The organism is Vibrio zhanjiangensis, assembly GCF_030161235.1.
GTDB lineage: Bacteria > Pseudomonadota > Gammaproteobacteria > Enterobacterales > Vibrionaceae > Vibrio > Vibrio zhanjiangensis.
In genome coordinates, this window is record NZ_BSPW01000108.1 from 1 (window position 1) to 57,671 (window position 57,671).

Sequence of the window (57,671 nt, forward strand, 5' to 3'; positions counted from 1 at the left end):
ACGCAATAGCGCCGATGGTAGTGTGGGGTTTCCCCATGTGAGAGTAGGACATCGCCAGGCTTTGAACAACATTGAACTAAAGCAAATCAAAGTAAGACTTTAGAACAATTATATATTATGGAGAGATGGCTGAGTGGTTGAAAGCACCGGTCTTGAAAACCGGCATACGTTAATAGCGTATCTAGGGTTCAAATCCCTATCTCTCCGCCACATATTAAGACCCCTGTTTATACAGGGGTCTTTTTGTTTCATTTTTACATAAGTTGCTAATAGTATTCCCTTTTCTCTACAAGAGTTATTAGTCTTAATTTCAAATCACCTTTACTTAACTCTCTCTGTTGTTAATTTTTTGAAAAAATTAATAATTTATTAGGAAAGGCTTTCTATTCTTAATTTCATATGAAACAATAATTAGCATGCGAATAATGGGCTATTGTTTGGTTTAATTTTTCAGGAATTGAACCTGATATTTTTCCTTATTTTAATTGGATGAAATATGTATCACAGAGATCCCAAGACTAAGCTAGCACGAAGTTTCATGTCACATGTATGGCAAGAACGTGAGCATCAAGATTTGGATGATTTTCTCATCCCTCAAGTATTAGTTAAATCGCCGGTTAAGCAAAGTGTTGGTGGTCAGCACCTGTCTGATGCTTTTTCAATGTGGTTTAGAGGTTTCCCTAATCTGGACTACAAAGAGACAGCATTAAAAGTATTGAAAGATAGGGTCAGCATTGAGTGGCAAGTTAAAGGCGATCATCTGGGAAGGTTTTTGGGTGTTGCTGCAACAGGTAAGCCTGTTCTTTATTGCGGGACAACCACTCTTGTAATGTTTGATCAACGAATCCATGCATATTGTGCTGATGTACAAGTATCATCTGTAATGGAACAAATATCACCCGATCCATATGTAGCGAAAAAAACAGTCGGGGACGATATGTACTTGACTGTGAATAAGTTACTTCATCTGAATCTTACTCAGAGACAGATTGACTGTTTAGCCTTACTGTGTTTAAGGTGCGATAGCAGGGTGATATCATCAAAATTAAACATAAAATATAACACCTTCAGAACCCATGTGGAGAGAACGCTGCCTTTGATCGGCCTGAGTTCGAGTAGAGATGTTTTTGATTGGGCTCTTTCTTCAAATACTTTAGAAATTCTGATAAACATCGCTTTAGAAAAAATATGCACAAAATGTGACTAGTTTTTGGGTAACTTGCCGAATTATGAGGTGATAAAAAAGATAGTTTTATATGCCATGATTATTTCTGTTTGGGTTATTTGATTTGTTAATTCAATATATTTATTAAACCAATGCTTAATAAAGTTCTGTCCGTAATGATGGTAGTGAGGCAACCAACCCATCACGTATTCTTTGAAGTCTTCCTTAGTCTGAAATACAGCTTGTCTTTCTTCTTCCCATATTTTTATATTTGTGAACCCAACGCGAGTAAGCATCATTTCGATATCTAATTTAGTGTGGAAACAATAAGGATTAACAAAAGACTTTGAGGATACTCTGTACTCTGGTAGAGCTTCACACCAATCGGCGGCATCCCATAGACCAACACTCCTTGGGTATATAAGACCGAGAAATATTCCGTCCTTTTCAAGTATTGCTTTAATGCCGTACAGCGCTTTTTCTATCTCAGAAACCCAGTGTAAGCAATTAAAGCTAGTGACGATGTGATAGCTGTTTTGGTGCTTACTCAAATCTTGGGCATCACCTTGAACAAAGTGACAACTCGGATATTTTTTTGTCGAAAAATTAATCATACTCTCGGATATATCAATTCCCGTGACTTCTGCGCCCATATTGCTCATTAGATCAGAGACTTTTCCATCTCCACTTCCTACGTCGAGAAGCCTTTTACTTGCGAAGTCGATACCTGATTTGTCGATGAGGTAGTTCGCCTCACTTTTCTGTACAATTGAATTTTCACTATAGTGCGCTGGGTCACGAAATAATGTCATTTATGAACTCCTAGTGGTCATTTTTGCCGACACGATTCTGAATAATGGATGGTAACATACTGAAGAATAATGTTTATCTCTTCTTCGGTTCGATTAGTAAGCTAGAGTTCATTTTCATTTTGATACAATTTATCCAACAGATACCTTGTTAATTCACAAAGTAGAAAACACAAGGTACTTGTATTTATTACCTATGCCAATTGGTTTGCCTCATGGAATCATTCATGGGGCTTTTTTGGTTAGTAAAGTTCTTTAAGTTTTCTCGTTAGGGTATTTCGACCCCAGCCTAGAACCTTGGCAGCGTCTTGTTTATGGCCTTTGGTATGTTCCAATGCTGCTTCTAAGAGGATGCGTTCAAATTCAGGTTGAGCGTTGCTGAGTATTTCAGTTGCCCCTTCTATTAGCGATTGTTTTGCCCAAAGAGCAAGTGGGTTTTGCCAGTTTACATTGCTTTGTTCACCATAGTGGTTGCCGTTTGTAACGAGCTCAGGTGGAAGGTCTGATGGTAAGATTTCCCCCCCACTTGCCATAACGGTTAACCAACGGCATGTATTTTCCAATTGTCTGACATTACCAGGCCAGTTGAGCTCAGTTAGGGTTTGACCCGTAGATGCATGAAGGGTTTTGGCATCAACACCTAGTTCCTTGGCTGCTAGGGATAAAAAGTGTGCGGCGAGTTTTTCGATATCTTGTTTTCGTTCGCGCAGTGCTGGAATGTGCACGCGTATCACGTTCAGTCGATGAAATAAGTCTTCACGAAACTCACCATTTTGGACCAAATTTTCTAAATTTTGATGTGTCGCTGCGATAATACGGACGTCAACTTTGATTGGAGAGTGCCCACCGACACGGTAAAATTGGCCATCAGCAAGCACTCGTAGCAAGCGAGTTTGAATATCGAGCGGCATGTCTCCTATTTCGTCAAGAAATAATGTTCCTCCATTTGCTTGTTCAAAACGACCTTGACGTACGGTATTGGCGCCTGTAAATGCCCCTTTTTCATGGCCAAACAGTTCAGACTCAATAAGATCTTTGGGGATGGCCGCCATATTCAGAGCAATGAAGGCTTGGGAAGATCTTGGGCTGTGTTTGTGGAGAGCTTTTGCAACCAGCTCCTTACCCGTGCCTGATTCTCCGTTGATGAGCACAGAAATGGATGAACGCGAAAGCTTGCCAATAGCACGAAAGACTTCTTGCATTGCAGGTGCTTCACCAATGATCTCTGGAGTATTAGTCAGGTTTCGCTCGCTGAGATTTTGCTCTCGCTTTTGCTCTTGATAGTGAGCGATTGCTCTTTCTACCAAGTTGAGGGTTTCGTCGACATCAAATGGTTTGGGTAAATAGTCAAACGCTCCCTGTTGATACGCGTTGACAGCAGAATCAAGGTCAGAATGTGCCGTCATAATGATGACGGGCAGGTTGGGATAACTTTGGTGCACACGCTGTAGGAGTTCCATCCCATTAAGGCCGGGCATTCGAATATCAGAGATTAAAGCGTCAGGAGTGTCGTGTTGTAGCGCAACTAAGACACTCTCTGGTTCAGAAAAGGTTTCACAGTTGATATTGGCAGAGGCGAGGGTTTTTTCTAATACCCAGCGAATCGAACTGTCATCATCGACGACCCACACGTTTCCTTTACTCATAAAATGTTTATCCTTTCAGTTGTGCCATTCATGTCATCGAAATAGGTAGGTAGATAGTAAATGTTGTGCGGCCAGGCCAACTTTCTAGTTCAATTTTTCCTTGGTGCTGGTCAATTAGGTTTTGAGCGATAGACAGCCCAAGTCCGGTGCCGCCTTCTCTACCGCTAACCATGGGGTAGAATAGAGTATCTTGCAGCTCCACTGGTACGCCTGGTCCGTTGTCGATAATCTCGATTTTTGCGACTAATTTGTAGTTTTGGCCATGGATATTAACTTGGTGCACTGTTCTGGTGCGTATAATAAGGTGGCCATCCGATTGGGGCTTTAAAATCTGACCCGCGTTAATGACGATATTTAACAAGGCTTGTTCTATTTGGTCTGCATCAAGCAAAAACTCTGGTAGGCTGGGGTCATAATCTCGCTCAATATTGACCCAAGATCCAACCTCAAGGTCGACTAACTGACGCACTTTTTCGAGGATAAGGTGTAAGTTTTGATTTTGTTTTTGACCGGGTTTTTGTGGACCCAGAAGTCTATCAACCAATAATCGTAGTCTGTCTGCTTGTTCAATAATGATTTGAGTGTATTCGACCATAGATTGGTCGGGTAGCATACGTTCTAACAGCTGAGCCGCTCCACGCAGACCTCCAAGCGGGTTTTTTATCTCATGGGCCAGGCCTCTAACCAGTAATTTTGCAGCTTGTTGCTGAGAGTGCTGATTAAGTTCTTGTGATAAACGACGCTGCTGTTCAACCTCTCGTAATTCAATCAATAACATTATTTGCTTTTGCCAAGATATCGGGCTGGCTGTCACCTCTAGGATGAGAGGCTTGCCTTCAATAATGAGAGTAACATTGCTGTCTGTAATGCTTTGACCGGTTTGAAATGGACGTGCAAGCCAGTTTATATCCGTGGATGGATTTTGAATTAGACAAGTCAGGCTCTGCTCTGCAATGCGCTTGGCATTTTGAGCAAAGAGCTGTTCAGCGGCGCAGTTTGCATAGTGGATTTGCAATGATTCATTAACCACCACCACTGCGGTTGTTTGATGACTCAGTATGATGCTATTGAGTTCGCTATTCACACTCTTTCCTCATCCATGATAGTAATACGGTATTTTGCACCACTTTGGTGCGCAATGTTAGTATGACCCAATTACTCTGGCTGGCGAAGTGAAAATTCCATTAATTGGTTTGCTAAAGAGTAACAGACCTCTCTTGATAGAAAAAAGGCTCACAGATACGTGAGCCTTTTTGATGCTGTAACCAGCCTTACCTTACACTGAGTAGTAAAGTTCAAACTCAAGTGGGTGCGTGGTCATGTTTACTTGGGCAACGTCTTGAGACTTAAGCGAGATGTACGAGTCAATAAAGTCATCAGAGAATACACCGCCAGTGGTTAAGAATTCACGATCTTGGTCAAGTGAATCTAGCGCATCCTTAAGAGAGTATGCGACAGTTGGGATTTCTGCGGCTTCCTCAGCAGGTAGGTCGTACAGGTCTTTGTCCATGGCTTCGCCAGGGTGGATCTTGTTCTTAATCCCATCAAGACCGGCCATAAGCATTGCAGCAAAACATAGGTAAGGGTTTGCTGAAGGATCGCCAAAACGTACTTCAATACGTCGAGCTTTAGGGCTAGGGACCACAGGAATACGGATTGAAGCGCTTCGGTTTCGAGCGGAATAAGCCAACATAACTGGCGCTTCAAAGCCAGGTACAAGGCGTTTGTATGAGTTTGTTGATGCGTTAGCAAACGCGTTAATCGCGCGAGCGTGTTTGATGATACCACCAATATAGTAGAGTGCAGTTTCAGAAAGGCCGCCATACTTATCGCCAGCAAACAAGTTTACACCATCTTTTGCCAGAGACTGGTGAACATGCATACCACTACCGTTGTCGCCAACCAGAGGTTTAGGCATAAATGTCGCTGTTTTGCCAAAGGCATGAGCAACATTATGTACCACGTATTTATAGATTTGGATTTCGTCTGCTTTAGAAGTTAGGGTGTTAAAGCGAGTGGCAATTTCATTTTGCCCTGCCGTTGCGACTTCATGGTGATGAGCCTCGACCACAAGCCCCATTTCTTCCATGATTAGACACATCGCAGAGCGGATGTCTTGTGATGAGTCGACAGGAGCCACTGGGAAATAACCACCTTTTACGCCTGGACGATGGCCCTTGTTGCCTTCTTCGTAATCAGAACCTGTGTTCCATGCTGCTTCTACATCATCAATCTTAAAGAACGAACCAGACATATCAGTGGCGAACTTTACGTCATCAAACAGGAAGAACTCAGGCTCAGGACCGACGAGTACTGTGTCTGCGATACCAGTTGAGCGCATGAAGTCTTCTGCTCTCTTAGCAATTGAACGAGGGTCTCTGTCGTAGCCTTGCATAGTTGCAGGCTCAAGAATGTCACAGCGAATGTTGAGAGTGGCATCTTCAGTAAACGGGTCAAGTACCGCTGTTGAAGCGTCAGGCATCATCACCATGTCTGATTCGTTAATTCCTTTCCAACCAGCTACCGAAGAGCCATCGAACATTTTGCCTTCTTCGAAGAAGTCTGCATCGATTTGGTGAGATGGGATAGAGATGTGCTGCTCCTTACCTTTGGTATCGGTAAAGCGTAGATCTACAAACTTAACTTCGTTTTCTTGGATAAGAGACAGAACGTTTTCAACTGACATCTTGGATAACCTCCAGTGTTATTAAAGCGGTGTTAGCTTGATTAATTGAACAAATCCAGCATTGATTAATTTCATTTCAACGGTATTAATCGATGCAGACTCTAATATAAGCTAATTTCATGCCAAAAAAATAATGCTTAAAATTCATGTATTTAGTTGTTTTTGTCCAATAATGGTACGAACATTTGCACCAACTTGGACATTGTTTGCACATCTTTGGTGCGTGATGCTGGCCTATAATAGCTAGAAATCAAAGCCTATTTCATTTCAGTGATAATTACTACAGATGTCATTGAGGAATGGTGCATTGGTAGAGGGATGGGTATTTTTTTAGCATTGGTTGCGAAGAAAACTAATGTATCAGATCACATATTTCTGGGTTTTTCGCTAGAATCTGGTACATTACGGTCGTTTTTTTAATCAAATAAGTAATGCTCGCTAAATGTACGATTTAGGAGGGTTGCTTCTTTTATAAGTGAATCAAAGTCCATGGCTACTCCACAGATTGATAATTTAAGAAATATCGCGATTATCGCGCACGTTGACCACGGTAAAACCACACTGGTTGACAAACTACTGCAACAATCGGGGACATTAGAGTCTCGCGGTGAGGCTGAAGAGCGAGTCATGGACTCGAACGATATCGAGAAAGAGCGTGGTATTACTATTCTTGCGAAAAATACTGCGATTAACTGGAATGAGTACCGTATTAATATCGTTGATACTCCAGGACACGCAGATTTTGGTGGTGAAGTAGAACGCATCATGTCGATGGTAGATTCAGTTCTACTGATCGTTGATGCTGTAGATGGTCCTATGCCACAAACCCGTTTTGTTACCCAAAAAGCATTCGCGCATGGCTTAAAGCCGATTGTCGTTATCAACAAGATTGACCGTCCAGGGGCTCGACCTGATTGGGTAATGGACCAAGTGTTTGATCTATTCGATAACTTAGGTGCAACTGATGAGCAGCTCGATTTTAAAGTGGTTTATGCCTCGGCATTAAACGGTTGGGCATCTCTGGAAGAGGGCGAAACTGGCGAAGACATGCAGCCTTTATTTGAAACTATCGTCAAAGAAGTCGCAGCACCTCAGGTAGACTTAGAGGGGCCGCTTCAGATGCAAGTTTCCCAGCTAGACTACAGCTCTTATGTCGGTGTTATTGGTGTGGCACGTGTTACTAGGGGTAGTGTGAAGCCAAACCAACAAGTGACAGTTGTCAGTGCTGATGGTAAGACTCGTAACGGTAAAGTGGGCACTGTGATGGGCTATCTCGGTCTCGATCGTCATGAAGTCGATCAAGCAAATGCTGGTGATATCATTGCAATTACTGGTCTGGGTGAGCTTAAGATTTCTGATACTATTTGCGCACAAAATGCAGTCGAAGCCCTGCCTGCGTTGTCTGTCGATGAGCCGACTGTGACAATGACCTTCCAAGTAAACACTTCCCCGTTTGCTGGTAAAGAAGGTAAATTTGTTACCTCACGTAATATCCTTGAGCGTCTTGAAAAAGAGCTAGTACACAATGTGGCCCTGCGTGTTGAGCCTACAGATGATCCAGATAAATTCCGCGTATCTGGACGTGGCGAACTTCATCTGTCTATCTTGATCGAAAACATGCGCCGCGAAGGTTTTGAACTTGCCGTCTCTCGCCCTGAAGTTATTATCAAGGAAGAAAACGGTCAGCTAATGGAACCGTTTGAAACTGTGACCATTGATGTGATGGAAGAGCATCAAGGCGGTATCATGGAAAATATCGGCATGCGTAAAGGTGAGCTAAAAGACATGTCTCCAGATGGCAAAGGCCGTGTGCGTATGGACTTTGTTATGCCATCGCGTGGCTTGATTGGCTTCCAAACTGAATTTATGACCTTAACGTCTGGCTCTGGTCTTCTTTATCATACTTTTGATCACTATGGTCCGCACAAAGGCGGTAATATTGGTCAACGTATCAATGGTGTATTGATTGCTAATGCTGCGGGTAAAGCATTAACGAACGCACTGTTTAATCTACAAGATCGTGGACGTATGTTTATCGGTCATGGTGTAGAAGTTTATGAAGGTATGGTGATTGGTATTCACAGTCGTGATAACGATTTGACGGTCAATGCACTGAAAGGCAAGCAGCTAACCAACGTGCGTGCTTCTGGTACTGACGATGCTCAGGTTCTTACGCCACCCATTATCATGACGCTAGAGCAAGCACTTGAGTTTATTGATGATGATGAGCTAGTCGAAGTAACACCAGAAAGCATTCGTATTCGTAAGAAGTTTTTGACAGAAAGCGAACGTAAGCGTGAAGCTCGCAGCGCCAAATAGTTAAAACTCAGTTACAAGTATTGAGCCCTGTGGACATCGTCCATGGGGCTTTTTTGTATCCATATTCCATAAGTGACATTCACTCAAATATTTTTGCAATAAATATCATATGCTTGAGTTGTTCAAGCAATTAATGCATATTGTTTGTTCGTATACATGGATCGTATCGTACTCAGAACAAGCAAATACTGGTTTATTGGCAAAGTTCCACCTTCAAATAATGTTTATCCAACTTGCTTGCTCTGGCGCTGCGTACCGCAAATTTATTAGCTGCATCTCAGGACATTAACTCTCCGATAACTAAGGCTCTGAGATGCGACTTGTCGATATGGAGATCGTATGAAACTCAATAAAACCCTGCTAGCGACATTCTGCAGCGCAGCACTATTTAGCACCTCCGTTATTTCAGCTGAAGATTCGTTAACCATAGGTGTCTCTCAATATCCAGCAACCCTTCACCCAGCCATAGATAGTGCCGTAGCTAAAACTTATATCCGTGGCTTTACTCAGCGCGACTCCATTGGTTTTGACCAAAACTGGCAATTAACCTGCTATTTGTGTGAGCAGGTTCCTACCTTTGAAAATGGCTTGGCAACGATTATTGATCGCCCCAATGCCAAGCAAGGAGAAAGCCTGAAAGGGATAAAAATGACCATTCGGCTGAAAAAAGATTTGTTCTGGGGGGACGGTACACCCGTTACCAGTCAAGATCTTGCTTTTTGGCATCAAGTGGCCACATCGTCAGAGGTTCAAGGCAACCCTGAGTTGTCACTGGTGCGGCAAATTGAAAAGGTGGAGGTGATTGATGACTACACGGTTGATATGTACATCGATAGAATCACGTACGAATACAATTCTAGCCTAAGGCCTAAGGTTCTTCCCCGTCATCTTGAAGAGCCTATTTTTAAAGCGAATCCTAAAGAGTATCACCTTAAAACCAAATACGTGACTGAGCAAACTCATCCTGGTTTGTACAATGGACCTTATATTATTGAGCAAGCCAAGCAAGGTCAGTTTATAAAGCTTGCCATTAACCCTTATTGGAAAGGCAAAGCTCCCCATTTTGATCAAATTACGGTAAAGACAATTACAGACACGCAGGCCCTGCAGGCCAATCTGCTCTCTGGTGATATTGACTATATTCCGGGTGAGCTAGGTTTGACGTTAGATCAGGCACTACAGTTTGATAAACGCTATGGCAGTAAATTTAATGTAGATATTCGACCAGCCGCTTTATATGAGCATTTGGATATCCAACTAGATAACCCGCATTTAAGCGATGTTAGGGTGCGTCAGGCACTACTTTACGGCCTTGACCGCGAACTGCTGACGCAAAAGCTATTTCAGGGCAAGCAACCTGTAGCAACGACAAGCGTCAACCCTCTCGATTCTGCATATGAACCTAATACGCCTTTCTATAACTATGATCCAGAAAAGGCTAAGCAGCTGCTCAAAGAAGCCGGATACAAACTCGTCAATGGCGTACAGACGAAAGATGGTCAGCCACTTGAGCTGGAATTTATGACCACCGCAGGCAATAAAACTCGTGAGTTAGTCCAGCAATTTGCTCAAGGCCAATGGAAGAAAGTTGGCATCAAGGTGGTGATTAATAACCAACCTGCACGGGTTTACTTTGGCACGACTCTTAATGAGCGCAAACATAAGGGCTTGGCTATGTTTGCTTGGTCAAGTTCACCAGAAGGCTTACCCAATACAGTACTGCACTCTGAACATATCCCTAGCAAAGAGAATGGTTGGTCAGGGCAAAATTATGCGGGCTACTCAAGTGCGAAAATGGACGGTTTGATTGACCAAATTGAAGCTGAAGTCAATGCAGAAAAGCGTAAGGCGTTGTGGAAGAGCTTGCAGAATCTTTATGCGACGGATTTACCAGCCTTACCTCTTTTCTATCGCTCTGAGAGCTATATCTATCCCAAGTGGCTTGTTGGCGTTGAACCGACAGGGCATCAATATTATTCGAGCTTCTGGGCTGAGAACTGGGCTCGAGCCAATTAAGCGGTTGGTATGTCTATGAGTGAAGTAGTATTAGACGTTCGTAATATGAGTGTGGCTTTGGGGCCACACCTTGCGGTGAAAGAGATCAGTTATCAAATTCATGCTGGTGAGATTTTAGGCGTAGTGGGTGAGTCAGGTTGTGGAAAATCACTGACTTCACTTGCAGTAATGGGGCTTTTAGATAAAAAGCTGGCACTGTCGGGTGAGATTCTATTTGCGGGTGAAAACCTAGTTGGTATGACTGAGAAACGCTATCAGCGTATCCGTGGTGAAGGTATAGGTATGATTTTCCAAGAGCCGATGACAGCACTCAACCCCGTGGTTACGGTGGGTGAACAAGTCGCTGAAATGTTTTTGGTCCACGAAAATACCTCTAAAGCCGAAGCCATGAACTGCGCGATAGAAATGCTAAGGCAAGTACATATTCCCTACCCCGAAAGGAGAGCCAAAGCATTTCCTCATGAGTTATCTGGTGGTATGCGTCAACGGGTAATGATTGCCATGGCGCTTGCCTGCAAACCTAAAGTATTGATTGCTGATGAGCCAACCACAGCACTGGATGTGACAGTCCAGGCTCAAGTTCTTGATTTGCTGGAAGAGTTAAGAGAGACCACAGGTACCGCGATTCAGTTTATCAGTCATTCATTAGGTGTCGTATCACAAATTTCTGACCGTGTCATGGTGATGTACGCTGGACAAGTGGTGGAGATAGCCGATGTGAACGATATTTTTGATAATCCTCAACACCCATACACACAGGCGCTGCTTGATACCATTCCTCGTGTTGGTGTGGATATTAAGCGTTTACCCGCCATTCCTGGCAGTGTTCCGCCTCTTGAACAGCGTGGTGAGAATTATACATTTCGCGATCGATGCCCTGAACTTTTCGATCATTACGTCCAACGTGCGAAGCAGCGCAATGGTCAAATTGTTGGAGGGTACTCATGACGCTACTAAAAGTGACTAACTTAAATAAATACTACCGGCTTGAGGCTGGCTCTTTGCTGGGGCGCAAGCCTAAATATCTGCATGTGACAAAAAACGTGTCTCTTAGTTTAGAAGCGGGTAAAACCTTGGCTGTGGTGGGTGAGTCTGGATCGGGCAAGTCTACTCTGGGGCGCATGATTAGCATGTTGGATACACCGGCCTCTGGTGAAATATACATTGCTGGTCGTGAGGTATCACGCCTTAGTTCAAAGCAGCAAAGACCGATACGCCAGAGTATGGGGTTGGTTTTCCAAGACCCATATTCTGCGCTTAACCCAAGAATGCCCATTTTGGACTCTTTGATTGAGCCCATGAAAGTTAACAGTATCGGCAATCGTGAGTCTCAACGAAAACGTGCTTTGGAAGTGCTGGAATGGGTTGGGATGCATGAGGATGTTCTAACCCGTTATCCTCATGAATTTTCAGGTGGACAAAGGCAACGTATCGCGATTGCTCGAGCCTTGATGTTAAAGCCTCAGCTAATTATTGCTGATGAGCCCCTTTCTGCGCTTGATGTGTCCGTTCAGTCACAAATTTTGAACCTATTTAAAGACTTACAAGAAGAGCATGGCATAGCTTTTTTCTTCATTAGTCACGATATGGCGGTGGTATACCACTTAGCGGATGAAGTGATAGTGATGAAAAATGGTGAGATTGTTGAACAGGCGGACAAAGCGAGCTTTTTTGCTTGTCCTAAACATCCATACAGCCAAGAGTTACTCAACGCTGTGCCTGATATCGGTAAAGTCAGGCGTCGTAATCAGTTAGAGAGAAAATCAGCATGAAAGTAACAAACAATTCGCAATTAGGGGGACGCTGATGAAACGCTTTCTTATCTCTCGTTTCCTTCAAATGGTATTGGTACTCTTTTTAGCGTCATTTGCTGCATATAACTTAATGGGACTTATGCCCGGTGATCCAATTGATTTGTTGGTGCAAAGTAATCCGAGTATGACGTCAGAGGACGTTGCTCGGCTTAAAGCAGAGCTAGGACTCGATAAGCCCGTTTATGTGAGATACTTTGTTTGGTTAACAGATGCTGTGCATGGCGATCTTGGTTACTCGCGCATGTTTGCTCAGCCTGCCCTTGATGTGCTTTGGGATGCGATGAAAAATACGCTGATCTTGGTGGGTAGTGGCACCTTGCTGTCAATTTCAATCGCTTTGCCGGTTGGCGTACTGTGCGCGGTTCGGCAAAACAAAGCGACAGATTACATAATCAGTGGCCTAACTTATCTATTTCTTTCAACTCCAGCAGCTTGGCTTGCGCTGATGCTTATTATGATTTTTGCTGTGGTGCTGCCGATTTTTCCCGCAGGAGGCACTGGGGAGGCGGAAGGTGCGCAAGGGTTGGCAAAGCTTGAGTATATGATTTTGCCAATACTGAGCTTAACTTTGCTGAGTATCGCATCGATTTCACGTTTTATGCGCTCAAGTATGCTCGAGGTATTTAGGCAAGACTTTGTGCGTACGGCAAAGGCTAAGGGGCTATCATCCAAACGAGTATTGCTCAAGCATTGTATAAAAAATGGCATGCTTCCTATGATCACCGTGCTGGCGATGGATGTTGCTGGACTAATGAGTGGCGCTGTATTAACGGAAACAATTTTTAGCTGGCCAGGTATTGGCAAGCTAACAGTAGATTCTATTAATGGTAATGATTACAACGTGGCCATGCTTTGCTTTATGGTCGCGACGACAGCGATACTTGTGATGAATTTTATTGCTGACATTCTTTACTCAAAAGTCGATCCAAGAATTGATTTAACAAGGGGAGGCATTCAATGAGCTATTTGGTAAAACGTAGCCAAAACCCTTGGGTTCAAGTCGCACAGCGTTTATCTCGGCATAAGCTGGCCATGCTATCACTGGTGTTTTTATGTTTGCTGGCGTTAGTCTGCTTTGGTGCTAATCCTATTGCATACTGGCTTGGGGTGGACCCTTATGCTGATGACTTATTCTCTCGCTTCTCACCTCCAAACGAACTTAATGTGCTTGGAACCGATGAACTTGGACGTGATATTTTTACTCGCTTACTGCTTGGTGGCCAAGTGTCACTTACATTTGCTTTTATGGCTGCGTTAACCACATCGATTATAGGCACTGTACTTGGGGTGATAGCGGGTTATTATGGTGGTAGAGTGGATGCTTTCATTATGCGCAGCGCTGACTTCATTATTAGCTTACCAAGCATCATGTTGCTTATACTGATTCAAAGCGTCGATATGACCAAACTTGGGTTATCTGAAGATTTGGTTCGTAGTGATAGTTTTAGTATCTATCGATTGGTATTGGTACTTTCTATTTTAGGCTGGCCTTTTGCGGCTCGGTTGGTGCGTTCGAATACTCTGTCAGTTAAACACAGGGAATATGTCCAAGCCGCGATTGGTTATGGCGCTGGACATTGGTTTGTAATGTTAAGGCATATCATTCCCAATGTGATTGCACCCGTCATTACAGCAACGACGCTTGGAGTGGGCGGTGCTATTTTAACTGAAAGTGCGTTGAGCTTTTTAGGATTTGGCATTAATCCGCCGACCCCATCTTGGGGTAATATGCTGCAAAATGCTCGTGAAGCTATGTGGTTGTACCCTATGGCTGCGGTCTATCCCGGCATTATGGTGTTAATGACAGTGATCACAATTAACTTTCTGGGTGATGGATTACAAGAAGCTATCGATCCCAAATCATAGGTAAACACTTTGGCCTGTTACCTAGCAAGCGGGTTGATATGAGGTAGGCGGGCCTTGGTTTTTATTTTGATTGGGAGAGCCCATGTTGAATGTTGAGCAACTTACTAAGCATGGCCTGAGATTCGGGCGATATCTGATCGTCAGAATGGGTCATGATAGAGTCAATGTGAATGCGGGTTATCTCGCTTATATCACTTTGCTCTCTATTGTTCCTATGCTGACGGTGCTTTTGTCGGTGTTATCTTCGTTTGCCATTTTTGCCAATGCCGGTGATGTAATCCAAGACTTTGTGATTACTCACTTCGTTCCTGCGGCAGGAGATGCAGTAAAAGAGGCATTACTCGAATTTGTTGCCAATACAGGCAAGATGACGGCAGTCGGCGGTTTGTTTTTGTTTGTTGCGGCTCTGATGTTGATTTCTAACATTGATAAAAACTTGAACTATATCTGGCGAGTTGAGCATAAGCGTCGCAAGGTCTTTTCCTTTTCCATGTATTGGATGGTGCTCACGCTTGGTCCTATCCTCGTCGGTGCGAGTATCGCTGCGACTTCTTATGTTACCTCGCTAAAAATACTCGATAGTGAGGCTATCTCTGGAATCTATGAACTGGTTCTGCGCTGGCTACCTTTCATATTGTCTTTTTTTGCCTTTATGGGGCTCTATATTTTAGTGCCGAACAAAAAGGTCTATATTTCTCATGCCTTTATTGGCGCTATCGTTGCTGCTATGTTGTTTGAGGCAAGTAAAAAGGGTTTTGCAGCCTACATCACTCAATTTCCATCGTATCAGCTGATATATGGTGCCTTAGCTGCAATCCCGATTTTGTTTGTTTGGGTCTATTTGTGTTGGTTAATTGTCTTGATTGGCGCAGAGGTGACGGCGGCTTTGGGTGAACGTGAGCAGTGGAGTGAGCCTCAAGAAGTGGTACACTTAGCGGCGGACAAGCCACAACAAAAAGAAGGACAACATAGTGATAGCACTGATCCAAAGAGTGAGTGAGGCAGCGGTACGCGTCGATGGTGAAGTGGTTGGTGAGATAAACCATGGATTACTGGTGCTATTAGGCGTTGAGAAAGGCGATGATGAAGCCAAAGCCAAGCGCTTAGCTGAACGAGTAACCTCTTATCGCGTGTTTGGCGATGATGAAGGTAAAATGAATCTCAATGTTAAACAAGTGGATGGTCAAGTATTGGTGGTGTCTCAATTCACCTTGCCAGCGGATACCAATAAAGGGACACGAGCGGGTTTTTCTCGCGGCGCACATCCCACGGATGCTGAGCGTCTTTATGATTACTTTGCTAACCAGTGTAGCGAACTTATACCAACAGAGCGTGGCTGGTTTGCTGCAGATATGAAAGTGTCATTGATCAATGATGGCCCCGTGACCTTTTGGCTGCAGGTATAATAATGAGACGAAAAGGTTCGCGCTTTCGCGTAGCCAATAATAGGGATTTTTATGTTTAAGCTGATCACGCCTCAAACGGATAATCAACTCAACAAGTACTATCACTTTCGTTGGCAAATGCTACGTGAACCTTGGCGCATGCCTATTGGTTCTGAGCGAGATGAATATGATGCCATGAGTCATCATCGCATGATTGTGGATGGAAGAGGAAGGCCAATGGCTGTTGGGCGCCTTTATATCACTCCTGATAGTGAAGGGCAGATTCGCTATATGGCGGTAAAAAATACGCGTCGCAGTAAAGGCATGGGGTCGTTAGTATTAGTCGCTTTGGAATCGTTAGCTCGCCAAGAGGGGGCAAAACGACTCGTTTGTAATGCTCGTGAGGATGCCATTTCGTTTTATGAAAAGAATGGTTTTGAGCGCCGTGGAGAGCTCACCGATGAACGTGGCCCAATTCGTCATCAGCAAATGGTCAAGCAATTAGATCCTATGGCAAATGTTTTGCGCCGGCCAGATTGGTGTACCGAGCTGCAAGAGCGTTGGGAGCATCAAATCCCTATCAGTGACAAAATGGGCATCAAGATTAATCAATATACAGGTTATCAGTTTGAATGTGGCTCCCAACTCAACCCAAATCTAAATCCACATAATACGATGTTTGCTGGTTCTGCGTTTACTCTTGCCACGCTCACTGGTTGGGGTATGACTTGGCTACTGATGAAAGAGCGTGGCTTATGTGGCGATATTGTTTTAGCGGACAGCCAGATACGTTATCGACATCCAGTGACTCAGAATCCGGTTGCGTCGACATCTCTTGATGGGATAAGTGGTGATTTAGATCGTCTCGCCTCTGGCCGTAAAGCGCGGATTATTATCTATGTAACCATTTACAGCGGTGATGTACCAGCTGTTGAGTTTGTAGGTACTTACATGCTGTTGCCAGATTACAAATCAATACTTGGTGTGACCCCGGCCACTGAAGGCGATTAATTTTCAGCTTTTGATGAACATATTTCCTGAACAAGATTGGTTTGACTTAAAATATCGGACCACAGTCTTTTGCAGTTACTTTCACTAGTGAAGATTAAGGTGCCGAATGGGTACTTAGCGAGGTCAATATTGCCGGCCAGTTCGGCGTTACTGCCTTTAGCCAACATTGCTATTCGACCCCTATCTATACTCACTTTTATTGTGTCTAATGGCCATTGTTGCTGGTAACTTATGGTGTCATCAGGGTCTTTTACTTGAAGCGCCGCTTGATGCAGCTGTAAGTCAATGGAACCACTGAGGCTATGGGCTAATATGGGATAGTCTCCTGATAGCCCTTCAAGACTGGCATCGGCTTCGGCCATTCCTATGATTTGAAATGGTAATTGGGCCTGAACTAAGGGTAAGTCGACGGGCAGCCCATCGAGATGCAATGTGAGTTGCCAAGGTGCGCTAATGGCTTGTTTCTGCCACCGTCCGCTCGCTTCTATATACCCTCTCGCCAAGGGTAGGAAAGCTCGCTCTAGGTCAATATTCCCTTCTTTGGCGGCAACATTGACAATTGCTTGAGTGGTTAATAGATTGTCTAGACTCGCATTGTTGGCGCTTATCTCAACACTGCCTTGATATAAACTGGATTGCCCTGCGCGAATTAAGCTGAGATTTTTTCCTTCTACATTCAAACCTGAAAGCTGCCAGTAGGGCCGCTGTTCGACTTGGATTAACTGAGTATTCTTGATCTCTAACTCGTTAATATCCAAAGACTCTAGTGAGCCGAATACCTCAGTTAGGGAAGCAAGTAATTGATTGGAATCCTCTAACCACTTGACGCCAGAGATTTTCAGCCAGTTGAGTTGCAGTTGCTTTTGCTTTAGAGAGCCGCTCATTTGAATGCGACCTTGTTTAAAGTCAGCGTCGAACTCATCCAAGTAAACACCTAAATCGGATATATTCAATCTCGCTGTTGGGCTGATGAGACGTAGCTGCGCATAATCGATGCTTTCAGCACTCAATGACAAACTTGCTTGTTTTTGTTGCTCTAACGGGCGGTTGATAAAGTAGTCTTCTAATGAGGCATCCATTTGATTAAATTGCCATCCAGCATAATGCAGATCGCTATTTAGAATATCTAAGCTATTGATGTGATAAACAGGCAACATTAAGTCGTTAAGGCCTGATAGGAGTTTTTTTATCGAGGATGTTTGCGAGAGTCTGAGTTGATTGACGGTGACATTGATCAGTGACCAGCCTTGTTCAAATTGCTCGGCTTGGCCAGATATATTCGCCCCTTGCCATTTGAAAGAAACGCCATAAATCGTGCTGTCTTGAGCCTTGTATTGACCGTCAATCAGTAATTGGTCTAAGGCTTCTCCATCTACATACAGTTGTTGTGCCGATGCCTGAATTTCTCCAAAGGGTATAGTTTGTCTTGGTGAACGCCATTCTGGTTGCTGTATTTGAATATTCACATCTCTTGCCGACCAGTTGGCAGCATGAATATCCACATTCTGAAGAGCCAACTGCTTTGTATTTACAGATTTTAGCAGTGGTGAATTGAGCGCTTCAAAGTTCAAGTTTGCTTCTTCAATGAGAATGGAATCTAAAGACAATTTTTGGTTGGTCCACAATGTGGGAGAAATCCATAGTGAAAGCTTGGGAATCTGGATCGGCTGAGAGTCACCGTTAATCTCAACATCCTCAAAAGTGAATTGGTATGGAGGTAAATAGGATGCTTGTTGAGTGGTTATTGTGTATGGAGTAAGTCTTTCAAACACTATATTGATGATGCTTGCCGAGTAACGAGACTGAAGTAGGAAAAATAATGAGACGATTAATAAGCTGCTGACACCTATGATGGTCACGGTGGCAACCACAAGCATTTTTTTTAACATTCCAGCTATCCCTTTGAAGCAGATGTAAACTAGCTTGGAGTATTTTTCTTCTTCAGGCAACAAAAAGCCCCTTTTTATAGAGGCTTAGAATATAAATTTACCTGTTTGAAAGCGTGGCTTACCAGACCTATCAGGCAGGTAAGTCACGTCCTCGACAAAAGTCTTGCTTAGTCTAGCTGTGGTCCAGCAGCAACCAATGATTTACCTTCGTCATTGTCGGTATACTTAGCGAAGTTATCGATGAAGCGCTTAGCAAGATCTTTAGCTTTGCTTTCCCATTCTTGTGCCTCGCTGTATGTGTCGCGTGGGTCTAATATGCTTGGGTCAACATCGTGCAGCGCTGTTGGTACTTCGAGATTAAAAATAGGGATATGCTTCGTCTCTGCTTGCTCAATTGAGCCATCTAAGATAGCGTCAATAATACCGCGAGTGTCTTGAATCGAGATTCGTTTACCGCTGCCGTTCCAACCCGTGTTGACAAGATAAGCTTCTGCACCAGCTGCTTCCATGCGTTTCACTAGCACTTCGGCATACTTGGTTGGGTGCAAGGTTAAGAACGCTGCGCCAAAACATGCTGAGAAGGTTGGTGTTGGTTCAGTAATGCCACGCTCGGTTCCTGCTAATTTTGCCGTAAAGCCTGAGAGGAAGTGGTATTTGGTCTGCTCTGGTGTGAGTTTAGACACTGGAGGAAGTACACCAAATGCATCTGCAGAAAGGAATATAACCTTATTGGCGTGACCGCCTTTAGAAATGGGTTTAACGATATTCTCAATATGCTCAATCGGGTAAGAGACTCGAGTATTTTCCGTTTTTGAGCCATCGTCAAAGTCGATAGAGCCATCGCTCAGTACGGTGACATTTTCTAGTAAAGCATCACGACGAATGGCATTGTAAATATCGGGTTCTGCTTGTTTTGACAATTTGATGGTTTTTGCATAGCAGCCACCTTCAAAGTTGAAGACACCATCGTCATCCCAGCCATGCTCATCGTCACCGATAAGTGCGCGTTTAGGATCGGTGGATAAGGTTGTTTTGCCTGTACCTGATAAACCGAAGAAAATGGCGACATCTCCCTCTTTACCCATATTGGCAGAGCAATGCATTGAAGCAATATCTTGCAAAGGTAAGAAATAGTTCATCATGGCGAACATGCCTTTCTTCATTTCGCCGCCGTACCATGTGCCGCCGATAAGTTGCATGCGTTCAGTTAGGTTAAATACAGTAAAGTTTTCTGAATTTAGACCATGTTCTTGCCATTTTTCATTGGTGCATTTAGCACCGTTCATGACAACGAAATCGGGTTCAAATGTTTTCAACTCTTCTTCGCTAGGGCGAATAAACATATTTTTTACAAAATGAGCTTGCCATGCCACTTCCGTGATCACTCGAATGCAAAGACGAGAATTCGGGTTTGCGCCACAATAACCGTCTATAACGAAGACACGCTTACCAGAGAGTTGATTGGTGACCTGCTCTTTGAGATCATTCCAGACTTGCTGCGTAATTGGCTTGTTGTCATTTTTAACTGAATCAGAAGTCCACCACATGTGTTCTTCTGTTGTTGCGTCTTTGACGATGTATTTATCTTTAGGTGAGCGCCCAGTAAAAATACCAGTGTCTACGGCCACGGCGCCGAGCTCTGTTACTATACCCTTTTCATAGCCTTCTAGGTCTGCGCGGGTTTCTTCTTCGAACAGCATTTCGTAACTTGGGTTGCGAACAACTTCTTTTACGTTGTGAAGCCCGTGTTTGGTAAGATCAATTGTTGCAGCCTGTGCATGCTCCATAACGGTCATAGGTGCTCCTTGTAGGAATATATCGTAGGGATGTTCTAATAATGTTTTAGTGGTTATCTGCTCACCATGCTAACAACGGGTGCTGGGCAAAACAGGGATGTAGTTCAAAAAGAATCCATGTTAGCCATTTGGTTTTCAGCGACTCATCACACAATAGCAGCGACAGTGTATCGTGCACGCAAAGGATTGCGCTAGAGATAAATTAATTATTAATTTGCAAAAATTAAGTTGTTACTTTGTTACGTTTTGTGTTGTTTTATTGTGACGTGAATTACAAAAAGCCAGCTAGTGACTGGCTTTTTGATAGGTTAGTTACAGGCTTTTTATTTTTGGTGAATTAATGCAGCGTATTACCATCAGAACTTGCTTGGTCAAATAGAACTGCCACTTGAGCTTGGTCGAACGAATAGTCAGTACCACAATAATCACAGTGTAAAGAAATTGAACCCACCTCGGCTAGAATGTCGTTTACTTCTTCTCGCTCTAGGGTGACTATTGCAGCGCCGCTTTTTTCTCTTGAGCAGCCACAGTGAAAGACAACGGATTGAGGTTCAAACAGGCGTACTTTTTCTTGGTTGTATAGGCGATATAAAAGCTCGTTGGCTTCAAGTGCGAACAATTCATCATTTTTGATGGTGTCTGTTAGCTTCTCTAGATGTTCAAAGTCATCAGGGCTTCCTGTTCCATCTGGCATGACTTGAATCAGCATCCCAGCAGCCTGTGGTTTGCCTTGGTATTCTCCAGTTCGTATCCACAGACGAGTTTTGAGTTGTTCTGAATTAGCGAAGTATCCTTCTAGAATCTCTGCTAGGCTGTCACCTTCAAGAGCGACAATGCCTTGATATCGTTCACCTTTCTTGGGTTCAATAGTAATAACTAGATAGCCTTTACCCATCATGTCGTGAATCGTTGCATCGTCTTCGAGTTCGCCTTCCCAACGGGCCACTCCACGTATTTTTTGGTCATTGTCGCCATTTATTACGGCTAGAGATACGGGACCATCGCCTTGCAATTGCATGGTGATTGACCCTTCAAACTTTAACGTTGCTGTTAAAAGCGTGGTTGAGACCAAGAGTTCACCCAACAGGGTTTTAAGAGGTGCCGGATAGTCTTTGCTGGAAATAATCCGTTGATATGCATCACTCAATTGTACCAACTCGCCACGTACAGACAGGTCTTCAAAAAGATAGCGATTTAAAACATTGTGTGCCATTAAGTATTTCCTCGTACGTATGGTACTGATACCAGCCGTTTGGTGTACTGATATTTATTGGTGTTTAAATTTAATTATGTCGCGCCGCTGTTTTTTGTCGGGGCGGCGATCTGGACTGGGATTGTGCGCATTCAGCTTACGTTGAATTGCGTTATCTTCTCGTTTAGCAATGCTGCTCTCAGTTTCTTTATAGAGAGTTTGTGCTTCTGGAGCCCCACGCCTTTGGTCAGAAATTTTTTCTATCACCACGGTTTTTTCTTCTTGCCCTTGCCTAAGGGTAATGATAGCGCCTAATTCTACTGCTTTACTTGGCTTGCTGCGTTGTCCATTATAATGAACTTTACCGCCATCGACCATATTACGAGCAATAGAGCGTGTTTTGTAAAAACGAGCAGCCCAGAGCCATTTGTCGAGTCTGACTGCTTCCATTTCGGTGGCCATAGTAGATACTAACCTCTGAATTATGATCAATCTTGTGCTCAATTAATGGAGTAACAATGGTGATACAGCGCTCATTTTTCAAGGTAGGTAGCAAAAATCAACAGCTTTGTACGTTAATCAGTCTGATTAGTATGTTGACTGTTGAATATTTTGGTAGAATGCTCAGTTCAAAGACAAATGTTATTGAAAGAATTCTCTGGTTGGTAAATCATACCTAGTATGATGGCTTCGTCAGCTGGTTATCAAAAGGATTGTGAGTGAATATTCGTGGTGTAATTCAACTGGACAGTTTTCTGAAAAATCAGGATCGCTTAAGTGCAGTGACAACCGTCATTTTATTATCTATCACTGCATGGGTCGCTGGTAGTCTAATATGGCAACCTCTTCAATCTGAATCCGTCATTCCTTGGAAACCTGCGTCTCTATCCAGCAATGTTGAGAAAAATACAGGTCTCAATACTGCCGATCTACAAAATAGCCACTTATTTGGGCGCTATCAGGCACAAGCGCCTGTCGCAAAGAAAAAGGTGGTTACTGAAGCACCTAAGAGTCGTTTGAGCGTTGTTTTGGTGGGTGTGGTGACCAGCAGCGAAGAAGGAAAAAATTTAGCCGTTGTGGCTAATCGTGGTCAACAAGCCACTTATGGTATTGGTGAAATGCTTGAAGGTACTCGGGCCAAAGTGGTTGAGGTACTTTACGATCGCATTATCGTTGACAATTCGGGTCGCAACGAGACCGTGATGTTAGAAGGCCTTAAATATACTAAGGATCCTCAGCCCCAGCCTCAATCTCATTCAGACTCTCCGTCTCAATCGGTAAAAGCAGAAGTTTCTGCGGATAAACTTGAGGAAATTCGTTCAGCTATCCGCCAAGACCCAAAGCAAATTTTCCAGTATGTTCGCATGTCTCAAATGAAAGAAGACGGGGAAGTGACTGGCTATCGTCTATCTCCGGGTGCGGATAAAGAATTGTTTGAATCTGTGGGCTTAAAGCCCGGAGATGTCGCGACACAAATTAATGGCCAGAGTCTGAGTGATCCAGCTGTAATGGGTGAGATTTTTAAAAACATGTCTTCACTGACAGAGCTCAATTTGACGGTAGAAAGAGATGGCCAGTCTTTTGAAATTTATATTGAATTATAATAATGATGCAAACGCGTACATTATCCCGAGGAGTAGAAGGTGAACCATTGGCTTAATAAAAGCACTTGGCTTTTGGCAGGAAGCTTATTGACGTCTCCAGCGATGGTAATGGCGAATGAATACAGTGCGAGTTTTAAAGGCACTGATATTCAGGAGTTCATTAATATCGTTGGTCGAAATTTAGAGAAAACCATCATTGTTGAACCTTCGGTGCGAGGCAAAATTGACGTCCGTAGCTATGATATGTTGACCGAAGAACAATACTACAGCTTCTTCCTCAATGTTCTAGAAGTTTATGGATACGCGGTTGTTGAAATGGACAATGGCGTGATGAAGGTTATCAAGTCGAAAGATGCTAAGACCTCTGCGATTCCTGTGGTTGGTGATGGCTCTATTGGCGGTGATGCGGTAGTCACTCGGGTTGTGGCGGTGCGCAATGTATCGGTTCGAGAGCTCTCTCCCTTGTTGCGTCAACTCAATGATAACGCAGGCGCTGGTAACGTCGTTCACTATGACCCAGCCAATATTATTCTGATTACAGGTCGTGCCGCTGTGGTTAATCGCTTAGCTGATATTATCAAGCGCGTTGACCAAGCGGGTGATAAAGAAATTGAAGTGGTTGAGCTGGACAACGCATCAGCCGCTGAAATGGTGCGCATCGTTGATGCTCTAAACAAAACAACAGATAAAAGTACGCCTGCCTTTCTTGAACCTAAATTGGTTGCCGATGACAGAACCAACTCCATTCTTATCTCTGGCGATCCACAAGTTCGTCAACGATTACGTAAGCTTATCAAACAGCTTGATGTGGAAATGGCAACCAAAGGTAACAACCGTGTTGTCTATCTTAAGTATGCTAAAGCAGAAGATTTGGTCGATGTGTTGAAAGGCGTATCTGAAAATCTTCAGGAAGAAAAATCATCAGGCACGAAAGCGGCGAAGAGCTCCAACCGCAACGAAGTGATGATCTCCGCTCATGAAGGGACCAATGCCCTTGTGCTGACTGCGCCGCCAGATATTATGAATTCGCTATTAGATGTGATTTCTCAGATTGATATTCGTCGTGCTCAGGTACTGATTGAGGCCTTAATTGTTGAGTTGTCTGAAGGTGATGGGATTAATTTAGGCGTGCAGTGGGGCTCATTGGAAACAGGCGCTGTCATTCAGTATCCAAATTCGGGAGCACAGATTGGTCAAGTGATGGTGGGGCTTGAAGAAGCCAAGGACAAAGAAAACTCAAACTTAACGTATGACCCTGAAAATCCAGCGGCCAATGATGCTGGTTATGTTGAACAAATTACAACAGAAAGTGGTGACTACTCCACTTTAGCATCTGCATTAGGTGGGGTTAATGGTGCGGCTTTAAGTGTGGTTATGGGCGATTGGACCGCTTTGATTAGTGCAGTTTCGAGCGATACCCAATCGAATATTTTGTCGTCTCCGAGTATCACAGTTGTCGATAATGAAGAAGCGGAATTTATCGTCGGTGAAGAGGTCCCCGTAATTACAGGCTCACAAACGGGTTCTAACAATGACAATCCCTTTCAGACGGTAGAGCGTAAAGATGTCGGTGTTAAGCTCACCGTCACGCCGCAAATTAATGAAGGCACCTCAGTGCAGCTAACCATTGCTCAAGAAGTTTCAAATGTGCTGCCGGCAACGGCTAATGCCGCCGTGGATGTAAGCTTTGCCAAGCGTCAGCTCAATACCACGGTTATGGTTGAAGATGGACAGATGATAGTCTTAGGCGGCCTTATTGATGAGCAAACCACAGAAACTGAATCTAAGGTTCCCCTGCTTGGTGACATTCCTTACCTTGGTCGATTATTTAAATCCACCAGCTCTTCAAAGGCAAAAAGGAATCTGATGGTATTTATCAAGCCGACGATTATGCGTGATGGCTTAACAGCGGATGGTATCACTCAGCGTAAATATAACTTTATTCGTGCCGAGCAATTATACAAAGCGGAAGAAGGTATTAAGCTGATGGAAGATGTTCCAGTACCGGTACTACCCAAGTTTGGCGAGGAAATTCGCCATCCTGCAGAAATACAGGCTTTCTTGGATCAAATGGAAACCAAGTGATGGATGAAGTAGTTGCATTTCGCCGTTTGCCCTTTAGTTTTGCTAATCGATTCAAATTGGTTTTGGAGCCCACGGATCAAGGGGTTTTACTGTATTATGTTGCCCCCCTAGCTCTAGAAGCTTTGCTCGAAGTGAAACGAGTGGTGGGTGAGCACTTTGAGCTTCAAGAAGTATCAAAAGAGTCTTTTGATACCAAGTTGACTGAAGCTTATCAGCGAGACTCTTCAGAGGCTCGTCAGTTAATGGAGGATCTTGGTGCCGATACCGATGACTTTTTCTCCTTGGCCGAAGATCTGCCACAAGACGAAGATTTGCTCGAGTCTGACGATGATGCACCCATTATCAAACTTATCAACGCCATGCTTGGTGAAGCAATCAAAGAAGGCGCCTCGGATATTCATATAGAAACCTTCGAGAAAGCCTTATCGATTCGTTTTCGTATCGATGGCGTTTTACGCGATGTGTTGTCGCCAAGCCGCAAACTTGCCCCTTTGCTTGTTTCTCGAGTTAAGGTCATGGCTAAGATGGATATTGCGGAGAAACGCATTCCTCAGGATGGGCGTATTTCACTGCGTATCGGTGGACGAGCCGTTGATGTCCGTGTTTCAACTATGCCCTCTTCTCATGGCGAACGTGTGGTTATGCGTTTACTAGATAAAAACGCGACTCGTTTGGACCTGCACAGTTTAGGTATGACACCGGCTAATCATGCAAATTTCCGCACTATGATAGAGCGGCCGCACGGTATTATCTTGGTCACAGGACCGACTGGCTCCGGTAAATCAACCACCTTATATGCGGGGCTTCAGGAACTGAACAGTAATGAACGTAATATTCTTACGGTTGAGGACCCGATTGAATTTGATATCGATGGTATTGGCCAAACTCAGGTTAACCCAAAAGTCGATATGACATTTGCGCGCGGATTACGAGCAATATTACGCCAAGACCCTGACGTTGTAATGGTGGGTGAAATTCGTGATTTGGAAACAGCACAGATCGCGGTGCAGGCTTCTTTGACTGGACACTTGGTTATGTCCACTCTCCACACTAACACCGCTGTCGGTGCAATAACTCGCTTGCGGGATATGGGTATTGAGCCATTTTTGATTTCTTCTTCATTGCTTGGGGTGCTCGCTCAACGCTTAGTGCGAACGTTATGTTCGGGATGTAAAGAGGCTTATCAAGCCGATAAGGAAACAAAGAAGCTGTTCGAACTTAGTGAGAATGATGAGCTAACCTTGTTTAAGCCGGTAGGCTGTGAGCTTTGCAACAACAAGGGTTACAAGGGACGAACCGGTATCCATGAACTGCTTGTTGTGGATGAGCAGGTACAGGAAAGCATACATAGCGAAGTCGGTGAGCAAGCGATTGAGAAAGTAATTCGACAGCATACGCCAAGCATTCGTCAGGATGGGCTAAGTAAAGTCCGTAAAGGTATTACCTCTCTTGAAGAAGTGATGAGGGTGACGAAGGAGGGCTAATGGCAGCATTTGAATACAAGGCTCTAAATAAAAAGGGAAAAAGCCAGAAAGGTGTCATTGAGGGTGATAATGCGCGCCAAGTTCGAGCTCGTCTTAAAGAACAGGGGCTTATGCCTGTTGAGGTGACCGAAACTCGGCAAAAAGCCAAAAAGCAAAACGACCAGCCAAGTTTAACTTTCAAGCGTGGTATTAGTACACCTGACTTAGCATTAATTACTCGTCAATTAGCGACACTAGTGCAATCTGGTATGCCCTTAGAGGAATGCCTTAAAGCGGTGTCAGAGCAGTCAGAAAAGCCGCGCATACGAACCATGCTTTTGGCTGTGCGTTCAAAGGTTACCGAAGGTTATACACTATCTGACAGCCTAGCTGATTTTCCACATATTTTTGATGATTTGTTTCGATCTATGGTGTCTGCCGGTGAAAAGTCGGGCCATCTTGATGCGGTGCTGGAGCGTTTGGCTGACTACGCAGAAAACCGTCAGAAAATGCGTTCCAAGTTGCAGCAAGCGATGATTTATCCTGTTGTTTTGGTTGTATTTGCTATTGGTATTGTGGCTTTTTTATTGGCGGCCGTTGTGCCGAAAATTATTGGTCAATTTGTGCAAATGGGCCAAGAGTTACCTCAATCGACTCAGATTCTTTTGCTAGCCAGTGACTTTATTCAACATTGGGGCATTCAGGTTTTCTTTTTTATCGTGGCCTTGGTTTATCTGTCTAAGATGGCTTTGAGCAAACCCAATGTTCGACTGAGTTGGGATCGCAGAGTTGTGCATATGCCATTAATCGGCAAAATCTCACGTGGGTTAAATACGTCACGTTTTGCTCGCACTTTATCCATTTGTACATCGAGTGCAATCCCGATTCTTGAGGGGATGAAAGTCGCAGTTGATGTCATGTCTAATCACTATGTTAAACAGCAAGTATTAAGTGCTACAGATAATGTTCGTGAAGGTGCGAGCCTTAGAAAGTCTCTTGAACAAACTAAGTTATTCCCCCCTATGATGCTGCATATGATCGCCAGTGGTGAGCAAAGTGGAGAATTAGAAAGTATGCTCACTCGTGCAGCAGATACCCAAGATGCAAATTTTGAGTCCACAGTCAATATTGCGTTAGGTATCTTCACCCCAGCTTTGATTGCCTTGATGGCTGGGCTGGTTCTGTTTATTGTGATGGCAACTATGATGCCAATTTTGGAAATGAATAACTTAATGAGTGGTTAGTCATCGTCGAGTGACTTTCCCGTTTTGACACGAGTTTTTATTTGGAGAATCTAATGAAAAGAAAGATGAATAAACAGTCTGGTTTCACCCTGTTAGAAGTAATGGTCGTTATTGTTATTCTGGGTATCCTCGCCAGTTTTGTTGTCCCGAACTTATTGGGTAATAAAGAAAAAGCGGACCAACAAAAAGCCATTACTGACATTGTTGCGTTAGAAAACGCTCTCGACATGTATAAGCTGGACAATAGTGTTTATCCGACAACGGATCAAGGTTTAGAAGCGTTAGTTAACAAGCCTTCCAGCCCAGAGCCACGCAACTATCGTGATGGTGGTTATGTTAAGCGCTTGCCGACAGACCCTTGGGGAAATGACTACCAGTACTTGAGTCCAGGTGATCACGGCAACGTTGATATCTTTACATTGGGAGCCGATGGGCAAGAGGGGGGTGAAGGTATTAATGCAGACATTGGTAACTGGAATATTCAGGATTTTCAATAAGGCAGAGGCGGCATAAGCCGCCCTCTTTTTCCTATGCGTCAGATTTATTTAACTCGCCTTCGAGCAGGATTTACGTTGCTTGAGATTTTGCTGGTTTTAGTACTAATGTCACTGGCCTCTGTCGCGGTGATCTCAACACTACCGACTAGTGCAAAAGATGAGTCCAAAAAGCAAGCTCAATCACTTTATCAGCGTCTGCTATTGCTAAATGAAGAGGCGATGTTAAGTGGCCGAGATTATGGCTTGCGAGTCGATGAAAAGAAATCGGCCTACTTTCTTATGACACTAGAAAGTGAAGGCTGGAAAAAGTTGGATATCGAACAAATACCTTATCAAACCGATCTTGCCGGTTCGGCAGCAATTTCCTTGACCTTAGGTGGGGGAGCTTGGGGTGATGACGATCGCTTGTTTAAGCCAGGCGGTCTATTTGATGATGATATGTTTGAAGACTTGTTTGACAAGAAAAAATTGCCGCCTCCACAGGTATTTATTGTTTCTAGTGGTGAGGTCACCTCGTTTGTTGTTGCGATTTACCCTTCGCACGGTGATGCAGAACGAGACGCATGGCGAGTCATTGCTAAAGACAATGGCCAGATAGTCCTTTTGGCGCCAGGAGAAAATCTTGATGAAGGCTAAGCGCGGGATGACTTTGCTGGAGGTGCTCATTGCTCTAGCTATTTTTGCCACTGCGGCGATAGCAACCATTCGCTCTGTCAGTCAGCACATCAATACCCTGAGTTACCTTGAAGAGAAAACCTTTGCAGCCTTGGTCGCGGATAACCAAATGGCCTTAGTGTTACTGTCGCAAAGTAAGCCAAGCAAGAAGAAAGGTAAAGAAGAGTTGGCTGGGCGGGAGTGGTTTTGGTCAATTGAACCTGTTAAAACCGAGGGTGATATTTTGCAGGCGTTTGATGTCAAGGTTGCGACAACAGAGAAAGGCTCTGCGGTGGTAACGGTAAGAAGTTATGTGCAGAAATAGAGCCTCGCGAAAGCAATCTGGCTTTACGCTAATTGAAGTTTTGGTTGCCATTGCTATTTTTGCTAGTTTAAGCGTTGGTGCCTATCAAGTGCTCAATCAAGTGCAACGCAGTAATGCGCTATCTCTTGAGCGCAGCGAAAGATTGAAAATGCTTCAGCGTACCCTAGTGTATATGGATGGTGACTTCCGACAAATCGCAACTCGCCAAACTCGAACCAATGGTGCTGAATCTAACGGTATGTTTTTGGAGTGGAAAGAATATCTTATAGACTCTGATGCTAAAGGTATCATGTTCACACGCCTAGGGTGGCATAATCCTCAGCAACAGTTTCCTCGAGGGGAAATTAGTAAAGTTGGATACCGAATAAAAGACGATGTGCTTGAGAGGGTATGGTGGCATTATGCCGATACTCCTGCTGGTCAAGAGGGTGTCAGTTTGCCTCTGGTAGATAAAGTAGAGAAATTTGAAGTCAAATTTTGGCAGGGTTCAGACTGGACAAAAGAATGGACCAAAAAAGAAGCATTGCCCAAAGCGATAGCGGTCGAATTGACGCTGAAAGATTACGGTAAGATTGAACGTATTTATTTGACTTCAGGTAGTGAAATCAGCTCTTCTGAGGAGAAAACGCAATAATGAGACGCTCTCAGAAGGGCGTTGCCCTGATCGTTATTTTGCTTCTTCTGGCTGTGATGGTGAGTATTGCAGCAAGCATGGCTGACCGATTGTTTACCCAGTTTAAGCGTGCTCAGAATCAGATAAATTACCAGCAAGCGTATTGGTACAGTTTGGGCGTTGAGGCTCTGGCCAAATATGGCATTGAGCAAAGTTATAAAGACAATCCAGATAGCATCAATTTGTCCCAGCCTTGGGCTAACGAATTCGATGGTTTACCGTTGGACAACGGCTCTGTCAGCGGTAGGTTGGTTGATGCGCAGGCGTGTTTTAATATTAATGCTTTGGCGGGGGCGGAGAAAAATGCAGGCTCTTCGCAGGAACCTTTTTTGGTGGCCAGATTTCAAAATCTACTTGAAGAGTTACAGGTAGAAAACTACCAAGCAGAAACGATTGCTCAGTCTTTGTGGGAATATACCGACAGCAACGATTCGGTCAATTCATCATCAGGGGTTGAAGATAGTTACTATGAAAGCCTTTCTCCAGCGTACCTTAGTGCCAATACGCTATTGGCAGACAGTAGTGAGTTAAGAGCAGTCAAAGATGTCAGTGGTGATGTCATGGAAAAGGTTGGTCCAATGATTTGCGCATTACCAACCAATGACTTACGGCTGAATGTAAATACAATACCGGTAGAAAGGGCAGCATTGTTGGTTGCTATGTTTTACCCTAACTTGAGTGCGTCACAGGCAAAAGAGGTGCTTGATGGTCGTGGGCCTGATGGCTGGGCCTCAACAGATGATTTTCTTAGTCAGGCGGTGTTTGCTGGTATAAGTGAGGATACTAGGAAGCAAGTAAAGGGATATCTGAGCGTCGATAGCAAATATTTTGAGCTGGATGCTGAGGTATTAGTCGATAAATCTAGAATACGGCTACGTAGCCTGTTATTTAGTGATGATAAAAAAACTGCAACGGTAGTACGCCGTCGCTTTGGAGGGATCGGTGAACGAGTTTCTAATCGTTCGGCTGAGCAAAAATAAAACAGCAGTAATTCAATGGCTGGTTTGGTCTGAAAGCCAACAGGAAGTGATAGCGAGCGGTGAGCTGCAAGATCATCAGGACTTATCTGAACTTACCCATTATGCTGAAGGACGCCAGCTTATTTTGTTGGTATCGGCTGCTAATTTGGTATTAACGCAACTTGAAATTCCAGCAGGTGCTAACCGCCAGCTAGAGTCGATGTTGCCATTTTTGCTCGAAGATGACATTGCTCAAGATGTGGATGAATTGCATTTCACTGTCCTTGCTAAGCAAGATGGGCAGGCTTATGTTTGTGGAATCGATCATAGTTGGCTGGAGTCTATTCTGGCAGATTTTCGCGAGCTAGGCTTTACCGTTCGTAAGGTGTTACCTGATGCCCTTGCGTTGCCAGCGCCTGAGGAAATGGCATTAACCGCAGCAGAAATGGATGGCCAGTGGCTGGTAAAAAAAGGCCCTTATCAAGCCATAAGTATTGATAAATCTTGGCTGAACTTTTTGGCTCAGTCTGGATGGGCTAAGCAAGGTGATAACTATCTGACGTTGCATGCATTTTCGCCACTGCCAGATCTAGAGTTGGTCCAAGAGCAGCATTGGCAAAATGCATCACCACAGCTGGTGATGCAGTTGCTTGCCGAGGGGGCGGTAGAGAGCAAATTGAATCTTCTTTCTGGAGAATTCAAACCCAAATCTTCATTGGGTCGTCACCTGAAGGTTTGGCGCAAAGCAGGCATCGCCGCTGGGGTATTAATTCTGGTGCTGGGCATTAACAACTGGCTTCAAATTCAGAATGCTGAATCTCAAGCTAATGCATATCGTAGCGAGAGTGAACGGATTTTCCGCCAAATAATCAACAAAAACAAAATTCCGACCGTTACTTATCTCAAGGGAGAGTTAGAACGTGAAGAAAAAGTATTGTCTGGTGGTGGTGGTGACTCAGTACTCGATTGGATGATCAAAATGCCTCAAGTGATGAAGCAAGTGCCGGGATTAAAACTGACCAGCTTTAAGTATGACGGTTCTCGAGGTGAGGTACGGCTGGAGGCTCAGAGCAATGATTTTCAAACCTTTGAAAAAGCGCGTGAGTTGTTATCGGACAAATTCACTGTTGAGCAGGGGCAATTGAGTAAGTCGGGCTCTTTGGTTAATGGTAGCTTTGTGCTTAAGCGTCTGTAAGAGGTTAGAATGAAACAGTTATTAACGACAATACAGCGTTGGTGGATGGACACAAGTCCTCGTGAGCAACGTATGCTTATGGTTTGTGGCGCGTTTCTGTGCTTGGGTATCATTTACTGGGGGATTGTCCAGCCCTTCAGTCAAAGAGCAGAAATGGCAACTCAGCGAATTCAAACGGAAAAACAGCTTTTGAGCTGGGTGAAAACTAAAGCAGATAACATCACCCAATTACGAGCTAAAGGTGGTGTGTCGTCATCGAATTTACCTTTAAATCAATCTATTTCTTCGACGGCTTCGCGTTTTGGTGCTGAGTTGGTTAGAGTGCAACCGAGAGGTGATGAGCTGCAGGTGTGGGTACAGCCTATGCCGTTTAATAGCTTGATTGATTGGATGACTTTTCTTCAAGAAAAGCATGGCATATCAGCGACGTTTGTCGATATAGATAAGGGTGCTCAAGAAGGTGTTGTTGAAATCAAACGCCTTCAGTTTGTAAAAGGATAGAGTTGCAGTGAAAAAAGTGATTCTGCTGAGCTTAGCGTTATTGATGGTGTTTGTTGTGAGCGCTGTATCTCATGTGCCCGCTCAGCTTGTATTGAATTATTTCCCCATGTCTCCCCAGCTTGCTTTAGGTGGGGTGACAGGCACGTTATGGGATGGCCAAGCCACGGATGTCAAATGGCAAAATAGCAATCTCGGTGCATTCAATTGGCAGCTATCTCCGCTGAAGCTTTTACTCGCAAAAGTAGAAGCTCAGGTTCGCTTTGGCCGTGGTAGTGATATGCAAATTTTAGGAAGAGGCACCGTGGGTTTGAGTCTATCTGGTCCATATGCGAACAACTTAATTGTGTCACTGCCGATCGACAAAGTGCTTAATTTCGTTCCACCACTGCCTATTCCCGTTGAGCTAAGTGGTAACGTGGAGTTGAGTGTCCAGTCTATGGTGTACGACGAGCCATATTGTCAGTCTGGCAACGGTTCACTGGTTTGGAATACAGATAAAATAGTGACACCGCTTGCCGAACTGACTCTAGGGCCTGTAGTTGCTAATTTTTCATGTCAGAACAGTGAGATCAAGATCGCCGCGGAGCAAAGCAGTCAAGCTATTTCGAGTGCTGGTGATCTGGTACTCAATCCAGACCGCACTTACCAAACATCAGCATGGTTTAAGCCAGGTGAAGATTTCCCAGCCGCGTTTTCTGAACAATTGAATTGGTTGCCGTCGCCAGATGGACAAGGTCGTTATCAGTTCAATTATCAAGGACGGCTAAATTAAAGGCAGATGATATTGGATAGAGAGACAAAATCGTCTCGATATCCAATATATACTTTCAGGAGATTAATTTTGTTTTACTTGGCGCCGAGAGTGGGAAAGCTGATTTGCACTCTAAGTCCCCCATTGCTGCGATTGTTGATAGTAACGCTGCCACGATGCTGATTAGCAATACGCTTGACGATAGCCAATCCGAGACCTGTCCCTTCACTGCCGCGCGCAGTATCGCCACGAGTAAATGGTTCGAATAATTTTTCTATTTTAGTCTCTTCAATCCCAGGGCCGTCATCTTCCACGCATACCCATACCAGCGTATTATCGGCAGTGACTCCTGTCGTAACTTTAATCCATCCATTTCCATAACGAATGGCATTAATCACTAGGTTAGTAATGGCTCGCTTTATAGCAATCGGGCTACCATGGGCATGTTTGATAGGATCATGATAACGGGTTTCAATTTTTACCTTGTGTCCATCTTCTGCAGAGGTCACCTCGTGGACGATTTCATTGAGGTTTACGGCAACAAAAGTCTCCCTGTCTACGGGTTTAAGATAATCCATAAATTGGCTGATTATCTGGTTGCATTCTTCGGTATCACTAATGATGCCTTCAGCCAGATAATTATCCTGTGGTGACATCATTTCAGTGGCAAGGCGGATGCGGGTTAATGGGGTTCTTAAATCGTGACTGATTCCTGCCATGAGTAAGGTTCGGTCTTCTTCAAGTGCTTGAATACCTTTGGCCATTTGATTAAATGCTCGCGTGACCGCACGAATTTCAGATGCACCCTTAACGGGAAGAGGGGGTGGGATTTTTCCTTTGCCTACTCCTTTTGCGGCTTTTTCCAAGGCGATAAGTGGCCGATTTTGCAGGCGGACAAACAACCAGACACCGACAACAATCAGCAAAGCCACCAGTAAACTATTTCGAAACAGTGGTGCAAAGTCATCTTCATGTAATTCGGAGAGTGGAATGCGAAGAATCGAACCAGGTAAGGCATCAATTTTCATCCATAATATATAGCTATCCGATCCAAGTGTCATACGTACATCGGTTTGCGTGCCTAGCTCCTTACTCATTTCTTCACTCATTAGGTCAATTCTCATTCCATGTTCGTATTCGCCCGCCATTGGGCTTTCTTCACTGTGAATGGTGACACCAAGCTGCTCGAGCACTCTTCTTCGTAGTGGTGCATCCATTTGAAGTTGCTGCTCAGTATTGGCCGAGTCACCCAACATCAGGCTTATTTCATGGCCAAGAATTTTATTGAACTGTTGCAGGCTAGGCATCAAAGCGTAATTGATTACGGCGTAATAAGAGTAGATTTGACTGGCAATGAGTAAGAAGAAAAAGATAAAAATCGATTGGGTGAATGAGCTGGTGATACGCATGCCAGTAGCCTTAATCGCAATGAATAAAAGGAATGCGAGGCTCAAGCTCGCATTCTTATCGGATTAGTTATTATGCCTGTTTGCCATCGGGAACAAAAACATAACCTAAGCCCCACACTGTTTGGATATAACGGGGTTTACCCGGATCAATTTCGAGCATACGACGTAGACGGGATATTTGTACGTCGATCGAGCGTTCCATTGCAGAATACTCTCGGCCTCTAGCCATATTCATCAGCTTGTCACGAGACATGGGCTCTCTTGCATTGGTCACTAAAGCTTTGAGCACGGCAAATTCCCCGGAGGTGAGAGGCATGGCTTCTTGACCCTTAAACATCTCACGTGTGCCGAGATTAAGACTAAATTCACCGAACTCGACGATGGACTCTTCCGCACTTGGCGCTCCAGGCAACTCGACGGTGAGGCGACGCAACACCGCCTTGATACGAGCAAGTAATTCGCGTGGATTAAATGGTTTGGGTAGGTAGTCATCGGCTCCGACTTCTAATCCGACGATGCGATCTATTTCATCACCTTTGGCGGTTAACATTAAGATGGGAAGCGCGTTATTTGCGGCGCGCAGTCGGCGGCATATGGATAAGCCATCTTCTCCAGGCAGCATTAGGTCCAGCACCATTAAGTGGAAGTTCTCACGGGTCAATAGGCGATCCATTTGTTCACTGTTGGCGACACTGCGAACCTGAAATCCTTGTTCAGACAAGTAACGTTCTAATAAAGCACGTAAACGTGCATCGTCATCAACGACCAAAATCTTGTGTTTTTCTTGCATAAAATGCTTCCACCTATTTTACAACCAATGCTCAGAGTGAGGCGTTATTGGGCAATTGTCTTGACTAAAATGTAACACTTCTTTGTACAAAGTCGTCAAAAGAATTGTTAATGATTATTACCTTTTTGATTCTTTTTCGCTAAGGTATACGCCATGATCAACTTAGTAGTGTTTGACGGATGAAAACAAACTTAATCACCCGCGAAGGTTTTCAGCGACTTAAAAAGGAGCTCGATTTTTTGTGGAAAGAAGAGCGCCCTGAAGTGACGAAAAAAGTGACGTGGGCAGCGAGTTTAGGTGACCGCTCAGAAAATGCGGATTATCAATATAACAAAAAACGTCTACGCGAAATTGATCGTAGGGTTCGCTATCTTCGCAAGCGGTTGGATCAAGTTAAGGTGGTCGACTATGCTCCCCAGCAAGAAGGGAGAGTTTTTTTTGGTGCTTGGGTAGAAGTTGAGAATCAGGCAGGAGACGTAAAAAAGTTTCGTATCGTGGGTCCTGATGAAATTTACGGTGATGCCAAAGGCTATATTTCGATTGACTCACCGATGGCCAGAGCCTTGCTTAAGAAAGAAGTGGATGATGAGGTCACGGTGAAAACCCCTGAAGGGGAAAAAGAATGGTTTGTTAACTGTATTGTTTATCAGTCAGATGATGCACTGAGTGACTAGAGTTATAGCCGCGCATCTGCGCGGCGGTAGAAGATTGATCATTTCTCGTAATCAGGCTTGTCTGTCACTATATAGTTGGTTTCACTAGAGACCATAACACCATGTTTTAGAAAGTTTTTACCTAAAATCATGCTGTAGTGGAAGCGGCTGCGATCTTGAAGGTTTACTCTCACTTTCTTCTCTAAATTACCAAGTTTTACTTGCATTTCAACCACAGGTCGCACATTTGCTTGCTCACCTTTTTTGGCTTTGATACGCATAACATCCACCACGGGTTTAGTGAACTTTTGACTCATCCCTATATCATTTTCGTAGGTGAAGCTAACCATATCACGCCCATTGTTTTTAAATTGCTTAATATTTTTGGCATTCATTGAGCTGACGTCGGCACCTGTATCGAGTTTGACAGGGAAAGACATACCTTCGACTTGAGCAACTTCAATATGACCGGCCTTAAAGAGGGGATACTTATCCAATAGATTTTCTGAGCGTGTATTGAGCAGCACGCCACCTTTGGCTAGGTCATGGCCTAAAGCAAAAAACGGTTGTTGCTGTTTTTCTTTGTCGAGTATATCGAGCGCAAAACGTATCGATTGTTTCCCCTGATTGCCAAGCTGAATATCGCTTTCCACTACGGGGCGAACTGAGTCTCCAACTTTGAGTTTTTTCAATACGGGTCTGGTTATTTTCTCGGCTTTTCCCATGCCAGTTGGTAGATAAAAAGTAACGGTTTCCGTTTGCCCTTTTTCCGCTAATTCGAAGCTTTCAACTCGAAGCAGTGGCGTTTTGACCGCAAAAGTTGGATAAGCGGGCAGAGTGATATTGTTCAATGTGACGGATTCTGTTGCAGAGATCACCAGAGGGTCAGACTTAAGAGCATTCTTGAATGACTGTTCGGTATGGAGCAGGTTTTCCTTGTCGGTATCAACAACGAAATACTGGCTGGCCAAGTCTTTACCTATCCGAATTTGCGAGCTGAACTTACTTCGGTCACGCAAATAGACCAGCCAAGATTGGCTATGGCTTGCATCAATTTTGACTGGTAGATAAACCAAAGGGCGTTCGCCACTGCTGGTTTTGAGCATTCGAACCAAAGGTAAAGTCATGGCTTGGCGCTGTTTATTCTTTCCTTCCACAACAAAAGAGACTTGCTTATTCTTCTTGTCTACTTGAATGTCTAGCGCATGGGCACTGGTGTAACGAGCTGTGGTTGAAATGCTGGTTTTATAGGGAATATCAGAGACGGTGACTAAGTCTTTTTTTCCAATCATCCTAGCGTTCGGTAATTCTTGAAGGTAGTCATATCCCGCTAAAACCCAAGCATTATTGTCTAGGTAGGTTTTGCCAATTAAGACAGGTACCGAAAAGTGAGAACGGTCGGTTAAATTGACTAGGGTGTCTACTTTTCTATTGGCAATGGTTAACGGGAGCTTTACTGCTGGGCGTAGAATCGGTGCTTGACTGGTTCTACTGCGAATAATACTTAATTTTTCTAGTTTTTTATCGACAGTTATGCCATCGCCTGTTTTGGGGTTTGGCATAGTAAAAGTGACGTGTACCTGATAGGCATCGAAGCTATTTTGATCCCAACTGGCCGCGGCAAATTTTTCAGCATCCCAAGTGCCATTAGTACCAATCAAATCACCGAAAACGGCCCACATAAGTTGGTCGTCTTTGAACTTTTTGAACTTTGGGTTGTTACTGTACAGGTGGATATTTTCGGCATGTATCGAAGTGCTATCGGCTCCTGTATCAATCTTTCCAGCAAAAGGAACCTCAGAAAGCTCTGGAATATCGCTGAAGTAGACATTTTCAATTCGACCCAAAACCGGTTTGTCTTCGAGTTGGTAAATGGGACTTTGTGTCGTTGCAGCAAAGGACGGTTGCCAAGTGAGTGGTATGGCAACTAAAGCCCCTATGAGTGCTATGGTCGAAGAAAATTTCTTCATCATTGTTTCCCCGTAGATATGAAAGCGCAGAGGTATATCTGATTAGTTAAACGCAATAAGTTCTCAATTTCTCCAGTTTTGACATAAATCTGATGGATGTCTATCAGTAGTTGGTAAATTTTACTTAACCTAATTAAAAACATTGCAAATTCTATCAACAACCCCAATGTTCTATACACAAATCCCATGACTAACAAGAAAGAGAATCACTGGATGAGCCAAGCTATCTGCCTTACGATTGCTCAGGAACTGAATGTTCGCCCTGAGCAAGTAACCGCTGCTGTTAACCTGATCGACGATGGCAATACCGTACCCTTTATTGCTCGATATCGAAAAGAGGTGACGGGAGGCTTGGATGATACTCAATTACGTAATCTTGATAGCCGATTGGCTTATCTACGAGAATTGGATGAGCGACGTCAAACAATCCTTAAATCCATCCAAGAGCAGGGCAAGCTTACGGATGAGTTGGCGGCAGAGATTCACCAAGCGGATAGCAAAACACGCTTGGAAGATTTGTATTTGCCGTACAAGCCTAAGCGTCGAACTAAGGGGCAGATCGCGATTGAAGCGGGTCTTGAACCTTTGGCAGAAAAGCTGTGGAACCAAGCGGAATTTAATCCTGAGCAACTGGCTTCTGAGTATATTGACTTGGAGAAGGGGATTAGCGATACCAAAGCAGCACTGGATGGTGCGCGCGCTATCATTATGGAGCGAATTGCAGAAGACGCTGGTTTGCTTGAAAAAATACGTGCATATCTCAACCGTCATGCTGAGCTTGAAGCCCGAGTAGTAGAAGGGAAAGAGCGAGAAGGTGAGAAATTTAAAGATTACTTTTCGCATTCTGAAGCATTTAGTAAAGTACCTTCTCACCGTGCGCTGGCTATGCTTCGTGGCCGTAATGAAGGTTTCCTGAGTCTGGCAATGAATGCTGATCCCTCGCAAGAGCAAGGTACTCGACAGTCTTATTGTGAGACCATTATTGCCGAGCATTATGGTATTTCATTGAGTCAGACCTCTGCAGATAGTTGGCGTAAACAAGTGATCAACTGGGCGTGGCGCGTTAAGGTTTCGATGCACATGGAAACTGAACTGATGGGCGCGATGAAAGAGCGCGCAGAAATTGAGGCGATAGAAGTCTTTGCTACCAACCTAAAAGACTTATTGATGGCGGCACCTGCAGGGCCTCGAGCGACGTTAGGGTTGGACCCGGGTTTAAGAACAGGGTCTAAAATCGCAGTGGTAGATTCCACGGGTAAAGTCCTAGCAACCGAAACTATCTATCCACATCCACCGCAAAATCAATATGATAAATCAGCGCAAATAGTGGCTAAGCTAGTTGAAAAACATCAGGTTGATTTAATCGCGATTGGTAATGGCACGGCGTCGCGTGAAACAGACAGTTTTGTGGCAGATCTTGTGAAACGTCATAACCTTAAAGTGCAAAAAATTATGGTCAGTGAAGCTGGGGCGTCTGTGTATTCTGCTTCTGAACTTGCGGCAAAGGAATTTCCCAATCTAGATGTGTCACTGCGAGGTGCGGTTTCGATAGCGCGCCGCCTGCAAGATCCCTTGGCTGAGTTGGTTAAAATTGACCCTAAATCAATTGGTGTTGGTCAATACCAGCATGATGTGAGTCAATCTATGCTCGCTAAACGTTTAGATGCGGTGGTGGAAGACTGTGTGAATGCTGTTGGTGTGGACGTCAACACGGCTTCGCCAGCGCTGTTGGCGCGCGTTGCCGGTCTGTCGAGTACGATTGCACAGAATATCGTTGATTACCGTGACGAGCACGGCCGCTTCGACGCGCGCACTGGATTAAAGAAAGTGGCGCGCTTAGGGCCAAAAGCGTTTGAGCAATGTGCAGGATTTTTGCGCATTATGGGGGGCAAAAACCCATTGGATGCATCGTCTGTTCATCCTGAGGCCTATCCTGTGGTGAAAGCCATAGCGGAGAAAAATAGCAAGCAAGTGGATGCACTCATTGGTGATACTCAGTTTTTGCGCAGCTTACACGCGCGAGATTACACAGATGAGCATTTTGGCTTGCCTACGGTTACCGACATTATTAAAGAGTTAGATAAACCAGGTCGAGACCCACGTCCTGAATTTAAAACAGCAACTTTTGCCGACGGCGTTAATCAAATGTCAGATTTAGAGCCAGGAATGATATTGGAAGGTGTGGTCTCAAATGTGGCAAATTTTGGTGCTTTTGTTGATATTGGCGTTCATCAGGATGGTCTAGTGCATATATCGGCGCTCACTGATCGCTTTGTTTCGGACCCAAGAGAAGTGGTCAAAGCTGGCGATATTGTCAAAGTAAAAGTGATGGAAGTGGATGTACAGCGCAAGCGAATAGGCCTGTCAATGCGCCTTACCGATGAACCGGGACAAGATAATCGTTCGCAACGTTCAGCGCCAACCAATAAGAATCAAGGTCGAGCTTCGAGTCGCAGTAATGAATCGGCCAATAATGCGATGGGTGGTGCGTTTGCTGCGGCTTTTGCTAAAGCGAAAAAATAGCCATATGCGATAATATAAATCCCCGTCAAGCGGGGATTTTTTATTAATATCAAGCGTTTTTACAATACCGCTATGACATCAGAAGGAGTGTTTGGTGCAACCGCATCACCATAGTGAAACTTGATTATGGTTCTGCGTTTTTCCATTCTTCCTTCAGTGATCGCTGCATCAATAATGTACCTTGGTAAGCGAAAGCGCATTGCGTAGCCTTTACCCTGCTCTTTACTGTAGCTGTCTAGAGCGATGAGCTTGAAAATCCTAGCGAGTGTATCATTAGGGTTTTCGTGATAAGTTGCTTTTACTTCTTCATGTTCACTGGCTTCATAGCTTGGGTGCTCAGCGGGATCCCAAGAAGATTGTTTTCGCCTTTTATCGTCGGCTTTGACTTGGCGCTCTGCGTTACTTTTGGTTAATGCTACCGTAGGGTTGACGGGCTCTCGAACCTTATTGTCCCGTGCCACCTGCTCGGTTTGCACATTAACCGATGGAGCGATCAGCGGTACGCTTACGTTCGTAGGTGATACGAGCATTGCTAAACCTCCTCACGCTCAGTCAATAGCGCATAATAAAACAGCGTTTTCTTGACTTGTTTTATTTATCGGCCTCGATAGTTAAAATTTTAGTTTATTGATTGAATTATTTTTATTTTATGCCAGTAAAGCGAAAGACTTGCTGGCAAAACTCGTCATTTTGAGTAATAAAAGGTGCATGTGACGAGTCACTAAACACATGGCTTGTGCTCATTGGCATCAATGTATCAACCTCTTTTGCTACTTGAGCGGGAACGAGGCCATCTAATCGCCCGTACAAGCGCAGTGTGGGAGTCGCAATATGTTCAAGATCAAGTCTATGGTCAATCGTTGCTAAAAGCTCAAGGCCTGCAATCAGTGAAGCCGTGTTAGGCTCTGGTCTTGATAAAATTGCCTGCTTGAGATTTTTAATATCTTGACGCGCGGAAGGGCTACCCATGGCCTGAAGAGCCAAAAATCTTTCTATTGTTAGCCTAAAATCATCGAGTAGTTGTGCTGAGAAATTCTTCAGTACTTTGGGTTGTATCCCTTTCCATTCTTGGTGCGCCGAAAACCTTGGTGAACTTGCAACTGTGATAAGTTTGGCTATGCGTTGTGGATGTTTTAGGGCAATGTGAGTTGCAACTAACCCACCCAGCGACCAGCCGAGCCACGTGGCATTATCAGGTGCGTGGTTAAGTACTTGTTGGCTTAAATCTTCTAATGTTTTGAACGAGAGATGATTGCTGTAACCAAAACCAGGTAGGTCGACGATATGAACGGTAAAATGCTCGCTGAGTTGCTCTGCAGCTTGGTGCCAAACTGCTCCGTTCATCCCCCAGCCATGGATTAAAATCAAATCACTGCCTTGACCGATGGATTGCCAATATGGTTTTGTTTGCTTGCTCTCATTGTGTACCACGTTTCTCATCCTTAAGGTTTTTTCAAAGGGTTAAACTTTGTTGACTACTTAATTGGCAGGCGACAGAGCTATGTTAACCGATTGGATCCGCAAATACACAACCTACCTGCTACCTAAGCACTGTGATTTGTGCGGTTTGTCTATCAAATTGCCCTACCAACACCCCATTCTTTGCCACGTATGCTTAGCCAATTTTGCCCCTCAGCCTCGTTGTTTATGCTGTGGTCTTGTGATGCCTGTATCTGAACAGCGATGTGGACGTTGTTTGTTATCGTCCCCATTGTGGTCGCGGCTGTATTGTGTTGGGGATTATCAAGCGCCGCTCGCAAGCTATGTCCATCGCTTAAAGTATTCAGGACAGTTTTGGCATGCTAAAACATTAGCACTACTGCTTACACCGTATATCACATCAAAGCCTGAATTGATTACTTTTGTACCGCTGCATTGGCAGCGATTTTTATATCGTGGCTATAACCAAAGCCAGCACCTCGCTTGGGAGATAAGCAAACACATAAATGTTTCTTGCTGTGGGCTATTTCGTAAAGTGAGGGCGACAGTGCATCAACAAGGTTTAAGCAAAAAGCAAAGAGAGCGTAATATCAGGCAATCTTTCGCGCTATGCAAAACCATTAACCATAAACATGTGGCAATTGTTGATGATGTTCTCACCACCGGAAGTACTGTTGAGCCTTTGTGCCAATTGCTAAAGCAAAGTGGTGTAAAAACGATTGATATTTATTGTATTTGCCGTACTTCTCACCCCAATGACAACCTAAGTGGTGTGAATTTGATCTAAAAGGCTAGATCTTGAAGAAATCAGGAGTAAAATGAGAGGTAAATAGCCTACAAAATTACTCAGGTATTCGTCGTGTCAAATTCTATTACTATTACTGAAAATGCTCAGCAGCACTTTGCTAATCTTTTAAGTCAGCAGCCTGAAGGCACTAATATTCGTGTGTTTGTGGTAAATCCTGGGACTCAGAATGCCGAATGCGGCGTATCATATTGCCCTGTAGAGGCGGTCGAGTCAGCGGATACAGAAATCAAATATCAAGGATTTTCAGCATTTATTGATGAATTGAGTTTGCCTTTTTTGGAAGACGCTGAGATTGACTATGTCACTGACAAGATGGGCTCTCAGCTTACCTTGAAAGCGCCAAATGCTAAAATGCGTAAGGTCGCAGATGATGCGCCGTTACTCGAGCGAGTGGAGTACGCGATTCAAACCCAAGTAAACCCGCAACTAGCCGGTCACGGTGGGCATGTGAATCTGGTTGAAATTACCGATGATGGTGTTGCTATAGTTGCATTTGGTGGTGGTTGTAATGGCTGTTCAATGGTTGATGTGACCCTAAAAGAAGGGATAGAAAAAGAGTTGTTGCAGCAGTTTGAAGGTGAATTGACAGCCGTCCGTGATGCGACAGAGCATGATCGCGGAGAGCACTCTTACTATTAAGTGAGCCAGCCCAATATATCATTGGTCAATGACAGTATCCGATTAAAAAGGTTGGCGAAAAAGTCAGCCTTTTTGTTTTTAAATAAAGGTATTTTCCCATATATTAATGGCTTACCAATAACTAAGGAGTCAGTTAGTGGCTAAGACGAACCCTCCCAAAATTCTAAGTAAACAGACGGTTGCAAAGTCTAAGTTATTTACGGTAGAAGCACTCGAGTTGCGTTTTAGTAATGGTGCCGAAAGGACTTATGAGCGGATGAAACCCAGTGGTCGAACTGCGGTTATGATGGTGCCAGTGACAAAAGAAGGTGACCTATTACTTGTAAGGGAATATGCAGCGGGCACGGAATCTTATGAATTAGGCTTTCCCAAAGGTTTGGTCGATGATGGGGAGCGGCCCATTGATGCAGCAAACCGAGAGCTAAAGGAAGAAATCGGTTTTGGTGCCAATACACTGACTCTGTTAAAAGAAGTCGTCGTCGCCCCATCTTATTTTTCAAGTAAAATGACCTTATTTATTGCAGAAGATCTATACTCAGAACAATTAGAAGGTGATGAACCAGAGCCCCTGGAAGTGATTCGTTGGCCACTTTCTCAAGCAGAAGAGCTTCTCACTCACCTTGATTTTTGTGAAGCACGCAGTATCACTGCGCTATTGCTCGCTCTACGTATCCTAAAACCATAATCAAGGTAGAGTGTTTAAGGATTGACTATGCCAATGATTGAAGACTTTTCGCAATATTTGCCTGCCGTTATAGAGATCGCTCGTGCGGCTGGTCAGTTAACGCTGGATATCTATCAGAAAAAAGACTACAAGGCCTATACAAAAAGTGACCAAACTCCCGTCACGAGTGCCGACATTGCCGCCCATAAATTGATCGTTGAAAGGCTCACCGAGCTTACGCCGGACACTCCAGTGCTTTCAGAAGAAGATGCTGGGGTAAGTTTGAAAAAGCGCTCAAACTGGCAGCGTTATTGGCTAGTTGACCCGCTTGATGGCACTCAGGAATTCATTGCACGTAGTGGTGACTTTGCCACCATTATCGCTTTGGTGGAAGACCATAAGCCAGTGATGGGTGTCGTGTATGGCCCAGTTTCTGGCGTCACCTATTACGCCTATAAAGATCAAGGTGCGTGGAAGATCCCAGATATGGATGAGCGTTTGCGTATTAACACCTTTCACCATGAAGGGCAGGCAAACTCGATTGCCATGGCCATCAGCCGTAGGCAAGACATCAGTCGTATCACCAGCCGAATGAATAGTCGTTGGAACTATGACCTTGTTCCATTGGGTTCAGCTGCGCTTAAGGCCTGTCTTGTTGCCGAAGGTGCGGTAGATTGCTATTTGCGCCTTGGGCCTACAGGAGAATGGGATACGGCCGCCACTCAGTGCATTGTAGAAGAAGCGGGAGGGCGCATTTTAAGTACTCAACTAGAGCCGCTTTCATACAATGAGAGAGAAACATTGGAGAATCCTAACTTCATTGTCCTTGGCGATCAGAATTTGCCTTGGGATGAAATTTTACAGGTCAAAGACTGAGCCACTTTGAGCATAGTTTGACCTCGCAGCTAAGCTTTTGAATAGACATCTCTATCACCAAGCCAACGATCAATAATCGCGGTGGCTTTGTCTGGGTAGTGATCATGAATATGGCGTGCGATACGCTGTACTTCAGGTATTAGATGTTGGTCCCTGACTAAATCAGCAATTTTAAAGTCGGCAATACCGGTTTGCTTGGTGCCAAGAAGTTCACCCGGTCCTCGGATTTCGAGATCTCGTTGAGCAATCACAAACCCGTCGTTACTCTCTCTGAGTACACCCAAGCGCTTTTGTGCGGTTTTGGATAAAGGCGAATGATAGAGCAAAACGCAATGACTGGCGACACTCCCCCTTCCTACCCTGCCGCGTAATTGGTGGAGTTGCGCTAATCCCAGACGTTCAGGGTTCTCAATAATCATCAGACTGGAGTTAGGCACATCGACACCAACCTCGATAACTGTGGTTGCAACCAGAAGATGCAGTTTGTTGTCTTTAAATTCCTGCATCACCGATTGTTTTTCCGTTGGTTTCATCCGGCCGTGGACTAAGCCGATTTTTACGTCTGGCAATTTAGCTTGCAACTCTTGGGCGGTATCTTGTGCCGCCTGTGCTTCGAGGAGCTCTGATTCATCAATCAGGGTACAAACCCAATAAGCTTGCTTACCTTCATTGAGGCAAGCATTGCGCACCCGCTCAACAATATCACTGCGTTTTGTGTCTGGGATGGCGACGGTTTGAATTGGGGTGCGACCAGGCGGGAGCTCATCAATGACTGAGGTTTCAAGATCGGCATACGCTGTCATAGCGAGCGTGCGAGGAATTGGTGTAGCCGTCATGATCAGTTGGTGAGGGTAGGCACCCTGCTTTTGACCTTTTTCTCTCAGCTCAAGACGTTGATGGACACCAAAGCGGTGTTGTTCATCAATAATGACTAATGCCAGATGAGCAAAGTTTACATGCTCTTGAAACAAGGCGTGAGTCCCGACGACCATTTTAGCTTGGCCGCTGGCGATTTTATCTAACTCTGCCTGTTTTGCTTTTCCTTTGAGTTTGCCAGCCAACCAGCCGACTTCAATACCCATAGGGTCGAGCCATTGTTTGAAGTTGATAGCGTGCTGCTCAGCAAGCAGTTCTGTTGGTGCCATTAGAGCAACTTGATAATCATGCTCAAGCGCGCGCAGCGCTGCGAGCGCGGCAACTAAGGTTTTTCCTGACCCCACATCCCCTTGCACAAGGCGCATCATGGGGTGTGGCTTTTCTAAATCCCGCTCAATTTCTGCCACGACTCGTAATTGCGCTTGGGTTGGAGAAAAAGGCAGCTGCTGCAAGAGTTTCTGTTTTAATTCATTTTTTTCGCAAAGAGGCAGGGCTGCATCTTTCTGGCTCTTGCTACGAACCGATAGCATGGAAAGGTTTTGAGCTAATAACTCTTCTAAGATTAGGCGCAGCTGGGCAGGGTGCTTCCCCTCATTAAACGACTCTAAATCTATGTCTGGTGTTGGCCTATGTATAATATGCAATGCTTGGTTAAGAGAAATTTGTTTATCATATAAGCCTGTAGGTAATAGCTCCTGCACAGCGGCCTTATCAAGAAGCTCTAACGCCTGAGTTGTGAGATTGCGCAGTGTCAGCTGGCGTAACCCGTCTGTGGTTGGATATACAGGTGTGAGATTTTGCTCCACTTGGGCTTGCTGATTTGGTGCATAGAACTTGTAATCGGGATGAATAATTTCCAGTCCAGTACTGCCTCGCTTTATCTCTCCATAGGCATGAACGGTTTTTCCCTCGCAAAAATTATTTTTCATTGCTGCCGTAAAGTTAAAAAACCGCAGCGTGATCGTCCCGTTGCCATCACTTATCTTAACCGCGAGCATTCTGCGCTTACCAAATAAGGTATCGGCACTCATTACTTTGCCTTGAACACTGGCCCACAAACCCGGGTGGAGTTTGACGATAGGGTAGATGCGAGTTCTATCTTCATAGCGATGAGGGAGATGGAAGAGTAAATCTTGAACTGAGTGGAGACCGACCTTGGATAACTTTTCTGCGACTTTAGCGCCCACTCCGTTAAGAGAAGTCAATGGAATGGCAGAGAGTAATTGAGACATGGCACAGCTCGATTCGTTATTTACTAGTCAACTGACTCTACTAGTTAACCACTGAGCTGTGTTTTTGTACAGGGAAACTTGGGATCTGTAAGCAATTTTGCTTAGGTTGGCTTGAAGATTACTTTTTCTGCATCTCTTGCCACCATTCTTCGCTGGCGACGATTTCACCTTGCTCATCAATAAGTGGAAAGGGCAGGCCTTTACGTTTGGCGACTTTTGCCAGAACAGGGTGTCCTCGCTCAAAAAGGATTCGCTGAATGGTCTTTTCGGCCAGCTTACTGGTAGGGTGGTCATACATTCCCGCTGCTTGGCGCTGACGCTGGGCTTCGTACATGATAACAGCACTTGCTACTGACACGTTGAGTGATTGAACCATGCCCATCATAGGGATGATAATATCCTGATCGGCCAGTTGTTTGGCTTGCTCTGACACGCCCATTTTTTCACCACCTAACAGGATGGCTGTCGGCTTGGTGTAATCAATCTCGCGAAAGTCGACGGCGGTTTCAGATAAGTTCGTGACTAAAATTTGCATGTTTTGCTGTTTAAGCACGCTGACAGCATCATCAATGGTGTGGTGAGTTTCTACTTCTACCCAGTTACGAGCCCCCGCAGATGTGTGGCTTAGCGTGCGCATCGCATGTGGCCAAACCGCGTGTATTTTATGGATAGCGGTTGCATCCGCGGTTCGAATGACCGCTGAAACATTGTTGGGCTTGTGAACTTCTTCAAGGCAAAATGTCAGGTCAATTTGGCGCGATTTGAGGACGTGTTGGATTCTCTGATAACGTTCTAAATTCATATTATTTTATAGCTAAAGCCCTTGAGATGTGGACTCAAGGGCAATTCTGTGTGTAGTGCCTATGGTTAGTTTTTGCGTCGCCGAACCTTTAGAGCATGGGGCATGGCTTTAATCTTACGCATTATTCCAGCAAGGTGAACTCTATCTTTGGTGGTGAGTAACACAGTGACTGTGTATAACCGGCCGTCTTTCTCTTCTGTTGACAGACCATGGATATTGGACCCTGTTTTTGAAATAACATTGGTCAGCTCAGCAAGAACGCCTTGACGATTTTGTACGTCAACATACAGCTCGGTAATAAACTCTTGTTCGTAGTCATTTGACCATTCTACCGCCATGTATTTATCAAGCTCTTTTTGATAGCCACGGACATTCGGGCAGGTCTCCCTGTGGACAACCAATCCTCGCCCTGGTGATACATGGGCAATAATATGGTCATCAGGGATGGGATGACAGCAATTTGCAAAAGTCAGTAGCAGGCCTTCTGCGCCACGTATTGGCAATTTTTTCTTAGGTTTGCCGTTATCTGTTGGTTGAGCTTCAGTGAGTTCATCAGCATCACCCAGTAGCCGACGCGCAATAACGATGCTCATGAGCTCACCCAGACCTATATCTGCCAGTAGGTCATCCACGCTGCTTATTTTTAGCTCAGTTAGAACATGCTGAATATTCTCTTCACGAATATCCGACAAAGACAGATCACCAAGTGCATGGTTGAGCAAACGTCGTCCGAGAGTGATAGACTCTTCTCTGCGCATTGTTTTTAGTACTTGGCGTATTTTGGTACGAGCCCGTGATGTCACCACATAATTGAGCCAAGCCGCGTTTGGACGAGCGCCTGGGGCACTAATAATTTCAATTGCTTGACCATTTTTGAGTGATTTACTCAAAGGGTAAGGGTTGCGATCCACTCGCGCACCAACACACGTATTCCCGACGTCGGTATGAACGGCATAGGCAAAGTCTACCGCAGTCGCGCCAACAGGCAGTTCAACGATGCGACCTTTTGGCGTAAAAACGTATATTTCATCAGGGAAAAGATCGGATTTTACGTGTTCGATAAATTCAAATGAGTTACCCGCACTCTGTTGCAATTCCAGTAAGCTCTGCATCCAACGTTGGGCTTTAATCTGAGCTGTGGTACCTGAGCGATCACTATTACCTTTGTAAGACCAATGTGCAGCAACCCCTTTATCGGCCATCTGGTCCATGTCTTCCGTACGTATCTGAACCTCAACAGGCACGCCATGAGGCCCAACCATAGAGGTATGGATCGATTGGTAGCCGTTCGCTTTTGGTACCGCAATGTAATCTTTCATCCGTCCAGGGCGAGGTTTATACAAGCTATGAACTTGGCCTAAAACACGATAACAGGTATCAGCGTCAGCCACGACGACTCTGAAAGCGTAGATATCCATGATGGTATGAAAACGCTGTTCTTTGGTCTTCATTTTGTTGTAAATGGAGTAGAGATTTTTTTCTCGGCCAAAAACACGAGCCTGAAGACCGACTTCTTCTAAGCGACCTTTAATTTCATCATGGATGCGCTGGATCATCTCTTTACGGTTGCCACGCGCTGATTTGACGACGGCTTTGAGCACGCGGTAGCGATTGGGGTATAAAGCTTCAAAACCTAACTCTTCGAGCTCAGTTTTTATGTTGTGAATACCCAGACGATGAGCAAGCGGTGAGTAGATTTCTAGCGTTTCTCTTGCGATACGGCGCTTTTTATCTGCTCGTAGCGCTCCCAAGGTTCGCATGTTGTGGGTTCTGTCTGCAAGCTTGATAAGGATGACACGGATATCTTGCACCATGGCAAGAACCATTTTACGAAAATTTTCTGCTTGCGCTTCTTTACGATCGCGAAACTTGAGTTTATCAAGCTTGGAGACCCCGTCTACCAGCTCTGCAACGGTGTCACCAAACTGATGTGCTAAATCTTCTTTAGTTGCAGCAGTGTCCTCTATAACGTCATGCAGTAATGCTGCTTGAAGCGTTTCAATATCGAGGCGCATTTCTGCCAGAATACGTGCAACAGCGACAGGGTGGATAATATAAGGTTCGCCACTTGAACGGGTTTGCCCTTCATGGGCTTCTTTTGCTACCACATAAGATTGACGCAGAGCCTCAATTTGAGGCTCTGGTAAGTATTCTTGGGCAACATCTTTTAAGCTGTCGAATAGATACAAACTTTTGGCCCGGAAGATAGTTGTTAGAAGAACGCCAAATTAGCGACTGTGTGCAATACTGCTGACAGCGGCTAGCTCTGCGGCTTCTTGTTCCTGTTGCTCTTGACGCTCACGAGCATCAAGAATTTCTTTAGTGATCAGGCCCTCTTCAATCTCGCGTAGAGCGATGACCGTTGCCTTATCATTCTCTTCTGGCACTAGTGAGTCTTTACCACCAGTTTGCATTTGACGAGCGCGGCGAGCCGCAATAAGAACTAGGTCGAAGCGGTTACCAACTTTTTCAACAGCGTCTTGAACAGTTACGCGTGCCATGAGAACTCCAAATCAGTTAACTAAAAATTTTGTATGACGAGAAATTATACAGTCTCTATGTTCTTAGTGTCTAGTAGCCACTAAGAGTAATTATGGATTAAACCCTTTTAGTATGGGTTAATCTGCTAAAAGCGCGTCAAGCATCGCTTTATATTTGGCGGCTTGCTTGTCTTGTTTTAATCTTTCCGCACGAAGGATGGCTTTAAAATCTATCAGCGCATTGTCAAAATCGTCGTTGACGATGACATAATCATATTCGGTATAGTGGGAAATTTCAGATTTCGCTTTTGCCATGCGTTTCGCGATGACATCTTCACTATCTTGGCCGCGGGCATTAAGTCGGCGTTCCAATTCTTCGTCTGAAGGCGGCAAAATAAAAATACTTTTCGCATTCGGCATTTGTGTACGGATTTGGCGAGCACCTTGCCAATCGATATCTAGAAACACGTCGATGCCTTTCTCTAGGTTATCCTCAATCCAAAGACGCGATGTGCCATAGTAGTTGCCAAATACTTCAGCGTATTCAAGAAAAGCCCCCTGCTTTATCAGCGCTTCGAAGGCCTTTTTTGCCACGAAATGATAATGGACACCATCTTGCTCGCCGGGACGCATGTCACGAGTGGTGTGCGATATGGACACTTTCATAGCATAGGTCGGATTGGTTTCTAACATGGCAGAAATCAAGCTAGATTTACCTGCCCCACTCGGTGCAGATACGATGTAAAGAGTGCCTTTTCCCATGGGTACATTCCAAGTTTGTTTCTATATCGTCTGCTTTAAAGCGGACATATTAAAGATAGCACTGACCGTCAAAAATCTCAGAAGTGATTAAGTTTCAGTCAGAAAAAGGGAGGCGAAGATTAGCATAAGTTGTTTGTTTTGAACAAGCATTCGAAATCAACCATACATTTATCGATCGCTTTGTTATTCAATCCCCTATCTAAAAAACTTGTTCGGATTTTAAGGCAATATCAAAAAAAACACCTAGCATTAGAAGGGAAAGTTGTTGATGTGTTTGACAACGATGTTAGAGCGCAGGGGCTCTATCACACAAGGAGTTAGGTGTTGTTAAGGAAAATTTATGGGTTGTTAATACTTACTGTTTCAATGACGGTTGGTGCAAATGGAGACGCAACTAGTGAGGCTCCCGTTGGTACATCTGTTTGTGATGAAGCATCAACGGAATGTATTGAAAAGCAAGACGCAAACGCGGCTTTAAAAGAGTCAAACCAAGAGTATTATCAGTATTTGGTCGATCAATTTAGCCAAGTATTGCCTAGCGATATTGATGGTTTAGCTGCGGTGGTGAAAGAGCCCAGTAATAGCCTGTTTCACTACTGGTACCTTAACGACAACCTTGCTTTCAACCAATATACCTATGATTACATTAGCGCGCGTGTCACGCCCAGCCACTTACCGGGTGTGGTGCAGTTATCGGCAGGAAAAAGCTTTAACCATGCATATTTGCAAGTACTGTCTGGTGTTAGTTTTGGCTTAAGCCAACAAACAAAGCAGCAGTTGGCGGAGCAGCAAAAAGAGTTGGAGACACTTGCCAGTGATCTTGTTGATGTTTACGAATACGCGTTCAATCCCATTACTCCTGAACAGATAGACAAAGCGCACCGAGCGCTGGAATCTTATAAAATAACCATAGAAACTAAGCTCGACTATGTCGTGGATTTCGTCGTGGCGTACAAATGGAGTGGGCGTTTGGTGCAAGACAAAAGGCCACTGCCATTTATCGGGATTGCCCAAGCAAGCAATCTCAGCCAAATTTTGCCAGATATACCAGCATCTGGAGCTGGGGTGTTACAAAAGCTTGGTTTATATTTGCATTCCTATCGGGTGATTAATGCAATGAATAATGGGTTTCAGCATAACGCTGCTATGCTCAATGCTTCGATAAGCAACGTGCAGTCACCGAGTAAAGAGAGAGGTGGGATAAAAACGTTCAATCCTGTTGATGGGCTTGAATCCGAACGCTACCAGCCAAGATATGATATTGGTGTGGCCCTTGCCGCTATTGCCAATTCACTGGCTAACCGAGAGCGAACATTACGCTTAACACTGCGAATAGCTGCGAGCAAAGATAATATTGGCGAGCAAGATTTGCCCGGTGTCATTACGGGCAAGCTGATATTTATTGATGAGTTAGGGCGTTCGATTGATTTGAATTTACTAACGAAAACAGGCTCGGTCACTATGGATATCGCGTATCAGGGCTATGCTTATTTACCCATTCAAAAAGCCAGTTTGAGCGCGGATGGGCAGTCAGGGTGGTATTTTAGTGATCCCATATGGCAGTCAATCCAACATCAAGGTCAAGATGAAACGGGCTATCAATTTGCCTATCAGCCTGCGTTTCATCTCAGTTGTCATCACCATGATGGTAACTTTGCAAGCCTGACAGGGGTATTAATTGCCAATTCACCTAAAGTCGTCATCACTTTTGATTCAAACAGCGAAGTGCTGGCAAGCCTTTTTGAGCAAACCTCAGGTCAAGGCAAGCTCCAATTCGATGGAGAGTGGATAAAGCATGGCATTGAGCAGCGCAGCTATCGTTATCAAATGGCTGAAGGTACAGAAGGACAAAAGACGCTCATCTTTACTTCTGACAGCCAATTAGCATCGGCTTCACAGGCCAATTCTTTACAAGTCAGCATACCGTCAGAGTTAAAAACGGCCGATGTATTGTTGGTCACTTACCAGTATCCCGCCGCCGAGGGTAATGGAACTTGCCCTGTAGAAAACCAGCTCTAAGCCTATTATTGGTTGAGCTTAGAGCTGAGAATTAAATGTTATTCAATATTTTGGATCTGCTCGCGCATTTGTTCGATAAGCACTTTTAGCTCAACGCCTGAAGCGGTGATATCTGTGCTAATAGATTTAGATGCGAGTGTGTTGGATTCACGGTTAAATTCTTGCATCATAAAATCCATGCGGCGGCCACAAGCGCCACCTTTTTTAAGGATATTATTGGCTTCTTTTACGTGCGAATCGAGGCGATCCAGCTCTTCTGCTACATCGGACTTTTGTGCAAGAAGGATCAGCTCTTGCTCGACGCGAGAGGGTTCCAGTTCCACTTTGGCTTCTTCGAACTTGGAGAATAAACGTTCGCGTTGCCATTCGAGAATTTCAGGCATTCGAGCGCGTACTTTAATGACTTCGGCTGTAATGGCGGATAAGCGCTGCTCAATAAGCGCTTTCATATTATCACCTTCACGGCCACGAGCTTCGATAAACTCACTCACGCCTTCGTCAAACGCGGCCAGTAAATCTTTGTTGATCGCATCCATGTCTTGCTCTGAGGTTTCCATAACCCCTGGCCAATTCATGATTTGAAATGGGTTTAACCTGTTGTCGTCACCTGTCATTGCCATCACTTGTTTGGCGGCGTTGATCACTTGGTTGGCAAGGGTTTCGTTGATGCTAAGCTCCCCTTTAGCTGCAGGATTGGCTTCAAAGCGCAGCGCACATTCTACTTTGCCGCGAGCTAGGCGCTGACGAAAACGTTCCCGTAAGACAGGTTCTAAACCACGAAACTGCTCTGGTAGGCGAAAATAGGTTTCCAAATAACGTTGATTGACGCTGCGAATTTCCCATACCGCAGTTCCCCAATCGCCTTTTACTTCTTTACGAGCATAGGCGGTCATACTATAGATCATCGAATTTTCCTGTTTTAATCATCTGTGAAAATAACGCCAAGCCATAGTAACAGAATATGCATGATTTGGAATCGCACGAAAATAGGATGCTTTTCCAGCACTGCGCTTTCTGCTAGAATCTTGCCCCAATCTGATTCGTCTTCCCCTATCGATAGAGATAGACAACTAAGGTAGATGCTAATGCGTCCAAACGATCGCAAGGCGGACCAAGTTCGCCCTATTAAAATCACTCGTCACTACACGGCTTACGCTGAAGGCTCAGTTCTGGTTGAGTTTGGCAATACAAAAGTACTATGTAATGCGACCGTTGAAGAAAATGTGCCTCGCTGGTTAAAAGGCCAAGGTAAAGGCTGGGTGACGGCTGAATACGGTATGTTACCGCGTTCGACGCACTTGCGCATGCGCCGTGAAGCAGCGAGTGGAAAACAAGGTGGCCGTACCATGGAAATTCAACGTCTGATTGCGCGTAGCTTACGAGCGGTGGTGGACCTTGAGGCAATAGGTGAAATTATGGTCACAGTGGATTGTGATGTCATTCAAGCTGATGGTGGTACGCGTACCGCTTCTATCTCTGGTGCCAGCGTTGCCATGGCCGATGCATTTCAGCATCTAGTGGAGAAAGGCAAGCTGAAAGCAAATCCAATGAAAGGGCATGTAGCTGCTGTGTCTGTCGGTATGCTGGGTCAAGATGTCTTGTGTGACTTAGAGTATGTAGAAGATTCCGCTGCTGATACGGATATGAATGTGGTAATGACAGAAGACGGCCGCATGATTGAGGTTCAAGGCACGGCAGAAGGCGAACCTTTCAGCCATGATGACTTGATGAAGTTGCTTGAGTCGGCCAAAACGGGGATTTGCGATATTGTCGCGGCGCAAAAAGCGGCGTTAGAACAGTGATTTTTAAATAGCTTCCAATTGAGGAAGCTATTTTTTTATCTTTTGAAATTTTAGGCAGTAATAAGTAGAGAGTGAGTGATGAAAGCATACCAGCGTGAATTTATTGAGTTTGCATTAGAGAAGCAAGTACTGAAATTTGGTGAATTTACTTTAAAGTCTGGCCGTAAGAGCCCCTATTTCTTTAACGCTGGTCTTTTTAATACCGGTCGCGATCTGGCTCGTTTAGGTCGTTTTTATGCCGCCGCTCTGGCAGATTCTGGGATTGAGTTTGATGTGCTATTTGGACCTGCCTATAAAGGTATCCCTATTGCGACCACAACCGCGGTGGCATTAGCAGATCACCATCATATTGACACGCCATACTGTTTTAACCGTAAAGAAGCCAAAGCTCACGGTGAGGGTGGTAATCTGGTCGGCAGCGATTTACAAGGGCGCATCATGCTGGTGGACGATGTGATTACCGCTGGCACTGCGATTCGAGAATCTATGACGCTTATCCAATCTAATGGTGCGCAGTTAGCTGGTGTTCTGGTTGCAATCGATCGCCAAGAAAAAGGTAAAGGTGAGCTGTCTGCCATTCAGGAAGTAGAGCGTGACTTTGGGTGTGCGGTGATTTCTATCGTCAGTTTAGGTGATTTAATTAGTTATCTAGAAGAACAAGGTGATGCGACCGAACATTTAGCCGCGGTCAAAGCTTATCGAGCTGAATACGGTATCTAAAGAGTGACCGTCATCCTGTAAGCCAAAGGGCTGACTTGTGAGTCAGCCCTTTGCTTTTATTTGGCTAGCTAATTTGAATTGTCGTAAATTGCGCTGCCGTCTCGCTGAGTTTTTAGCAATGACAGATTCCACATATATTGTTCAGGGCGGGGCCTTACGAGATCTTCGATTGCTTGATTCATGGCTCTCGCGTCTGCTTCTTCATCACCAGTTGGAAAGTTTTCTAACGCAGGCAGAATATGCACTTCATACTTACCTGTCTTATCGTTATACGCGGGTAAAACAGGGACCACTTTAGCTTTGGATAAGCGAGCCATTTTACCAAAGCCTTTCAGTGTGGCTTTTTCGGTACCAAAAAAGGGAACAAAGACGGAATTTTCGGCGCCAAAATCTTCATCAGGTAGCCAGTATCCAAGATAACCGTCTTTAATTGAACGTACAAAGGGCTTGACCCCTGCCTCTCTGGCAAAAATACGCCCACCATATTGCATGCGTTGTACTTGCATTAACCAATCGCCAATTGGGTTGCGCTGGGGCTTCATTATCGTGGTGACTTTGTAGCCTCTGGCCGCCAGCATGACTGCTGGGTAGTCAACGGCCCAAGCGTGGGGAGCTAAGATAATGACTTTTTCACCAGCATCGAGTAGAGGGAGAATATTTTCTTCTCCGATCATGATGCCGCGATTTTGGTTGTGCTCGGTTGAGCGAATCAAAAACTCCGAATAAGCAAAGAGATACTGAGCGGCTTTGACAAAGGTCTCTTCCAATATGTGCTGACGTTCTGAGTCAGACTTTTCAGGGAAACAATAGGCCAAATTGACACGGGCACGGCGAACCACTCGGCCATTCTTTCTGACAATAAATACCGATAACTTACGTGCCAATGCGTCACGCCAACGAAAGGGAACAAAGGCGATTAAAGCGGCAAATGCTATGCCGAACCATGTGCCCCAATGCTTGGGGTGTAAAAAGGCCCACTCAAATCTTGGATTGTGCAGGTGCTTTTCGATGTTATTTTTGTCTGTGTTGCTCATTGAAACTTATTGATATCTTGAGTTGGTGAGTGAGTGATCCGGTAAAGACTTAAAGCGCTTGTGTAACCACATCCACTGCTCTGGAGCACGCATGATAATTTCTTCGACAAACTTATTCATGTAAGCGGCGGCTGCATCTTCATCCTTATGTGGAAAGTCTTGTTCAATCGATTTATCGGCAATAATTTCGTATTTTCCTTGTTGGTTGCGAAAGCCAGAACCTAGCACTATCGCACTTTTACTGGTAGAGGCAAGGATTCTGGTTCCCGTGGTTGTACAGGCTTGTTTGACGGCAAAGAAGGGGACAAATACCGATTTGTTGTGCCCATAGTCTTGGTCAGGTAAGTAAAACAGTCTATGACCTTGGCGCAGTACGCGAATCATCTGTTTTAAATCGCGGCGATAAATTAATTGGTTTCCGTTGCGAGTACGGCCTCGATATTGAATGAATTCATAGGCCGGGTTGCTATGTGGCCGATAGGCGCCATAACCAGGAAGACCTAATACGGCGAAAGCTCGGGCTGTGATTTCAAGGTTGAGCGCGTGCACGCAGCAAAGCAGCACCCCCTTTCCGGCATCTTGGTGCTTGTGTAATTCATCGATATCTTTGGCAATGAGAATGCGTTT

At 44.6% G+C, this 57,671-nt stretch carries 52 protein-coding genes and 1 tRNA gene (1 of these 53 running past the window's edge); 32 read left to right on the forward strand and 21 right to left on the reverse strand.

Annotated features, from left to right (window positions below; translation table 11 throughout):
• Positions 1–119 precede the first annotated feature (119 nt).
• Positions 120–210, forward strand: a tRNA-Ser gene (locus QQK21_RS21290).
• Between the two features lie 286 nt (positions 211–496).
• Positions 497–1,207 (forward strand): ester cyclase, encoded by a 711-nt coding sequence (locus tag QQK21_RS21295; RefSeq protein WP_284194183.1) that lies wholly within the window; start codon positions 497–499, stop codon positions 1,205–1,207.
• A gap of 20 nt (positions 1,208–1,227) precedes the next feature.
• Here the strand turns inward: QQK21_RS21295 and QQK21_RS21300 are convergent, their stop codons facing one another.
• The 4 genes from QQK21_RS21300 to glnA all read right to left on the reverse strand — a co-directional run bounded on the left by QQK21_RS21300 (position 1,228) and on the right by glnA (position 6,306).
• A complete protein-coding gene (locus QQK21_RS21300) occupies positions 1,228–1,977 on the reverse strand; it encodes a class I SAM-dependent methyltransferase (protein ID WP_284194184.1) in 750 nt (249 codons plus the stop codon).
• Between the two features lie 239 nt (positions 1,978–2,216).
• Positions 2,217–3,620: a nitrogen regulation protein NR(I) gene (gene glnG, locus QQK21_RS21305; protein WP_284194185.1), complete on the reverse strand. Its 1,404-nt coding sequence runs from the start codon at positions 3,618–3,620 to the stop codon at positions 2,217–2,219.
• 28 nt (positions 3,621–3,648) lie between these two features.
• Entirely contained in the window at positions 3,649–4,704 is a 1,056-nt protein-coding gene (gene glnL, locus QQK21_RS21310; protein ID WP_284194186.1) for a nitrogen regulation protein NR(II), read from the reverse strand.
• 192 nt (positions 4,705–4,896) lie between these two features.
• Positions 4,897–6,306: a glutamate--ammonia ligase gene (glnA, locus tag QQK21_RS21315; protein WP_284194187.1), complete on the reverse strand. Its 1,410-nt coding sequence runs from the start codon at positions 6,304–6,306 to the stop codon at positions 4,897–4,899.
• Between the two features lie 489 nt (positions 6,307–6,795).
• Between glnA and typA the strand changes: the two genes are divergently transcribed.
• The 9 genes from typA (at position 6,796) to QQK21_RS21360 (ending at position 16,717) form a co-directional block, all read left to right on the forward strand.
• Positions 6,796–8,625 (forward strand): translational GTPase TypA, encoded by a 1,830-nt coding sequence (gene typA / locus QQK21_RS21320; RefSeq protein ID WP_284194188.1) that lies wholly within the window; start codon positions 6,796–6,798, stop codon positions 8,623–8,625.
• Positions 8,626–8,964: 339 nt separating this feature from the next.
• Positions 8,965–10,641, forward strand: a complete 1,677-nt coding sequence (locus QQK21_RS21325) for a peptide ABC transporter substrate-binding protein (RefSeq protein ID WP_284194189.1) — start codon at positions 8,965–8,967, stop codon at positions 10,639–10,641.
• Positions 10,642–10,656: 15 nt separating this feature from the next.
• Positions 10,657–11,589: an ABC transporter ATP-binding protein gene (locus QQK21_RS21330; protein ID WP_284194190.1), complete on the forward strand. Its 933-nt coding sequence runs from the start codon at positions 10,657–10,659 to the stop codon at positions 11,587–11,589.
• Complete coding sequence (locus QQK21_RS21335; RefSeq protein WP_284194191.1) at positions 11,586–12,413, forward strand: ATP-binding cassette domain-containing protein; 828 nt, start codon at positions 11,586–11,588, stop codon at positions 12,411–12,413. The genes QQK21_RS21330 and QQK21_RS21335 overlap by 4 nt, the downstream gene beginning before the upstream one ends.
• Positions 12,414–12,447: 34 nt before the next feature.
• Positions 12,448–13,416, forward strand: coding sequence for an ABC transporter permease (locus tag QQK21_RS21340; protein ID WP_284194192.1), 969 nt, complete (start codon positions 12,448–12,450; stop codon positions 13,414–13,416).
• Positions 13,413–14,321, forward strand: a complete 909-nt coding sequence (locus QQK21_RS21345; protein ID WP_284194193.1) for an ABC transporter permease — start codon at positions 13,413–13,415, stop codon at positions 14,319–14,321. Before QQK21_RS21340 ends, QQK21_RS21345 begins: the two co-directional genes overlap by 4 nt.
• Positions 14,322–14,403: 82 nt before the next feature.
• Positions 14,404–15,321, forward strand: coding sequence for a virulence factor BrkB family protein (locus QQK21_RS21350; RefSeq protein WP_431313153.1), 918 nt, complete (start codon positions 14,404–14,406; stop codon positions 15,319–15,321).
• Positions 15,293–15,727 carry a D-aminoacyl-tRNA deacylase gene (gene dtd, locus QQK21_RS21355; protein WP_284194194.1) on the forward strand — a complete coding sequence of 145 codons (435 nt, stop codon included), beginning with the start codon at positions 15,293–15,295 and terminating at the stop codon, positions 15,725–15,727. Before QQK21_RS21350 ends, dtd begins: the two co-directional genes overlap by 29 nt.
• Positions 15,728–15,778: 51 nt before the next feature.
• Positions 15,779–16,717 (forward strand): bifunctional GNAT family N-acetyltransferase/hotdog fold thioesterase, encoded by a 939-nt coding sequence (locus QQK21_RS21360; protein WP_284194195.1) that lies wholly within the window; start codon positions 15,779–15,781, stop codon positions 16,715–16,717.
• On the opposite strand, the gene QQK21_RS21365 is transcribed toward QQK21_RS21360, so the two are convergent.
• The 4 genes from QQK21_RS21365 to hslR all read right to left on the reverse strand — a co-directional run bounded on the left by QQK21_RS21365 (position 16,714) and on the right by hslR (position 22,056).
• Positions 16,714–18,606: an AsmA family protein gene (locus QQK21_RS21365; protein WP_284194196.1), complete on the reverse strand. Its 1,893-nt coding sequence runs from the start codon at positions 18,604–18,606 to the stop codon at positions 16,714–16,716. The two genes, QQK21_RS21360 and QQK21_RS21365, sit on opposite strands and share 4 nt — an antisense overlap.
• 167 nt (positions 18,607–18,773) lie before the next feature.
• The gene (pckA, locus tag QQK21_RS21370) at positions 18,774–20,402 is read right to left on the reverse strand and encodes a phosphoenolpyruvate carboxykinase (ATP) (protein WP_284194197.1); all 1,629 of its coding nucleotides are present in this window, start codon (positions 20,400–20,402) and stop codon (positions 18,774–18,776) included.
• A 337-nt stretch (positions 20,403–20,739) separates the two neighbouring features.
• Positions 20,740–21,615 carry an Hsp33 family molecular chaperone HslO gene (hslO, locus tag QQK21_RS21375; RefSeq protein ID WP_284194198.1) on the reverse strand — a complete coding sequence of 292 codons (876 nt, stop codon included), beginning with the start codon at positions 21,613–21,615 and terminating at the stop codon, positions 20,740–20,742.
• Between the two features lie 54 nt (positions 21,616–21,669).
• Positions 21,670–22,056 carry a ribosome-associated heat shock protein Hsp15 gene (gene hslR / locus QQK21_RS21380; protein WP_284194199.1) on the reverse strand — a complete coding sequence of 129 codons (387 nt, stop codon included), beginning with the start codon at positions 22,054–22,056 and terminating at the stop codon, positions 21,670–21,672.
• 257 nt (positions 22,057–22,313) lie between these two features.
• Between hslR and gspC the strand changes: the two genes are divergently transcribed.
• The 12 genes from gspC to QQK21_RS21440 are packed head-to-tail and all read left to right on the forward strand — an operon-like array spanning position 22,314 to position 33,566.
• Entirely contained in the window at positions 22,314–23,198 is an 885-nt protein-coding gene (gene gspC, locus QQK21_RS21385) for a type II secretion system protein GspC (protein WP_284194200.1), read from the forward strand.
• 39 nt (positions 23,199–23,237) lie between these two features.
• Positions 23,238–25,283 carry a type II secretion system secretin GspD gene (gspD, locus tag QQK21_RS21390; protein ID WP_284194201.1) on the forward strand — a complete coding sequence of 682 codons (2,046 nt, stop codon included), beginning with the start codon at positions 23,238–23,240 and terminating at the stop codon, positions 25,281–25,283.
• Positions 25,283–26,767, forward strand: coding sequence for a type II secretion system ATPase GspE (gspE, locus tag QQK21_RS21395; RefSeq protein WP_284194202.1), 1,485 nt, complete (start codon positions 25,283–25,285; stop codon positions 26,765–26,767). Before gspD ends, gspE begins: the two co-directional genes overlap by 1 nt.
• Positions 26,767–27,990: a type II secretion system inner membrane protein GspF gene (gene gspF / locus QQK21_RS21400; protein WP_284194203.1), complete on the forward strand. Its 1,224-nt coding sequence runs from the start codon at positions 26,767–26,769 to the stop codon at positions 27,988–27,990. Before gspE ends, gspF begins: the two co-directional genes overlap by 1 nt.
• Before the next feature lie 53 nt (positions 27,991–28,043).
• Positions 28,044–28,487 carry a type II secretion system major pseudopilin GspG gene (gspG, locus tag QQK21_RS21405; protein ID WP_284194204.1) on the forward strand — a complete coding sequence of 148 codons (444 nt, stop codon included), beginning with the start codon at positions 28,044–28,046 and terminating at the stop codon, positions 28,485–28,487.
• 33 nt (positions 28,488–28,520) lie between these two features.
• The gene (locus QQK21_RS21410; RefSeq protein WP_284194205.1) at positions 28,521–29,123 is read left to right on the forward strand and encodes a prepilin-type N-terminal cleavage/methylation domain-containing protein; all 603 of its coding nucleotides are present in this window, start codon (positions 28,521–28,523) and stop codon (positions 29,121–29,123) included.
• Entirely contained in the window at positions 29,113–29,466 is a 354-nt protein-coding gene (gene gspI / locus QQK21_RS21415; RefSeq protein ID WP_284194206.1) for a type II secretion system minor pseudopilin GspI, read from the forward strand. The genes QQK21_RS21410 and gspI overlap by 11 nt, the downstream gene beginning before the upstream one ends.
• Complete coding sequence (gene gspJ / locus QQK21_RS21420) at positions 29,453–30,100, forward strand: type II secretion system minor pseudopilin GspJ (RefSeq protein ID WP_284194207.1); 648 nt, start codon at positions 29,453–29,455, stop codon at positions 30,098–30,100. Before gspI ends, gspJ begins: the two co-directional genes overlap by 14 nt.
• The gene (gene gspK / locus QQK21_RS21425) at positions 30,100–31,119 is read left to right on the forward strand and encodes a type II secretion system minor pseudopilin GspK (RefSeq protein ID WP_284194208.1); all 1,020 of its coding nucleotides are present in this window, start codon (positions 30,100–30,102) and stop codon (positions 31,117–31,119) included. The genes gspJ and gspK overlap by 1 nt, the downstream gene beginning before the upstream one ends.
• On the forward strand, positions 31,082–32,293 hold the full coding sequence (gene gspL / locus QQK21_RS21430) for a type II secretion system protein GspL (RefSeq protein ID WP_284194209.1): 1,212 nt from the start codon (positions 31,082–31,084) through the stop codon (positions 32,291–32,293). The genes gspK and gspL overlap by 38 nt, the downstream gene beginning before the upstream one ends.
• A gap of 9 nt (positions 32,294–32,302) precedes the next feature.
• The gene (locus tag QQK21_RS21435) at positions 32,303–32,794 is read left to right on the forward strand and encodes a type II secretion system protein M (protein ID WP_284194210.1); all 492 of its coding nucleotides are present in this window, start codon (positions 32,303–32,305) and stop codon (positions 32,792–32,794) included.
• Positions 32,795–32,801: 7 nt separating this feature from the next.
• A complete protein-coding gene (locus tag QQK21_RS21440) occupies positions 32,802–33,566 on the forward strand; it encodes a type II secretion system protein N (protein WP_284194211.1) in 765 nt (254 codons plus the stop codon).
• A gap of 74 nt (positions 33,567–33,640) precedes the next feature.
• Here the strand turns inward: QQK21_RS21440 and envZ are convergent, their stop codons facing one another.
• Together envZ and ompR are read right to left on the reverse strand one after the other, a co-directional pair.
• A complete protein-coding gene (envZ, locus tag QQK21_RS21445) occupies positions 33,641–34,954 on the reverse strand; it encodes a two-component system sensor histidine kinase EnvZ (RefSeq protein ID WP_284194212.1) in 1,314 nt (437 codons plus the stop codon).
• A 70-nt stretch (positions 34,955–35,024) separates the two neighbouring features.
• Positions 35,025–35,744 (reverse strand): osmolarity response regulator transcription factor OmpR, encoded by a 720-nt coding sequence (gene ompR / locus QQK21_RS21450; protein ID WP_284194213.1) that lies wholly within the window; start codon positions 35,742–35,744, stop codon positions 35,025–35,027.
• Positions 35,745–35,923: 179 nt separating this feature from the next.
• On the opposite strand from ompR, the gene greB reads away from it, so the two are divergent.
• Entirely contained in the window at positions 35,924–36,418 is a 495-nt protein-coding gene (greB, locus tag QQK21_RS21455) for a transcription elongation factor GreB (protein WP_284194214.1), read from the forward strand.
• Positions 36,419–36,456: 38 nt separating this feature from the next.
• Here the strand turns inward: greB and QQK21_RS21460 are convergent, their stop codons facing one another.
• On the reverse strand, positions 36,457–38,367 hold the full coding sequence (locus QQK21_RS21460) for a putative ATP-dependent zinc protease (RefSeq protein WP_431313154.1): 1,911 nt from the start codon (positions 38,365–38,367) through the stop codon (positions 36,457–36,459).
• 213 nt (positions 38,368–38,580) lie between these two features.
• Between QQK21_RS21460 and QQK21_RS21465 the strand changes: the two genes are divergently transcribed.
• On the forward strand, positions 38,581–40,890 hold the full coding sequence (locus tag QQK21_RS21465; protein WP_284194216.1) for a Tex family protein: 2,310 nt from the start codon (positions 38,581–38,583) through the stop codon (positions 40,888–40,890).
• Between the two features lie 59 nt (positions 40,891–40,949).
• Here QQK21_RS21465 and QQK21_RS21470 read toward each other — a convergent pair whose 3' ends face one another.
• Positions 40,950–41,420, reverse strand: coding sequence for an ATP-dependent Lon protease (locus tag QQK21_RS21470; protein WP_284194217.1), 471 nt, complete (start codon positions 41,418–41,420; stop codon positions 40,950–40,952).
• A 112-nt stretch (positions 41,421–41,532) separates the two neighbouring features.
• On the reverse strand, positions 41,533–42,330 hold the full coding sequence (bioH, locus tag QQK21_RS21475) for a pimeloyl-ACP methyl ester esterase BioH (protein WP_284194218.1): 798 nt from the start codon (positions 42,328–42,330) through the stop codon (positions 41,533–41,535).
• Between the two features lie 61 nt (positions 42,331–42,391).
• On the opposite strand from bioH, the gene QQK21_RS21480 reads away from it, so the two are divergent.
• The 4 genes from QQK21_RS21480 to cysQ all read left to right on the forward strand — a co-directional run bounded on the left by QQK21_RS21480 (position 42,392) and on the right by cysQ (position 45,317).
• Positions 42,392–43,117 carry a ComF family protein gene (locus QQK21_RS21480; RefSeq protein WP_284194219.1) on the forward strand — a complete coding sequence of 242 codons (726 nt, stop codon included), beginning with the start codon at positions 42,392–42,394 and terminating at the stop codon, positions 43,115–43,117.
• 72 nt (positions 43,118–43,189) lie between these two features.
• Positions 43,190–43,777, forward strand: a complete 588-nt coding sequence (gene nfuA, locus QQK21_RS21485) for a Fe-S biogenesis protein NfuA (protein ID WP_284194220.1) — start codon at positions 43,190–43,192, stop codon at positions 43,775–43,777.
• A gap of 136 nt (positions 43,778–43,913) precedes the next feature.
• Entirely contained in the window at positions 43,914–44,462 is a 549-nt protein-coding gene (nudE, locus tag QQK21_RS21490; RefSeq protein ID WP_284194221.1) for an ADP compounds hydrolase NudE, read from the forward strand.
• 27 nt (positions 44,463–44,489) lie between these two features.
• Positions 44,490–45,317 (forward strand): 3'(2'),5'-bisphosphate nucleotidase CysQ, encoded by an 828-nt coding sequence (gene cysQ, locus QQK21_RS21495; RefSeq protein WP_284194222.1) that lies wholly within the window; start codon positions 44,490–44,492, stop codon positions 45,315–45,317.
• A 29-nt stretch (positions 45,318–45,346) separates the two neighbouring features.
• On the opposite strand, the gene recG is transcribed toward cysQ, so the two are convergent.
• From recG to gmk, 5 genes are all read right to left on the reverse strand, one after another.
• Positions 45,347–47,425, reverse strand: a complete 2,079-nt coding sequence (recG, locus tag QQK21_RS21500; RefSeq protein WP_284194223.1) for an ATP-dependent DNA helicase RecG — start codon at positions 47,423–47,425, stop codon at positions 45,347–45,349.
• Between the two features lie 118 nt (positions 47,426–47,543).
• Positions 47,544–48,227 (reverse strand): tRNA (guanosine(18)-2'-O)-methyltransferase TrmH, encoded by a 684-nt coding sequence (gene trmH / locus QQK21_RS21505; protein WP_284194224.1) that lies wholly within the window; start codon positions 48,225–48,227, stop codon positions 47,544–47,546.
• A gap of 65 nt (positions 48,228–48,292) precedes the next feature.
• Positions 48,293–50,416, reverse strand: a complete 2,124-nt coding sequence (gene spoT / locus QQK21_RS21510) for a bifunctional GTP diphosphokinase/guanosine-3',5'-bis pyrophosphate 3'-pyrophosphohydrolase (protein ID WP_284194225.1) — start codon at positions 50,414–50,416, stop codon at positions 48,293–48,295.
• Between the two features lie 39 nt (positions 50,417–50,455).
• On the reverse strand, positions 50,456–50,728 hold the full coding sequence (rpoZ, locus tag QQK21_RS21515) for a DNA-directed RNA polymerase subunit omega (RefSeq protein ID WP_006957184.1): 273 nt from the start codon (positions 50,726–50,728) through the stop codon (positions 50,456–50,458).
• A 117-nt stretch (positions 50,729–50,845) separates the two neighbouring features.
• Positions 50,846–51,469, reverse strand: a complete 624-nt coding sequence (gene gmk, locus QQK21_RS21520) for a guanylate kinase (protein WP_284194226.1) — start codon at positions 51,467–51,469, stop codon at positions 50,846–50,848.
• Between the two features lie 324 nt (positions 51,470–51,793).
• On the opposite strand from gmk, the gene QQK21_RS21525 reads away from it, so the two are divergent.
• The gene (locus tag QQK21_RS21525) at positions 51,794–53,488 is read left to right on the forward strand and encodes a hypothetical protein (RefSeq protein WP_284194227.1); all 1,695 of its coding nucleotides are present in this window, start codon (positions 51,794–51,796) and stop codon (positions 53,486–53,488) included.
• A 38-nt stretch (positions 53,489–53,526) separates the two neighbouring features.
• Here the strand turns inward: QQK21_RS21525 and QQK21_RS21530 are convergent, their stop codons facing one another.
• Positions 53,527–54,393: a YicC/YloC family endoribonuclease gene (locus QQK21_RS21530; protein WP_284194228.1), complete on the reverse strand. Its 867-nt coding sequence runs from the start codon at positions 54,391–54,393 to the stop codon at positions 53,527–53,529.
• Positions 54,394–54,573: 180 nt separating this feature from the next.
• Here QQK21_RS21530 and rph point away from each other — a divergent pair, with 180 nt between their 5' ends.
• Positions 54,574–55,290 (forward strand): ribonuclease PH, encoded by a 717-nt coding sequence (rph, locus tag QQK21_RS21535; protein ID WP_284194229.1) that lies wholly within the window; start codon positions 54,574–54,576, stop codon positions 55,288–55,290.
• Between the two features lie 78 nt (positions 55,291–55,368).
• Entirely contained in the window at positions 55,369–56,010 is a 642-nt protein-coding gene (gene pyrE, locus QQK21_RS21540) for an orotate phosphoribosyltransferase (RefSeq protein WP_284194230.1), read from the forward strand.
• Between the two features lie 68 nt (positions 56,011–56,078).
• Here the strand turns inward: pyrE and lpxM are convergent, their stop codons facing one another.
• Positions 56,079–57,044, reverse strand: a complete 966-nt coding sequence (lpxM, locus tag QQK21_RS21545; protein ID WP_284194231.1) for a lauroyl-Kdo(2)-lipid IV(A) myristoyltransferase — start codon at positions 57,042–57,044, stop codon at positions 56,079–56,081.
• Positions 57,045–57,050: 6 nt separating this feature from the next.
• Positions 57,051–57,671, reverse strand: the 3' portion of a protein-coding gene (gene lpxL / locus QQK21_RS21550) for an LpxL/LpxP family Kdo(2)-lipid IV(A) lauroyl/palmitoleoyl acyltransferase (protein ID WP_284194232.1). 330 nt of this gene lie beyond the right edge of the window; the window shows 621 of its 951 coding nt (coding positions 331–951); its start codon lies off the right edge, out of view; the stop codon is at positions 57,051–57,053.

Bases quoted from the DNA above. Each gene is read 5' to 3' on its own strand.
- QQK21_RS21295 (WP_284194183.1), top strand. From the start codon at position 497: ATGTATCACAGAGATCCCAAGACTAAGCTAGCACGAAGTTTCATGTCA.
- QQK21_RS21300 (WP_284194184.1), bottom strand. From the start codon at position 1,977: ATGACATTATTTCGTGACCCAGCGCACTATAGTGAAAATTCAATTGTA.
- glnG (WP_284194185.1), bottom strand. From the start codon at position 3,620: ATGAGTAAAGGAAACGTGTGGGTCGTCGATGATGACAGTTCGATTCGC.
- glnA (WP_284194187.1), bottom strand. From the start codon at position 6,306: ATGTCAGTTGAAAACGTTCTGTCTCTTATCCAAGAAAACGAAGTTAAG.
- typA (WP_284194188.1), top strand. From the start codon at position 6,796: ATGGCTACTCCACAGATTGATAATTTAAGAAATATCGCGATTATCGCG.
- QQK21_RS21325 (WP_284194189.1), top strand. From the start codon at position 8,965: ATGAAACTCAATAAAACCCTGCTAGCGACATTCTGCAGCGCAGCACTA.
- QQK21_RS21330 (WP_284194190.1), top strand. From the start codon at position 10,657: ATGAGTGAAGTAGTATTAGACGTTCGTAATATGAGTGTGGCTTTGGGG.
- QQK21_RS21335 (WP_284194191.1), top strand. From the start codon at position 11,586: ATGACGCTACTAAAAGTGACTAACTTAAATAAATACTACCGGCTTGAG.
- QQK21_RS21340 (WP_284194192.1), top strand. From the start codon at position 12,448: ATGAAACGCTTTCTTATCTCTCGTTTCCTTCAAATGGTATTGGTACTC.
- QQK21_RS21345 (WP_284194193.1), top strand. From the start codon at position 13,413: ATGAGCTATTTGGTAAAACGTAGCCAAAACCCTTGGGTTCAAGTCGCA.
- QQK21_RS21350 (WP_431313153.1), top strand. From the start codon at position 14,404: ATGTTGAATGTTGAGCAACTTACTAAGCATGGCCTGAGATTCGGGCGA.
- QQK21_RS21360 (WP_284194195.1), top strand. From the start codon at position 15,779: ATGTTTAAGCTGATCACGCCTCAAACGGATAATCAACTCAACAAGTAC.
- QQK21_RS21365 (WP_284194196.1), bottom strand. From the start codon at position 18,606: ATGTTAAAAAAAATGCTTGTGGTTGCCACCGTGACCATCATAGGTGTC.
- pckA (WP_284194197.1), bottom strand. From the start codon at position 20,402: ATGACCGTTATGGAGCATGCACAGGCTGCAACAATTGATCTTACCAAA.
- hslO (WP_284194198.1), bottom strand. From the start codon at position 21,615: ATGGCACACAATGTTTTAAATCGCTATCTTTTTGAAGACCTGTCTGTA.
- hslR (WP_284194199.1), bottom strand. From the start codon at position 22,056: ATGGCCACCGAAATGGAAGCAGTCAGACTCGACAAATGGCTCTGGGCT.
- gspE (WP_284194202.1), top strand. From the start codon at position 25,283: ATGGATGAAGTAGTTGCATTTCGCCGTTTGCCCTTTAGTTTTGCTAAT.
- gspF (WP_284194203.1), top strand. From the start codon at position 26,767: ATGGCAGCATTTGAATACAAGGCTCTAAATAAAAAGGGAAAAAGCCAG.
- gspG (WP_284194204.1), top strand. From the start codon at position 28,044: ATGAAAAGAAAGATGAATAAACAGTCTGGTTTCACCCTGTTAGAAGTA.
- QQK21_RS21410 (WP_284194205.1), top strand. From the start codon at position 28,521: ATGCGTCAGATTTATTTAACTCGCCTTCGAGCAGGATTTACGTTGCTT.
- gspI (WP_284194206.1), top strand. From the start codon at position 29,113: ATGAAGGCTAAGCGCGGGATGACTTTGCTGGAGGTGCTCATTGCTCTA.
- gspJ (WP_284194207.1), top strand. From the start codon at position 29,453: ATGTGCAGAAATAGAGCCTCGCGAAAGCAATCTGGCTTTACGCTAATT.
- gspK (WP_284194208.1), top strand. From the start codon at position 30,100: ATGAGACGCTCTCAGAAGGGCGTTGCCCTGATCGTTATTTTGCTTCTT.
- QQK21_RS21435 (WP_284194210.1), top strand. From the start codon at position 32,303: ATGAAACAGTTATTAACGACAATACAGCGTTGGTGGATGGACACAAGT.
- envZ (WP_284194212.1), bottom strand. From the start codon at position 34,954: ATGCGTATCACCAGCTCATTCACCCAATCGATTTTTATCTTTTTCTTC.
- ompR (WP_284194213.1), bottom strand. From the start codon at position 35,744: ATGCAAGAAAAACACAAGATTTTGGTCGTTGATGACGATGCACGTTTA.
- greB (WP_284194214.1), top strand. From the start codon at position 35,924: ATGAAAACAAACTTAATCACCCGCGAAGGTTTTCAGCGACTTAAAAAG.
- QQK21_RS21460 (WP_431313154.1), bottom strand. From the start codon at position 38,367: ATGAAGAAATTTTCTTCGACCATAGCACTCATAGGGGCTTTAGTTGCC.
- QQK21_RS21465 (WP_284194216.1), top strand. From the start codon at position 38,581: ATGAGCCAAGCTATCTGCCTTACGATTGCTCAGGAACTGAATGTTCGC.
- QQK21_RS21470 (WP_284194217.1), bottom strand. From the start codon at position 41,420: ATGCTCGTATCACCTACGAACGTAAGCGTACCGCTGATCGCTCCATCG.
- bioH (WP_284194218.1), bottom strand. From the start codon at position 42,330: ATGAGAAACGTGGTACACAATGAGAGCAAGCAAACAAAACCATATTGG.
- QQK21_RS21480 (WP_284194219.1), top strand. From the start codon at position 42,392: ATGTTAACCGATTGGATCCGCAAATACACAACCTACCTGCTACCTAAG.
- cysQ (WP_284194222.1), top strand. From the start codon at position 44,490: ATGCCAATGATTGAAGACTTTTCGCAATATTTGCCTGCCGTTATAGAG.
- recG (WP_284194223.1), bottom strand. From the start codon at position 47,425: ATGTCTCAATTACTCTCTGCCATTCCATTGACTTCTCTTAACGGAGTG.
- trmH (WP_284194224.1), bottom strand. From the start codon at position 48,227: ATGAATTTAGAACGTTATCAGAGAATCCAACACGTCCTCAAATCGCGC.
- rpoZ (WP_006957184.1), bottom strand. From the start codon at position 50,728: ATGGCACGCGTAACTGTTCAAGACGCTGTTGAAAAAGTTGGTAACCGC.
- gmk (WP_284194226.1), bottom strand. From the start codon at position 51,469: ATGGGAAAAGGCACTCTTTACATCGTATCTGCACCGAGTGGGGCAGGT.
- QQK21_RS21530 (WP_284194228.1), bottom strand. From the start codon at position 54,393: ATGATCTATAGTATGACCGCCTATGCTCGTAAAGAAGTAAAAGGCGAT.
- rph (WP_284194229.1), top strand. From the start codon at position 54,574: ATGCGTCCAAACGATCGCAAGGCGGACCAAGTTCGCCCTATTAAAATC.
- pyrE (WP_284194230.1), top strand. From the start codon at position 55,369: ATGAAAGCATACCAGCGTGAATTTATTGAGTTTGCATTAGAGAAGCAA.
- lpxM (WP_284194231.1), bottom strand. From the start codon at position 57,044: ATGAGCAACACAGACAAAAATAACATCGAAAAGCACCTGCACAATCCA.